The organism is Stappia indica, from assembly GCF_009789575.1.
Lineage (GTDB): Bacteria > Pseudomonadota > Alphaproteobacteria > Rhizobiales > Stappiaceae > Stappia > Stappia indica_A.
Window position 1 is genome coordinate 1747765 of record NZ_CP046908.1, and the last position, 56098, is coordinate 1803862.

Annotated in this window: 55 protein-coding genes (2 of these 55 running past the window's edge); 38 read left to right on the top strand and 17 right to left on the bottom strand. The window is 68.1% G+C overall.

The features are described 5' to 3' along the window. The 5 genes from GH266_RS08220 to GH266_RS08240 form a co-directional block, all read right to left on the bottom strand. Positions 1 to 449 carry the 5' portion of a TRAP transporter small permease gene (locus GH266_RS08220; protein ID WP_158193458.1) on the bottom strand. Its footprint begins 100 nt before the window's first position, so only the first 449 of its 549 coding nucleotides appear in the window; its start codon is at positions 447 to 449; the stop codon falls past the left edge of the window. 117 nt (positions 450 to 566) lie between these two features. Next, positions 567 to 1568: a TRAP transporter substrate-binding protein gene (locus GH266_RS08225; protein WP_209001567.1), complete on the bottom strand. Its 1002-nt coding sequence runs from the start codon at positions 1566 to 1568 to the stop codon at positions 567 to 569. Between the two features lie 88 nt (positions 1569 to 1656). Further along, positions 1657 to 2199 (bottom strand): 3-hydroxyanthranilate 3,4-dioxygenase, encoded by a 543-nt coding sequence (locus GH266_RS08230; RefSeq protein ID WP_158193459.1) that lies wholly within the window; start codon positions 2197 to 2199, stop codon positions 1657 to 1659. 257 nt (positions 2200 to 2456) lie between these two features. Beyond that, positions 2457 to 3338 carry a MurR/RpiR family transcriptional regulator gene (locus GH266_RS08235; RefSeq protein WP_199270478.1) on the bottom strand — a complete coding sequence of 294 codons (882 nt, stop codon included), beginning with the start codon at positions 3336 to 3338 and terminating at the stop codon, positions 2457 to 2459. A 46-nt stretch (positions 3339 to 3384) separates the two neighbouring features. Further along, on the bottom strand, positions 3385 to 3774 hold the full coding sequence (locus tag GH266_RS08240) for a Rid family hydrolase (protein ID WP_067335743.1): 390 nt from the start codon (positions 3772 to 3774) through the stop codon (positions 3385 to 3387). A 228-nt stretch (positions 3775 to 4002) separates the two neighbouring features. On the opposite strand from GH266_RS08240, the gene GH266_RS08245 reads away from it, so the two are divergent. The 7 genes from GH266_RS08245 (at position 4003) to GH266_RS08275 (ending at position 12069) form a co-directional block, all read left to right on the top strand. Next, a complete protein-coding gene (locus GH266_RS08245; RefSeq protein ID WP_158193461.1) occupies positions 4003 to 5544 on the top strand; it encodes an ABC transporter substrate-binding protein in 1542 nt (513 codons plus the stop codon). A gap of 115 nt (positions 5545 to 5659) precedes the next feature. After that, on the top strand, positions 5660 to 6607 hold the full coding sequence (locus GH266_RS08250) for an ABC transporter permease (RefSeq protein WP_067219777.1): 948 nt from the start codon (positions 5660 to 5662) through the stop codon (positions 6605 to 6607). A gap of 43 nt (positions 6608 to 6650) precedes the next feature. Next, positions 6651 to 7502, top strand: coding sequence for an ABC transporter permease (locus GH266_RS08255; protein WP_158193462.1), 852 nt, complete (start codon positions 6651 to 6653; stop codon positions 7500 to 7502). Between the two features lies 1 nt (position 7503). After that, the gene (locus GH266_RS08260) at positions 7504 to 8505 is read left to right on the top strand and encodes an ABC transporter ATP-binding protein (protein ID WP_158193463.1); all 1002 of its coding nucleotides are present in this window, start codon (positions 7504 to 7506) and stop codon (positions 8503 to 8505) included. After that, positions 8502 to 9503, top strand: coding sequence for an ABC transporter ATP-binding protein (locus GH266_RS08265; protein ID WP_158193464.1), 1002 nt, complete (start codon positions 8502 to 8504; stop codon positions 9501 to 9503). The genes GH266_RS08260 and GH266_RS08265 overlap by 4 nt, the downstream gene beginning before the upstream one ends. Further along, positions 9503 to 10972, top strand: a complete 1470-nt coding sequence (locus GH266_RS08270; RefSeq protein WP_244953796.1) for a M81 family metallopeptidase — start codon at positions 9503 to 9505, stop codon at positions 10970 to 10972. The genes GH266_RS08265 and GH266_RS08270 overlap by 1 nt, the downstream gene beginning before the upstream one ends. Positions 10973 to 10989: 17 nt before the next feature. Next, the gene (locus GH266_RS08275; RefSeq protein ID WP_158193465.1) at positions 10990 to 12069 is read left to right on the top strand and encodes an alanine racemase; all 1080 of its coding nucleotides are present in this window, start codon (positions 10990 to 10992) and stop codon (positions 12067 to 12069) included. Positions 12070 to 12094: 25 nt separating this feature from the next. Here GH266_RS08275 and GH266_RS08280 read toward each other — a convergent pair whose 3' ends face one another. Continuing rightward, positions 12095 to 12796, bottom strand: a complete 702-nt coding sequence (locus tag GH266_RS08280; protein ID WP_158193466.1) for a GntR family transcriptional regulator — start codon at positions 12794 to 12796, stop codon at positions 12095 to 12097. A gap of 270 nt (positions 12797 to 13066) precedes the next feature. On the opposite strand from GH266_RS08280, the gene uxaC reads away from it, so the two are divergent. The 10 genes from uxaC (at position 13067) to GH266_RS08330 (ending at position 23484) form a co-directional block, all read left to right on the top strand. Then, positions 13067 to 14473, top strand: a complete 1407-nt coding sequence (uxaC, locus tag GH266_RS08285; protein WP_158193467.1) for a glucuronate isomerase — start codon at positions 13067 to 13069, stop codon at positions 14471 to 14473. Between the two features lie 33 nt (positions 14474 to 14506). Then, positions 14507 to 15487 carry a TRAP transporter substrate-binding protein gene (locus GH266_RS08290; RefSeq protein WP_158193468.1) on the top strand — a complete coding sequence of 327 codons (981 nt, stop codon included), beginning with the start codon at positions 14507 to 14509 and terminating at the stop codon, positions 15485 to 15487. 80 nt (positions 15488 to 15567) lie between these two features. Next, on the top strand, positions 15568 to 16077 hold the full coding sequence (locus tag GH266_RS08295) for a TRAP transporter small permease (RefSeq protein ID WP_158193469.1): 510 nt from the start codon (positions 15568 to 15570) through the stop codon (positions 16075 to 16077). A 3-nt stretch (positions 16078 to 16080) separates the two neighbouring features. After that, positions 16081 to 17361, top strand: a complete 1281-nt coding sequence (locus GH266_RS08300; protein WP_158193470.1) for a TRAP transporter large permease — start codon at positions 16081 to 16083, stop codon at positions 17359 to 17361. A gap of 30 nt (positions 17362 to 17391) precedes the next feature. Beyond that, complete coding sequence (locus GH266_RS08305) at positions 17392 to 17709, top strand: cupin domain-containing protein (RefSeq protein WP_158196117.1); 318 nt, start codon at positions 17392 to 17394, stop codon at positions 17707 to 17709. Between the two features lie 31 nt (positions 17710 to 17740). Further along, entirely contained in the window at positions 17741 to 18565 is an 825-nt protein-coding gene (kduI, locus tag GH266_RS08310; RefSeq protein ID WP_158193471.1) for a 5-dehydro-4-deoxy-D-glucuronate isomerase, read from the top strand. Then, entirely contained in the window at positions 18562 to 19305 is a 744-nt protein-coding gene (kduD, locus tag GH266_RS08315; RefSeq protein ID WP_158193472.1) for a 2-dehydro-3-deoxy-D-gluconate 5-dehydrogenase KduD, read from the top strand. The genes kduI and kduD overlap by 4 nt, the downstream gene beginning before the upstream one ends. Beyond that, positions 19295 to 20743 (top strand): mannitol dehydrogenase family protein, encoded by a 1449-nt coding sequence (locus tag GH266_RS08320; RefSeq protein ID WP_342354294.1) that lies wholly within the window; start codon positions 19295 to 19297, stop codon positions 20741 to 20743. The genes kduD and GH266_RS08320 overlap by 11 nt, the downstream gene beginning before the upstream one ends. After that, positions 20736 to 21929 (top strand): mannonate dehydratase, encoded by a 1194-nt coding sequence (uxuA, locus tag GH266_RS08325; RefSeq protein ID WP_158193474.1) that lies wholly within the window; start codon positions 20736 to 20738, stop codon positions 21927 to 21929. Before GH266_RS08320 ends, uxuA begins: the two co-directional genes overlap by 8 nt. Continuing rightward, complete coding sequence (locus tag GH266_RS08330) at positions 21922 to 23484, top strand: UxaA family hydrolase (protein WP_158193475.1); 1563 nt, start codon at positions 21922 to 21924, stop codon at positions 23482 to 23484. The genes uxuA and GH266_RS08330 overlap by 8 nt, the downstream gene beginning before the upstream one ends. A 167-nt stretch (positions 23485 to 23651) precedes the next feature. On the opposite strand, the gene GH266_RS08335 is transcribed toward GH266_RS08330, so the two are convergent. Then, the gene (locus GH266_RS08335) at positions 23652 to 23861 is read right to left on the bottom strand and encodes a cold-shock protein (protein WP_120269336.1); all 210 of its coding nucleotides are present in this window, start codon (positions 23859 to 23861) and stop codon (positions 23652 to 23654) included. Between GH266_RS08335 and GH266_RS08340 the strand changes: the two genes are divergently transcribed. Then, positions 23860 to 24063, top strand: a complete 204-nt coding sequence (locus tag GH266_RS08340; protein WP_158193476.1) for a hypothetical protein — start codon at positions 23860 to 23862, stop codon at positions 24061 to 24063. The genes GH266_RS08335 and GH266_RS08340 overlap by 2 nt on opposite strands. A 233-nt stretch (positions 24064 to 24296) precedes the next feature. Here GH266_RS08340 and GH266_RS08345 read toward each other — a convergent pair whose 3' ends face one another. From GH266_RS08345 to GH266_RS08370, 6 genes are all read right to left on the bottom strand, one after another. Next, the gene (locus GH266_RS08345) at positions 24297 to 25244 is read right to left on the bottom strand and encodes a LysR family transcriptional regulator (RefSeq protein WP_158193477.1); all 948 of its coding nucleotides are present in this window, start codon (positions 25242 to 25244) and stop codon (positions 24297 to 24299) included. A gap of 194 nt (positions 25245 to 25438) precedes the next feature. Further along, positions 25439 to 26173 carry an arsenical resistance protein ArsH gene (gene arsH, locus GH266_RS23345; protein WP_158193478.1) on the bottom strand — a complete coding sequence of 245 codons (735 nt, stop codon included), beginning with the start codon at positions 26171 to 26173 and terminating at the stop codon, positions 25439 to 25441. Beyond that, the gene (gene arsC / locus GH266_RS23350; RefSeq protein ID WP_158193479.1) at positions 26170 to 26595 is read right to left on the bottom strand and encodes an arsenate reductase (glutaredoxin); all 426 of its coding nucleotides are present in this window, start codon (positions 26593 to 26595) and stop codon (positions 26170 to 26172) included. The genes arsH and arsC overlap by 4 nt, the downstream gene beginning before the upstream one ends. Next, a complete protein-coding gene (locus tag GH266_RS08360; protein ID WP_158193480.1) occupies positions 26592 to 26957 on the bottom strand; it encodes an ArsR/SmtB family transcription factor in 366 nt (121 codons plus the stop codon). The genes arsC and GH266_RS08360 overlap by 4 nt, the downstream gene beginning before the upstream one ends. Positions 26958 to 27084: 127 nt before the next feature. Next, positions 27085 to 28818 (bottom strand): Na/Pi cotransporter family protein, encoded by a 1734-nt coding sequence (locus GH266_RS08365; protein WP_158193481.1) that lies wholly within the window; start codon positions 28816 to 28818, stop codon positions 27085 to 27087. Continuing rightward, positions 28815 to 29081 (bottom strand): hypothetical protein, encoded by a 267-nt coding sequence (locus GH266_RS08370; RefSeq protein ID WP_158193482.1) that lies wholly within the window; start codon positions 29079 to 29081, stop codon positions 28815 to 28817. The genes GH266_RS08365 and GH266_RS08370 overlap by 4 nt, the downstream gene beginning before the upstream one ends. Here GH266_RS08370 and GH266_RS08375 point away from each other — a divergent pair. The 7 genes from GH266_RS08375 to GH266_RS08405 all read left to right on the top strand — a co-directional run bounded on the left by GH266_RS08375 (position 29080) and on the right by GH266_RS08405 (position 37784). Then, on the top strand, positions 29080 to 29916 hold the full coding sequence (locus GH266_RS08375) for an inositol monophosphatase family protein (protein ID WP_158193483.1): 837 nt from the start codon (positions 29080 to 29082) through the stop codon (positions 29914 to 29916). The genes GH266_RS08370 and GH266_RS08375 overlap by 2 nt on opposite strands. 77 nt (positions 29917 to 29993) lie before the next feature. Beyond that, positions 29994 to 31037: an ABC transporter substrate-binding protein gene (locus tag GH266_RS08380; protein WP_158193484.1), complete on the top strand. Its 1044-nt coding sequence runs from the start codon at positions 29994 to 29996 to the stop codon at positions 31035 to 31037. A 34-nt stretch (positions 31038 to 31071) separates the two neighbouring features. Continuing rightward, a complete protein-coding gene (locus GH266_RS08385; protein WP_158193485.1) occupies positions 31072 to 33192 on the top strand; it encodes an ABC transporter permease in 2121 nt (706 codons plus the stop codon). Then, complete coding sequence (locus GH266_RS08390) at positions 33192 to 34253, top strand: ABC transporter ATP-binding protein (RefSeq protein WP_158193486.1); 1062 nt, start codon at positions 33192 to 33194, stop codon at positions 34251 to 34253. Before GH266_RS08385 ends, GH266_RS08390 begins: the two co-directional genes overlap by 1 nt. 215 nt (positions 34254 to 34468) lie before the next feature. Continuing rightward, positions 34469 to 35650, top strand: coding sequence for an acyl-CoA dehydrogenase family protein (locus GH266_RS08395; protein ID WP_158193487.1), 1182 nt, complete (start codon positions 34469 to 34471; stop codon positions 35648 to 35650). Continuing rightward, positions 35647 to 36966 (top strand): MmgE/PrpD family protein, encoded by a 1320-nt coding sequence (locus GH266_RS08400; protein WP_158193488.1) that lies wholly within the window; start codon positions 35647 to 35649, stop codon positions 36964 to 36966. The genes GH266_RS08395 and GH266_RS08400 overlap by 4 nt, the downstream gene beginning before the upstream one ends. Next, on the top strand, positions 36963 to 37784 hold the full coding sequence (locus GH266_RS08405) for an HTD2 family dehydratase (protein WP_158193489.1): 822 nt from the start codon (positions 36963 to 36965) through the stop codon (positions 37782 to 37784). The genes GH266_RS08400 and GH266_RS08405 overlap by 4 nt, the downstream gene beginning before the upstream one ends. Before the next feature lie 9 nt (positions 37785 to 37793). On the opposite strand, the gene GH266_RS08410 is transcribed toward GH266_RS08405, so the two are convergent. Then, on the bottom strand, positions 37794 to 38732 hold the full coding sequence (locus GH266_RS08410) for a LysR family transcriptional regulator (protein ID WP_158193490.1): 939 nt from the start codon (positions 38730 to 38732) through the stop codon (positions 37794 to 37796). A 19-nt stretch (positions 38733 to 38751) separates the two neighbouring features. After that, complete coding sequence (locus tag GH266_RS08415) at positions 38752 to 39876, bottom strand: zinc-dependent alcohol dehydrogenase family protein (protein ID WP_158193491.1); 1125 nt, start codon at positions 39874 to 39876, stop codon at positions 38752 to 38754. A 280-nt stretch (positions 39877 to 40156) separates the two neighbouring features. Here GH266_RS08415 and GH266_RS08420 point away from each other — a divergent pair, with 280 nt between their 5' ends. The 8 genes from GH266_RS08420 to GH266_RS08455 all read left to right on the top strand — a co-directional run bounded on the left by GH266_RS08420 (position 40157) and on the right by GH266_RS08455 (position 48146). Further along, the gene (locus GH266_RS08420; protein ID WP_158193492.1) at positions 40157 to 41122 is read left to right on the top strand and encodes a cyclase family protein; all 966 of its coding nucleotides are present in this window, start codon (positions 40157 to 40159) and stop codon (positions 41120 to 41122) included. Between the two features lie 62 nt (positions 41123 to 41184). Beyond that, positions 41185 to 42471, top strand: a complete 1287-nt coding sequence (locus GH266_RS08425; RefSeq protein WP_158193493.1) for an ABC transporter substrate-binding protein — start codon at positions 41185 to 41187, stop codon at positions 42469 to 42471. A 165-nt stretch (positions 42472 to 42636) separates the two neighbouring features. After that, positions 42637 to 43542, top strand: a complete 906-nt coding sequence (locus GH266_RS08430) for a branched-chain amino acid ABC transporter permease (protein WP_158193494.1) — start codon at positions 42637 to 42639, stop codon at positions 43540 to 43542. A 10-nt stretch (positions 43543 to 43552) separates the two neighbouring features. After that, complete coding sequence (locus GH266_RS08435; RefSeq protein WP_158193495.1) at positions 43553 to 44506, top strand: branched-chain amino acid ABC transporter permease; 954 nt, start codon at positions 43553 to 43555, stop codon at positions 44504 to 44506. Beyond that, on the top strand, positions 44503 to 45252 hold the full coding sequence (locus GH266_RS08440) for an ABC transporter ATP-binding protein (RefSeq protein WP_158193496.1): 750 nt from the start codon (positions 44503 to 44505) through the stop codon (positions 45250 to 45252). Before GH266_RS08435 ends, GH266_RS08440 begins: the two co-directional genes overlap by 4 nt. Then, entirely contained in the window at positions 45252 to 45929 is a 678-nt protein-coding gene (locus GH266_RS08445; protein ID WP_158193497.1) for an ABC transporter ATP-binding protein, read from the top strand. The genes GH266_RS08440 and GH266_RS08445 overlap by 1 nt, the downstream gene beginning before the upstream one ends. Further along, the gene (locus GH266_RS08450) at positions 45929 to 47383 is read left to right on the top strand and encodes an aldehyde dehydrogenase family protein (protein WP_158193498.1); all 1455 of its coding nucleotides are present in this window, start codon (positions 45929 to 45931) and stop codon (positions 47381 to 47383) included. The genes GH266_RS08445 and GH266_RS08450 overlap by 1 nt, the downstream gene beginning before the upstream one ends. A gap of 13 nt (positions 47384 to 47396) precedes the next feature. Then, the gene (locus tag GH266_RS08455) at positions 47397 to 48146 is read left to right on the top strand and encodes an SDR family oxidoreductase (protein ID WP_158193499.1); all 750 of its coding nucleotides are present in this window, start codon (positions 47397 to 47399) and stop codon (positions 48144 to 48146) included. Positions 48147 to 48255: 109 nt separating this feature from the next. On the opposite strand, the gene GH266_RS08460 is transcribed toward GH266_RS08455, so the two are convergent. After that, positions 48256 to 49098: an HpcH/HpaI aldolase/citrate lyase family protein gene (locus GH266_RS08460; protein ID WP_158193500.1), complete on the bottom strand. Its 843-nt coding sequence runs from the start codon at positions 49096 to 49098 to the stop codon at positions 48256 to 48258. 242 nt (positions 49099 to 49340) lie between these two features. On the opposite strand from GH266_RS08460, the gene GH266_RS08465 reads away from it, so the two are divergent. Then, positions 49341 to 50474: a CaiB/BaiF CoA transferase family protein gene (locus GH266_RS08465; RefSeq protein ID WP_158193501.1), complete on the top strand. Its 1134-nt coding sequence runs from the start codon at positions 49341 to 49343 to the stop codon at positions 50472 to 50474. Then, positions 50461 to 51156, top strand: coding sequence for a class I SAM-dependent methyltransferase (locus GH266_RS08470; RefSeq protein ID WP_158193502.1), 696 nt, complete (start codon positions 50461 to 50463; stop codon positions 51154 to 51156). Before GH266_RS08465 ends, GH266_RS08470 begins: the two co-directional genes overlap by 14 nt. 3 nt (positions 51157 to 51159) lie before the next feature. Here GH266_RS08470 and GH266_RS08475 read toward each other — a convergent pair whose 3' ends face one another. Further along, the gene (locus GH266_RS08475; protein WP_158193503.1) at positions 51160 to 52095 is read right to left on the bottom strand and encodes a LysR family transcriptional regulator; all 936 of its coding nucleotides are present in this window, start codon (positions 52093 to 52095) and stop codon (positions 51160 to 51162) included. Positions 52096 to 52258: 163 nt separating this feature from the next. Between GH266_RS08475 and GH266_RS08480 the strand changes: the two genes are divergently transcribed. The 3 genes in view from GH266_RS08480 to GH266_RS08490 are tightly spaced (at most 28 nt apart) and all read left to right on the top strand, a layout consistent with a single transcriptional unit that may run on beyond the window. Beyond that, the gene (locus GH266_RS08480) at positions 52259 to 53221 is read left to right on the top strand and encodes a TAXI family TRAP transporter solute-binding subunit (RefSeq protein WP_158193504.1); all 963 of its coding nucleotides are present in this window, start codon (positions 52259 to 52261) and stop codon (positions 53219 to 53221) included. A gap of 28 nt (positions 53222 to 53249) precedes the next feature. Next, positions 53250 to 55115 carry a TRAP transporter permease gene (locus GH266_RS08485; RefSeq protein ID WP_158193505.1) on the top strand — a complete coding sequence of 622 codons (1866 nt, stop codon included), beginning with the start codon at positions 53250 to 53252 and terminating at the stop codon, positions 55113 to 55115. Continuing rightward, positions 55112 to 56098 carry the 5' portion of an acyclic terpene utilization AtuA family protein gene (locus GH266_RS08490; RefSeq protein WP_158193506.1) on the top strand. 351 nt of this gene lie beyond the right edge of the window, so only the first 987 of its 1338 coding nucleotides appear in the window; its start codon is at positions 55112 to 55114; its stop codon lies off the right edge, out of view. The genes GH266_RS08485 and GH266_RS08490 overlap by 4 nt, the downstream gene beginning before the upstream one ends.

Genomic DNA, 56098 nt, shown 5'->3' on the forward strand with positions numbered 1-56098 from the left:
ATCCAGATCCAGGCCTTGCGGATCCCCAGCGTGGTGGTCGGTTCCGCATAGATGAAGTTGAACGTGTTGCCCTGGAACGTCTCGATGTCGAAGCCGGCAGCTGCAAGGCCGGCGGGATCGAACCACAGCCAGCAGAACCAGCCGAGCGCCAGGCCGAAACCGAGCGCGACGATATCGAGCGCTGCCGTGAGGCGCGCTCTCGCCCGGTCCGACAGCATGTCGCCGACCAGCGTGACCGCGACGGCGCTGCGATCATGCACGGCAGCGGATGCGGCAAGGAAGGTCATCCAGATCATCGTGTAGATCGCCGCCTCGTCGATCCAGTAGATCGCCATGCGGGCGGTGCGCGTGGCGACGTTGATCAGGATCAGGACGGTAATAGCCCCCGCAAGCACGGCGGCCACGGCGATTTCGCAGCGCGCCCACAAGGCCGACAGGCGGTAGAGCATCGCGGGACCTCCCTCCCTCTGGCCCGAAACGGCGCGGGCGGCGACGCAACGCCATCCCGCGCCGGCAATCTCGGCGGATCGTCCGGGCGACACGACTGCCGCCCGGCGCATCCCTCCTCAGCGAGTTTCTTCGGCCACCTTGCGCAGATCGGCAAGCGCCGGGGCCTTCTCGGTCCAGATCGCCTCCCACTTGGCGATGGCATCGGCGAAGAATGCGGCATCCGCCTCGACGACCGTCTTGCCCGTGCCCTCGATGGACAGCAGCCACTCGCCTTCCTTCTGGACATAGGTGTCGATGGCCCCGTCGAGATGGCGCTTCATCAGGTCCGCGACCATCTTGCGGTCGCCCTCGGACAGGCCCTGCCACACCTTGGCCGAGACCAGCCCGACCATCGGGAACATCATGTGGTTGGACAACAGGATCGTGTCGGCGTGCTCGTAGTACTTGAGCCCCCAGATCAGCTCCGCATCCATGTCGATGGCATCGACCTGTCCGTTGGCGAGCGCATCATAGACCGCCGGCAGCGGCATCGGCGTCGAGGCCGCGCCGAGCGCATTGTAGAAGTCCTTGATCGGCTCGAACGGGGTGATGCGCAGCTTCTTGCCCGAAAGATCCGCCGCCGTCGTCACCGGAGACCGGCTGACGATCTGGCGAAGCCCGCCCATCGAGTAGCCGATGCCGACCACGCCCGCCTTCTGCGGCAGACCCTGGAGCAGGCCGGTGGCAACGTCCGAGCGCAGGATGCGAGACGCATGGCCGACATCGTCGGCGAGATACGGCGCGTAGAAGGCGCCGAAGTCGGGCACGCGGTTCGACACTTCGGCGATGGTCAGGAAGGCCATGTCGAGCGCGCCGGTCTGCAGCTGCTGCATCATCTGCGCCTCGTTGCCGAGCTGCTGCGAGGGAAACACGGTGACGCTGTGCTCGCCGCCGGAGGCCGACTTCACCTCGTCGGCGAACGAGTTGGCCGCAACCGTCCAGATATGCGGCGGCGGTGTGATCAGGCCGAGGCGGAATTCCTTGGCCTCCGCATGTCCGGCGCCCAGCGCCACCATGGCGATTGCGACAGGGGCGATGGTCGCGGGCAAGAAACGCGCGAGATGCTTGGTTTTGGTCATGTGATGCTCCTCCCGGCACGGCGCTGCCCCGGCGGGCGGGCCGGCCGTCTTCAGTCGATGGGAATGGACGCGATTGTCCCCGGCTCGCTCAGAGAACGACCCAGCCTTCCGGCGGCTCCTTGCCGGGATGCACCGTGCCGCAATTCGGGCAGGTGCGGTCTTCCTCCGAGGCATAGAACGCCTTGTAGACCGGCGGCAGGTCGTCGACGATCGACTCCAGGTCGAGCTCGGCGCGATGGACCAGGTGCTGGCACTCGAAGCAGTACCACTCGATGGCGTCGAGCGCGCCTTCGGGGCGGGACGGCTCGATGACGAGGCCGATCGACCCCTCCTGCGGACGCTGCGGCGAATGGCGCACATGCGGCGGCAACAGGAAGATCTCGCCCTCGCGGATCGGCACGTCGTAGAACTCCTTGCCGTCGTAGAGCTTCAGGACCATGTCGCCCTTGAGCTGGTAGAAGAACTCCTCGACCGGATCGTCGTGATAGTCGGTGCGCTTGTTCGGCCCGCCGACCACCGTGACCATGAGATCCGCGTCCTTGAAGACCTGCTGGTTGCCGACCGGCGGCTTCAGCAGGTGCTTGTGCTCGTCGATCCATTTCTGGAAATTGAAGGCCGCAAGTCTCGACATCTATGGCTCCCCGCACTGGCTGGCTCGCGCACGGCGCCGCTTCTTTCGGGGCCCCCGCCCCGCGGTCGTCCGCACGTTTTTCTCAGCCAAGGAGACGGCAGAGTGGTATGTCAATCAAATACCAATATTCGAAGCAGATATAATGAAACCGGATAGCCAGCCCCTTCCGCAGCGTCGCTTTGCGCGCAGATGCGCAAGAACCGGCAACACCTTGCGCGGGAGCCTCGGTCGCGCTGGACCCCGGCCGGAAAGGCCGGTCAGTCGCCGATGGGCTTGGGGCCCACATCCTTGGACAGCGGCACCAGCGAGGTGCGGATACGGCGCAGATATTCGCGCACGCGCTCGGGCCGCTTGCGCGCGGCGCCGGCCGCCAGCACGTCGATGATCGCCACATAGGCAAGCCGCGAGGCGCTCGGCTTGTAGATGTCCTGATCTTCCGGCAGGTCGAGGCCGAGCGCGATGTCCGTGGCGCCGGCCAGGTCCGAGCCGGCCTTGGTCAGGCTCAGCGTCTGGGCCCCGTACTGGCGGGCGATGGCGACGCTGTCGAGCAGCTCGGCCGGCGTCCCGCTCGCCGAGATCGCGAAGACCACATCGCCGCGTTCCAGCGTCGAGGCGATCATCCGCTGCAGATAGCCGTCCGAATGCGCCTCCGCCGGCACGCCGAGACGAAAGAAGCGGTTCGCCCCCTCCCGCGCCACGTTGGCCGACCCGCCGCCGACGCCGAAGAAGACGATCCGCCGCGCCCCGGCCAAGAGGTCGATCGCCGCCTCCACGGCCAGCGGATCGAGCTGCGCCCGCGCCCGGTTGAGCGTGTCCATCAGCGCGCCGAACACCTGCGCCACCAGCGCGTCCGACAGCGACCCGCTGTCGGGCGCATGCACGTCCATGTATTGCAGCGACACGGCCACGCTCTGGGCGAGGCGGATCTTGAAGTCCTTGAACCCGTCGCAGCCGAGCGTCTGGCAGAACCGGTTGACCGTGGCATCGGACACCCCGGCGCCCTGGGCGATCTCGCTCTGGCGCTGGTAGGCGATGGTCTCCAGGTTCGCCAGCACGTAGTCGGCAACCCGCTGCTCGCGCTTGGGGAAGGCACCGTCGAGCCGCCTGAGCTGCGCGATGATATCGATCACCTTGGACACGCCCCCGGCCCCTTCCCTGCCATCCGCCCCGGTTTCCGGGGCAAGATTAATCGGCTTTGTAGGCGATGACATCCATCTCGACCTTCGCATCCACCATCAACGGCGACTGCACCGTGGAGCGCGCCGGAGGGTGGGCCCCGAAATGCCGCTCGAACACGGCGTTGAAGCTGGAGAAGTCGCGGGCATCGTCCAGCCAGACATTGACCTTCACCACATGCTCCAGCCCGCAGCCGGCCAGCGCCAGCACCGACTTGATGTTCTCGATCACCTTTTCGGTCTGCGCGACGATGCCGCCGGTGATGATCTCACCCCCTTCCACGGGCACCTGGCCGGAGACGTAGACGAACCCGCCGGCGGTGACCGCCTTGGCGAAGGGACGCTTCTGCCCGCCGGCGGCGAGATCGGCGGTGTCGTGACGGGTGATGCCCTTGGTCATGGAAATCCTCGGCTCAATATGAAAGTTTCTTTCATTATCTACCGCAGTTTAGCGGGAAACTCAAATTCCCGTTTGACAGTTTAGGCAGATTATGAAAATTTTTTACACAACGAACAGCCGGCGCAGACACGGCAGATCGTGGGATGGCTGCACGGCCGGCGACTGCACGTCGCCCGCCCGTGTAGCCCATTCGGGCTACCCAGAGGACCCTGTATTTGGAGGAATGGAATGTTTCGGAACCCCCGCTGGAAAACCGTGTTCGCCGCGGCGATCGCGACATCCATGGCCAGCACCGCCTTTGCGGCCGGCACGCTGCGCTACGCCACTGTCGGCGAGCCGCCCAGCCTCGACCAGCACGTCGTCACCTCGGACCTGTCGACGACCATCGCCCACCACATGTTCGAGGGTCTCTACACCTTCGACGCCAGCAATTCGCCCGTGCCGCTTCTGGCCGAGAGCGACCGGCTGGAGGATGACGGGCGCACCATCGTCATCACCCTGCGCAAGGACGTGACCTTCCACAACGGCACCGACATGACCTCGGCGGACGTGGTCGCCTCGCTGAAGCGCTGGGGCGAGTTCGGCTCGCGCGGCAGCCTGCTGTTCTCGAATGTCGAGAGCATCGAGGCGACCGGCGACCATGAGGTCACCCTGCGCCTCAGCCAACCCTTCGGCCCCTGGAAGAACCTTCTGGCCTTCATCAACGGCGGCCCGGCGATCTACCCGGCCTCCGTGATGGAAGGCGCCGGCAAGGAGCCGATCGCACCGGAAAACTACATCGGCACCGGTCCCTACCGCTTCGGCGAATGGCAGCCCAACCGCCATGTCGAGCTCGTCCGCTTCGACGACTACGATTCGCCGGAAGGCGAGGCGAACGGCTATGGCGGCACCCGCAAGGCCGAGTTCGATGCGCTCCGCTTCATCCCGGTTCCCGATGTCGGCACCCGCGTCAGCGGCCTGCAGGCCGGCGACTACGACTACGCCGAGAACATCCCAGGCGACCTCTTCGATGCCCTCGATGCCAGCCCGGACGTCACGACGATCCTCAACGGCGGCCCGATCTTCGGTCTCGTCTTCCTCAATTCCAAGGAAGGCCCACTGAAGGAGAACTTCGCCCTGCGCCGCGCCATCCAGACGGCGATCAACAAGACGCCGGCGCTTCAGGTCGCCATCGGTCCGGAGAAGCTGTGGCGTGCCAACGGCTCGTTCATGCCGCAGGGCAATGTCTGGTACACCGAATCCGGCGCCGAGAACTTCAGCAAGGGCGATGCGGCGGCCGCCAAGGAGCTGGCCAAGGAAGCCGGCTACAACGGCGAGCCGATCAAGTTCATGGTGTCGACCAACTACCCGTTCCACTACGACACGGCGATCGTCTACACCAAGCAGCTTGCCCAGGCCGGCTTCAACATCGACCTGCAGGTCTACGACTGGGCGACGCTCATCAAGAAGCGCGGCGAGCCGGACCAGTGGGACCTGTTCTTCACCCATCACGGCTTCGTGCCGGATCCGATCCTGATCTCGGTGATGAACCCGAACTATCCCGGCTGGTGGGCCACGCCGGAAAAGACCGCGCTTTCGGAGAAGTTCACCGCCTCGGCCGATCCGGCGGAGCGGCAGAAGCTGTGGGGCGAGCTGCAGGCGCTCGTCTACGAGCAGGTCCCGACCATGAAGACGGGCGACGTCTACACCTACAACATTGCCTCCCCGGCGCTTAAGGGCCTCGGCGAAGCAACCCTGATCTGGCCGCACTTCTGGAACGTCTCGAAGTAACGCACGATCCCCTCGGTCCCCTCCGGCCTTTGCGAAACTCCGTCCCTAGGGCGACACTCGCAACAGGCCGGGGGCGGGCTGGCCGCCTCCCGACATTTCGCGGAAAGTCACGCTCATGCTCGGATATGCCCTGCGGAGACTGCTGACGCTCGTGCCGACGCTGCTCGCCGCCTCGCTGCTGGTCTTCCTTTTCGTGCACCTGATCCCCGGCGATCCGGCTGCCGTCCTGCTCGGCGATAGCGCCACGCCCGAGGAGATCGCCAGCCTGACGCGCGAACTCGGTCTCGATCAGCCGCTCTACACCCAATACCTGCTGTGGCTCGGCAACGTGCTGCAGGGCGACTTCGGCACGTCGATCTTCTTCCGCGTCCCCGTCACCTCGGTGATCGCCGACGGCGCGGAGACCTCGATCCTTCTCGCCCTGATGACGATGGTCTGGATCGTCATTCTCGGCGTGCCCATCGGCGTCGTCGCCGCCAGCTATCGCGGCACCTGGGTCGACCAGGTCACGTCCGGCGGCGCCATGCTCTTCGCCTCCGTGCCGACCTTCTGGCTCGGTCTCTACCTGATCCTGATCTTCTCGGTGACCCTCGGCTGGCTGCCCTCGTCCGGCTTTCCGTCCGTGACCGACGACGGCGGGCTCGCCAACCTGCGCTACCTCCTGCTGCCGAGCTTCACCCTTGCCGCGCCGAACGCCGCGCTGATCATCCGCCTGGTGCGCGCCTCCATGCTCGACGTGCAGCGCGAGGACCATGTGCGCACCGCCCGCGCCAAGGGCCTCGCCCCGTGGAAGGTCTCGGTGAAGCACGTCTTCCGCAACGCGCTGATCGCCGTTGCCGCCGCCTTCGGCTTCACCTTCGCCGCCCTCGTCTCCGAGGCGGTGGTGACCGAAACCGTCTTCTCGCTGCCCGGCATCGGCCGCCTCGTGGTGCAGTCGATCCTGCGCCGCGACTATCCCGTCATCCAGGGCGTCATCCTGGTGATCGTCGTCCTCTACATGGTCATCAATCTTCTGGTCGACCTCGCCTATGCGCGCCTCGACCCCAGGGTGTCGCTGAAATGACCCGGACCCGTTCTCTCAAGCCGCAAAGCCAGGGAGCTGAGGCATGACCGCGATCCTCACCATGGGCCGCATCTTCCGCGGGCGCTGGCTCGCCACCGCCGGACTGTGCTGGCTGATCCTGGTCGCGCTGGCCGCGATCTTCGCCCCGCTCGTCGCCCCTTACGATCCGCTGGAAATCGACCCGCTCGTGCGCCTGTCGCCGCCGAGCCTGGAGCACCTGTTCGGCACCGACCACTACGGCCGCGACAGCTTCTCGCGCAGCCTCTACGGCGCGCGCATGGCCATCATCATCGGCATCGGCAGCGTCGTCGTGGCGCTGATCGCCGGCGGCCTCGCCGGCATGGTCTCGGCCTATTTCAGCCGCCTCGGCCATGTGATCATGCGCGTCGTCGACGTGCTGATGGCCTTCCCGGCGCTGCTGCTCGCCCTCGTGCTGATGACCCTGCTGGAGCGCAGCGTCGTCAACACGGTGATCGTCATCGGCATCGTCTATGCCACCACCACCGCCCGCATCCTTTTCGGCATGACGCTGAAACTCAAGGGCGAGGTCTTCGTCGATGCCGCGACGTGTTCGGGCGCCGGCCATGCCAGCATCCTCTTCCGCCACATCCTGCCGAACCTCGTCTCGCCGCTCCTGGTGCAGGCAAGCTTCATCTTCGCCTTCGCCCAGCTGCAGGCCGCGGCCCTCGACTTTCTCGGCCTCGGCCTGCCGCCGGAAGTCCCGAGCTGGGGCAACATGCTGTCGGAATCGCGCATCTACGTCACCCGCGCCTCCTGGCTGCTGCTGTTCCCCGGCGCGCTGATCATCCTGTCCGTCTTCTCCATGAACCTGGTCGGCGACGCCCTGCGCGACAGCATCGACCCGCGGTTCCGTAACGACATCAAGGGGGTGTGAGATGACGCGCCCGAATACAGACGCCAGCGACCTGTTGCTCGACATGCGCGGCCTGACGCTCGGCGTCGCCACGCCCGACGGCATCCTGCCGGTGGTGCAGGACCTCTCGCTCAGCCTGTCGACCGGCGAGACGCTCGGCATCGTCGGCGAGAGCGGCTGCGGCAAGAGCCTTACCTCGCTCGCGATCATGGGTCTGCTGGAGGGAACGCCCGTGCGCGTTCTTGCCGGCGAGATCTTCTTCCGCGGCCGCGACCTGTTGCGCCTGTCGCCGCGCGAGCGCCGCGCGGTCATGGGCAACGAGATGTCGATGATCTTCCAGGAGCCGATGACCTCGCTCAATCCGGTCTATCGGATCGGCGACCAGATCATCGAGGCGATCCGCGAGCATCAGCCGATGTCGCGCCGTGCCGCCCGCGACCGGGCGCTGGAGCTGCTGACCATGGTCCGCATCCCCGATCCGGCCGGACGCATCGACAGCTTCCCGCACCAACTGTCCGGCGGCCAGCGCCAGCGCGTGATGATCGCCATGGCACTCGCCGGCTCGCCGCGCCTCTTGATCGCCGACGAGCCGACCACCGCCCTCGACGTCACCGTGCAGGCGCAGATCCTCAATCTCATCGTCGAGTTGCAGAAGGAGACCGGCATGGGCGTCATGCTGATCTCCCACGATCTTGGCGTCATCGCCGAGACCTGCGACCGCATCGCCGTGATGTATCGGGGCCGCGTGGTCGAGACGGCGGGTGCGCGCGAGCTCTTCCAGGACATGCGCCATCCCTACACCCGCGGCCTGCTGGACTCGATTCCCGAGGCCGACGAGGACGTCGACCGGCTCTCCGCCATTCCCGGACGCGTCCCGACGCTCGACGAGGCCATCGCCGGCTGCGCCTTCCATCCGCGCTGCGCGCGGGCAGGAGCCGGCTGCGACAGCGACCAGCCGGCGCTCACCGCCTTCGCGCCCACCCATTTCGCCCGCTGCCACTACCCGCTGGAGCCGGACGCATGACCGACGCCGCCCCCCTTCTCCAGGTCCGCGACCTGAAGACCCACTTCACCTTCCGCGCGCCCTCGACCGGCGTGTTGCCGGGCCCCAAACGCATCCTCAAGGCGGTCGACGGCGTCTCCTTCGACCTTGCCGAGGGCGAGGTGCTGGGCATCGTCGGCGAAAGCGGCTGCGGCAAGTCCACGGTCGGGCGCACGCTGACGAAGCTCGAGCCGGCAACCAGCGGCGAGGCGCGGTTCCGCGGCCGCGACATTCTGGGACTTTCGGCGGGCGCCTTCCGGCCGCTGCGCCGCGAGATCCAGATGATCTTCCAGGACCCGTTCGCCTCGCTCAATCCGCGCCTCACCATCGAGCAGACGCTGGCCGAACCGGTCCGTATCCACGACCTTGCCCGCACCCGCGAGGAGGTGCGCGCCCGCATCGCCGACACGCTGGTGAAGGTCGGCCTCGATCCGAAGGTGATGACCCGCTATCCGCACGAGTTCTCCGGCGGCCAGCGCCAGCGCATCGGCATCGCCAGGGTGATGATCGTCGAGCCGCGCCTCGTCATCGCCGACGAGGCGGTCTCCGCCCTCGACGTGTCGATCCAGGCGCAGGTGCTCAATCTCATCAAGGACCTGCAGCGCGACAGCGGCATCTCGATGCTGTTCATCTCCCACGACCTCGGCGTCGTGCGGCACATCTCCGACCGTGTCGCCGTCATGTATCTCGGCCGCATCGTCGAAACGGCGCCGAAGGCCGCCATCTTCGAAAAGCCCGCGCATCCCTATACGCGCCTGCTGCTCGCCTCCATCCCGCGCATCCGGCCGGGACGGCAGCCGGTCGCCGATCTCGGCGAACCGGCCAGCGCCGCCTCGCCGCCCTCCGGCTGCGCCTTCCATCCGCGTTGCCCGCTCGCCACCGACATCTGCCGCTCGACGCGGCCCGATCCGGTGGATCTCGGCAACGGACGTTCCAGTGCCTGCCACCATGCCGGCCAGCTTCTCGGGGAGGCCGCCTGATGGCCGAAATGAAACGCGTATTCGTCGGGTCCCTGGCAACGGAGACCAACACCTTCTCGCCCCTGCGCACCGACCTGCAGGACTTCCGCGACAGCTTCTATGCCGGCCCCGGCGAGCACCCCGCAACGCCGACGCTGTGCAGCGCGGTCTTCCCGGTCGCCCGTGACCGCGCGCGGCAATACGGCTGGGACGTGATCGAGGGCACCGCGACCTGGGCGGAGCCGGGCGGGCTCGTCAACGCCCGCACCTGGGAGCTGCTGCGCGACCAGATGCTGGCCGAGATCCGCGCCGCGCTGCCGCTCGACATCGTGCTGCTCGGCCTGCACGGCGCGATGGTCGCCGACGGCTGCCTCGACTGCGAGGGCGAGATTCTGGAGGCGGTGCGCGCCATCGTCGGGCCGGGCACGATCGTCGGCGCCACCTTCGATCCGCACAGCCACCTGTCGGCAAAGCGCACGGCCAATGCCGACCTGCTGGTCGCCTTCAAGGAATTCCCGCACACCGATTTCGTCATCGCCGCCGAAAGCCTCATAGATCTCGCCCACCGCATGTCGGTCGGCGAGGTGAAGCCGGAAATCTCGGTCTTCGACTGCCGGATGATCGAGGTGCTGCCGACCAGCCGCCAGCCCATGCGCGGCTTCGTCGACAAGCTCAAGGCGCTGGAAGGGCATGACGGCGTCCTGTCGGTCTCGGTGATCCACGGCTTCATGGCCGCCGATGTGCCGGACCTCGGCTCCCGCCTCGTCGTCATCACCGACGGCGACCGGCCGAAGGGCGACCAGCTGGCGCGCGAACTCGGCATGGAGCTCTTCTCCTTCCGCGGTCGCACCCGGCCGGACTTCCTCACCCCGGCTGAGGCGCTCGACAGGGCGGCCGAGATCGACGGCCGGCCGGTCGTTATCGCCGACGTCTGGGACAATCCGGGCGGCGGCGTGCCGGGCGATTCCACCATCGTGCTGCGCGAGATGATCGCCCGCGATCTCACGGACGCCGCCCTCGCCTCGATCTGGGACCCGGTCGCGGTGCGCACCTGCATTTCCGCTGGCGAAGGCGCGACGCTCCCCTTGCGCTTCGGCGGCAAGATGTCGGCCGCGGCGGGCGAGCCCATCGATGCCGAAGTGACGGTGGAAAAGGTGGTGCGCAACGCGGTGCAGAGCTTCGGCACCAGCGTCGTGCCGCTGGGCGATTCGGTGACGATCCGCGTTGGCGGCCTGCGCGTCGTGCTCAACACGGTGCGCTCGCAGATCTTCAGCCCGGACGCTTTCGCCAACATGGGGATCGACCCGGCGGCGATGAAGATCCTGGTTGTGAAGTCGACCAATCACTTCCACGATGCCTTCTCGCGGATCGCCGCCGACATCCTCTATGCGGCGGTCGACGGGCCCTACCCGAACGATCCGGCGACCAACACCTACCACACCCTCACACGCGCCATCTGGCCGCGTGTCGAGGATCCCCACGCCGCCTGAGACGAACGGACCACACCATGACCGCCGACGCGCCCTTCCAGCCCGAAACGCCCGCCCTCGTGCTGGACGAGGCGGTTGCGCTCGCCAACATCGCCCGCTTCCAGGCCCATTGCGACCGGCTCGGCCTCAAGAGCCGGCCGCATATCAAGACGCACAAGCTGCCGCGCTTCGCCAAGGCGCAGATCGAGGCCGGCGCACGCGGCATCACCTGCCAGAAGATCGGCGAGGCGGAGGTCATGGCCGATGCCGGCATCGACGACATCCTCATCACCTTCAACATCCTCGGCGAGTCCAAGCTTGCGCGGCTGAAGGCGCTGGCCGGACGCATCGCCCGCCTTGCCGTCGTCGCCGACAGCGAGACGACGGTGGACGGCCTGGCAGCGGCCTTCGCGGACGGTGCGGCAACGCTGCATGTGATGGTGGAATGCGATACCGGCGCCGGGCGCTGCGGCGTCCAGACGCCAGCAGAGGCAGCAGATCTCGCCGCCCGCATCGCGGCGGCGCCCGGCCTCGTCTTCGCCGGTCTGATGACCTATCCCGCCCCCGGCAAGGCCGGCAATGTCGAACGCTTCATGGGCGAGGCGCTCGGCCTGCTCGGCGCACGCGGCATCGACTGCCCGGAAATCTCCAGCGGCGGCTCGCCCGACATGTGGCATGCGGGCGAAGCGGAAGGCGGGTCCCGCAACCTCGTCACCGAGTACCGGGCCGGCACCTATATCTACAACGACCGCTCGCTGGTCGAGCGCGGCGCCTGCGCCCTCGACGACTGCGCCCTGACGGTGCATGCCACCGTCGTCAGCCGGCCGACACCAACGCGCGCGGTGCTGGATGCCGGCTCCAAGGCGCTGTCCTCGGATCTGCTCGGCCTCACCGGACACGGCACCGTCATCGGCCATCCGGATGCGCAGATCGCCGCGCTCAGCGAGGAACATGCGGTGGTCGAGATCCCCGCCGGCAGCCTTGCCGTCGGCGACCGCGTCCGCATCGTGCCGAACCATTGCTGCGTGGTGACGAACCTATTCGACCGGGCCTGGCTGCTCGGTGCCGACGGCGGCGTTCAGGAGATCGACATCGCCGCCCGCGGCCGCATGACCTGACGGACTGACCGGCGCGACCCTCTCCTCAGGCCTCGTCGGGATCGAAATAGTCTGCGTGGGCGGCCCGAATATCGTCGATGATGCCGGCGATACGGGCCAGATGCGAGCGCATCCGCGTGATCGCCCCGTCCTGATCGCCGCCGCGCACCGCCGCCAGGATCGAGATGTGGTCCTCCAGCGCCAGCCGCGCGCCGTTTTCCAGCGACAGATAGCGGACCCGGTCCATATGGGCCTTGTGATCGCGGATGAGTGCCCACACGTGCCCCTGCCCGGCGATCTCGCAAATACGGTTGTGGAAACTGTCGTCGAGCGCGTGGAAGCCGGCACGGTCGTCGCGATCCACCGCCTTTTCCTGCTCGCCGATCATGTCTTCCAGCTCGCCCATCTCCGCCTCGGTCATGTTGGCCATGGCCGCGCGCATCGTCTCCAGTTCGAGCGCGGTGCGGATGAAGCGGGCCCGGTGCACCGCCTCGACCGAGATCGGCGTCACCACCGTGGCGCGCTGCGGACGGATCAGCAGGAAGCCCTGCTGCGATAGCCGGTAGAAGGCATCGCGCACCGGCTGCCGGCTGACGCCCATCTGCTTGGCGACTTCCGCCTCCGACAGCTTGGTGCCCGGCAACAGGTCGAGGCCGACCACCCGGTTGTAGAGTTCGGCAAACACCAGATCGGTCACGGACGGCACGCGCGACATGTCGAGCGTCCTGAGCTTGATCTGTTCCGTCATCCACCTGCCCTCCCTGCGACCACCGCAGCCCGCCCGCAAGATCGGACGAGGCCTTGGCGCCGCGCTGCCGGACGTTTCGTCCGCGCCGGTTTTCCGGCATTTGCCGGGAGGCTCGTCCTAGCGACTGCCGCCCGGTTTGACAATTCGTCGCCCCGTTTCCCCGAGGCGTTGACTCGACTTGCAGACTAACATATTAGATTACTAGTTAGTTCGCCAGCCCCAACAATGAGACGCGAAAATAACGTGTCAGGGCCGGCAGGGAGGATCGGAATGGCGCTACTGGACGAGGACCGGCTGTTTCCGGTGGAGCCGCGCACGCGCGGCCTTGCCCGCGACATCTACCGGACCATCCGCGACCTGCCCATCGTCAGCCCGCACGGCCATACGGATCCGGCGTGGTTCGCGCTGAACGAGCCCTTCCCCGATCCGGCCGAGCTTTTCGTGGTGCCGGACCACTACGTCTTCCGCATGCTGTGTTCGCAGGGAATCCCGCTGACCGATCTCGGCGTGCCCCGTGTCGACGGCGGCACGAGCGAGCGCGACCCGCGCCGCATCTGGCAGCTCTTTGCCGACAATTTCCACCTCTTCCGCGGCACGCCCTCCGCGCTCTGGCTGAACCACGCCTTCCAGGAAGTTTTCGGCATCGACGAGCCGCTGGGCCCAAAGACCGCGACCCGCATCTACGACCACATTGCCGACTGCCTTGCCCGGCCGCAGTTCCGGCCGCGCGCCTTGTTCGATCGCTTCAACATCGAGGTCATCGCCACGACGGAATCGGCGCTCGACTCGCTGGAGCATCATCGCACGATCCGCGAGAGCGGCTGGGACGGCCGGGTGATCACCGCCTATCGGCCCGATGCGGTGATCGATCCCGAGTTCGAGGGCTTTGCCGCCAACGTCGCCCGTCTCGGCGAGATCACCGGCGAGGACACGACGACCTGGCCGGGTTATCTCGCCGCCCACCGTGCGCGGCGCGCCTTCTTCAAGCAGCACGGCGCCACCTCGACCGACCACGGCGCGCCCAGCGCCCGCACCGAGGATCTGTCCCCGGCCGAGGCCGCCGGCCTCTTCGACAAGGCGCTGGCCGGACGCTGCACGGCGGAGGAAGCCGACCGGTTCCGCGGCCACATGCTGACCGAGATGGCGCGCATGAGCCTCGACGACGGACTGGTGATGCAGATCCATCCCGGTGCGTTCCGCAACCATTCGCCGGCGATCATGGCCCGGCACGGCCGCGACAAGGGCTTCGACGTGCCGACGCGCACCGACTACGTGCGGGCGCTCAAGCCGCTGCTCGACGCGGTCGGCCACGAGCCCGGCCTCACCATCATCCTCTTCACGCTGGACGAGACGTCCTATGCGCGCGAGCTGGCGCCGCTCGCCGGCGCCTATCCGGTGCTGCGCCTCGGCCCGCCCTGGTGGTTCCACGACAGCGCGGAAGGCATGCGCCGTTTCCGCGAAATGGCGACGGAAACCGCCGGTTTCTACAACACGGTCGGGTTCAACGACGACACCCGCGCCTTCTGTTCCATCCCCGCCCGCCATGACGTGGCCCGGCGGTCGGATGCGGCATTCCTTGCCACACTCGTCGCCACAGGGAGGCTCGGCGAGGGCGAGGCATACGAGGTCGCACGCGACCTCACCTACACCCTGGTCAAGGCAGCCTACAGGCTGTGACCGGGCTGAAACTGCTCTAGGGAGGAACTGAACATGAAACACTGGAAGACCATGACGGCAGCCTTCGGACTGCTTGCCGCCTCCGCCATGACGGTGCAGGCGGCCGACATCGTCCTGCGGTCCTCGGACACCCATCCGGACGGGTATCCGACTGTCGAGGCGGTCAAGTATCTGGGCGACCTCGTCAAGGAGCGCTCCAACGGCCGCATCGAGATCGAGGTGTTCCACTCGGCCCAGCTTGGCCAGGAGAAGGACACGATCGAACAGACCCAGTTCGGCGTGATCGACATGAACCGCGTCTCGCTCGGGCCGTTCAACAACATCATCGAGGAGACCCAGGTTCCCTCGCTGCCCTACATCTTCCGCTCCGTCGACCACATGCACAAGGTGATGGACGGCGAGATCGGCCAGGAGATCCTCGACGCCTTCTCCGCCCATGACCTCGTCGGCCTCGTCTTCTACGATGCCGGTTCGCGCTCCTTCTACAACCGCCAGAAGCCGGTCGAGAGCATGGCCGACCTGTCGGGCATGAAGTTCCGCGTCATGCAGTCGGACCTGTTCGTCGACATGGTCAACGCGCTCGGCGCCAACGCGACGCCGATGCCTTATGGCGAGGTCTATTCCTCGATCCAGACCGGCGTCATCGACGGTGCCGAGAACAACTGGCCGTCCTTCGAGAGCTCCGGCCATTTCGAGGTCGCCGGCTACTACACGCTCGACGAGCACCTGATCGTGCCGGAAGTCCTGGTCATGTCGAAGAAGAGCTGGGACAAGCTCTCGGCCGAGGACCAGGCCTTGATCCGCCAGGCCGCCAAGGACTCCGTCCCGCACATGCGCAAGCTGTGGGCCGAGCGCGAGGCCGCCTCCGAGGCCAAGGTGCGCGAGGCCGGTGTGAAGATCGTCAACGACATCGACAAGACGCCGTTCATCGAGGCGATGAAGCCGGTCTACGAGAAATACGTGACCTCCGACAAGCTGAAGGACCTCGTCGCCCGTATCCAGGCGACCGAGTGATCCCTGCCTGACTTCGAACCCGCGGCGGCCGGTTCGCCGCGGGTTTCTTCTTGCCGGGAGGACGCATCTTGCAAGGGACAATGCGCGACATCGCGCGGATCACGGGCACCATGGGCCGCATCGCCCTGTGGCTGTCGGGCACGGGCCTCGTGCTGATGACCGCATTCATTTCGGTCCAGGTCTTCTGGCGCTATGCGCTCAACGACAGCCAGTCCTGGACGGAGCCCGCATCGGTGATGCTGATGGGCTGGTTCATCTTCCTCGGCGCTGCCGTCGGCATCCGCGAGGGCTACCACCTGTCCTTCGACGTGCTGCTCTACGTGCTGCCGCTGAAGGTCAAGCTGGCGCTGCACTCGGTCTCCGACGCGGTGGTCATCGCCTTCGGTGCGGGCATGGTCTGGTACGGCGCCGAACTCGCCGCCAAGACCGCCGGCAACAAGCTGCCCTCGCTCGGCATTTCCGGTGCGTTCGACTTCCTGCCCCTCGTCGGCGGCGGGGTCCTCATCGTCCTGTTCTCGCTCGAGCGCCTCGCCCGCCGCGCCGCCGGCCTGCCGACCGCCCGCTTCGGCGAAACCGAACTGGAGGATTGACCGATGGAACTGTTGATCCTCTTCGGCACCTTTACCGTCCTGCTGCTGATCGGCACGCCCGTCGCCTTCTGCCTCGGCGTCTCGTCCTTCGCCACCATCGCCTATATGGGCCTGCCGCCGGTCGTCGTTTTCCAGCGGCTGAACTCCGGCGTCTCGGTCTTCGCGCTGATGGCGATCCCGTTCTTCATCTATGCGGGCGAGCTGATGGTGCGCGGGGATATCGCCCGCCGGCTGGTGGCGCTGGCCGGCGCCCTGGTCGGCCACCTGCGCGGCGGCCTCGGCCAGGTCAACATCACCGCCTCGGTGCTGTTCGGCGGCATCTCCGGCTCGGCCGCGGCCGACGCCTCGGCCATCGGCGGCCTGATGATCCCGCAGATGAAGGCGCGCGGCTACGACGTCGACTACGGCGTCAACGTCACGGTCGTCTCCTCGATCATCGCATTGATGCTGCCGCCCTCGCACAACATGATCATCTATTCGATCTCGGCAGGCGGGCGCATCTCCATCGCCGACCTGTTCACCGCCGGCATCCTGCCCGGCCTGCTGCTGGCGCTGTCGCTCATGTTCGCGGCCTGGTACGTCGCCAAGAAGCGCAACTACCCCATCGACCCGTTCCAGGGCTGGGGCATGGTCGGCCACCTGCTGATCAACGCGACCCCCGGCATCCTGCTGATCGCCATCATCTTCGGCGGCGTGCGCTCCGGCATCTTCACCGCCTCGGAAAGCTCCTGCATCGCGGTCGTCTACGCGCTCTTCATCACCGCCGTCGCCTACCGCACCATGCACTGGCAGAACTTCGTGCTGGCGACGACCGCCGCGGTGCGCACCACCGCCATGGTGCTGCTGGTGATCGGCTGCGCCGCCTCTTTCGGCTGGCTGCTCGCCGTGCTTCGCGTCCCCGCGACGCTCGTCGCGGTCATGCAGGACGTCTCGCAGAACCCGCTGCTGGTCCTGCTGTTGATCAACGTGATCCTGCTGATCCTCGGCACGTTCATGGACATGTCGCCGCTGATCGTCATCACCACGCCGATCTTCCTGCCCGTCGCCCAGGCCTTCGGCGTCGACCCGGTCCATTTCGGCGTCATCCTGATCCTCAATCTCGGCATCGGTCTGTGCACCCCGCCGGTCGGCGCGGTGCTCTTCGTCGGCTGCGCCGTCGGCCGGATCACCGTGTGGGATGCCGTCCGCACGATCTGGCCCTTCTACTTCGCCGCCGTCGGGACCCTGCTGCTCGTCACCTACGTGCCGGCGCTGTCGCTCTGGCTGCCGTCGCTGTTCCACTGATCCAATCGGAGCCCGCCCATGTCGCCCCCCATGTCTCCCCTTGCCACCTTTCCGGAAGTCGCGACCGGACCGGGGATAACCCGCCGGGTCGTCACGGACAGTCCGCAGATGATGGTCGTCGCCTTCACCTTCGAAGCCGGCGCGGAAGGTCCGCTGCACAACCACCCGCACATCCAGTCGACCTATGTGGAAAGCGGCCGCTTCGTCTTCTCGCTGGATGGCGAGGAATTCGAGGTCGGCCCAGGGGACAGTTTCGTCATCCCCTCCAACGCGGTGCACGGCTGCCGCTGCCTTCAGGCAGGGCGCCTGATCGACGGCTTCACGCCGCGCCGCGACGACTTCCTCTGATCCCGAAACCCCACCCCTTCAAGGAGCCGCCATGCTGAGCGTAGAGACCCGCCACGCCGTCCACCAGGACCATGCCAAGGGCATGGACACGGACGAGCTGCGCCGCCACTTCCATGCCGGAGGCCTGTTCCGCGACGGCGAGATCCGCCTCGTCTACACCCATTACGACCGCTTCGTGCTGGGCGGCGCGGTGCCGGGCGCCGGCAAGCTGACCCTCGACAAGGTCGAGGAGACCCGCACCGCCACCTTCCTGGAACGGCGCGAGATGGCCGTCGTCAACATCGGCGCCACCGGCGAGGTCTCCACGGACGGCGACAGCTGGACGCTGGAGCGCGGCGACGTGCTCTATCTCGGCATGGGTGCCGGCCCGGTCACCTTCTCCGGCGGCGGGCGGTTCTACATCACCTCCGCCCCGGCCCACCGCTCCCTGCCCGCGCGGCTGATCCGCCTGTCGGAGGCCAACAGCCTGAAGCTCGGCGCCACCGAGACCTCGAACAAGCGCACCATCAACCAGTTCGTCCATCCGCTGGTGATGGAAAGCTGCCAGCTCGTGCTCGGCTACACCACGCTGGAGGACGGCTCGGTCTGGAACACCATGCCGGCCCATGTCCACGACCGGCGGATGGAGGCCTATCTCTACTTCGACATGACGGAGGATCAGCGCGTCCTGCACCTGATGGGCGAGCCGCAGCAGACCCGCCACCTCATCGTCGCCAACGAGGAAGCCGCGATCTCGCCGCCCTGGTCGATCCACTCGGGCGCGGGCACCGGCAGCTACACGTTCATCTGGGCGATGGCCGGCGATAATGTCGACTATACGGACATGGACTTCGTCAGCATGGCGGAGATGAAATGAGCCCCTCCTTCTCGCTCTCCGGCCGCAAGGCGCTGGTGACCGGCGCCAATACCGGCATCGGCCAGGCCATCGCGCTGGCGCTGGCCGCCGCAGGCGCGGAAGTGACCTGCGCCGGCCGCCGCTCCTGCCTTGAGACCGTCGCCGCGATCGAGGCGGCCGGCGGCCGCGCGTCCTCGCTCGCCCTCGATCTCGCCGACCCGATGGCGGCGCGCGACGTCTTTGCCGGCACGGGACATTCGATCCTCGTCAACAATGCCGGCATCATCCGCCGCGGGGACAGCGCCGACTTCACGGAAGGTGACTGGGACGCGGTGATGGACGTCAATCTCAAGGCGCTGTTCTTCACCACCCAGGCCTTCGCCCGCGACCTGCTGGCGCGCGGCGAGGGCGGCGCGGTCGTCAACATCGCCTCCATGCTGTCCTTCCAGGGCGGCATCCGCGTGCCGTCCTACACCGCCGCCAAGCACGGGGTTGCGGGGGTTACCAAGATCCTCGCCAACGAGTGGGCGGCAAAAGGCATCAACGTCAACGCCATCGCGCCCGGCTATATCGCCACCAACAACACCAAGGCGCTGCGCGAGGATCCGGACCGCTCCGCCGCGATCCTCGAGCGTATCCCGGCCGGTCATTGGGGCGCGCCCGAGGACATCGCCGGCACCGCCGTCTTCCTCTGCTCCCCGGCCGCCCGCTACGTGCACGGCGCGGTGATCCCTGTCGATGGAGGCTGGCTTGCCCGCTGACCTGCCCCACCTGACGCCCCGCCGCGAAGGCCCCCGCCCCGGCACCGGCATCGTCCATCTCGGCCTCGGCGCCTTCTTCCGCGCCCATGGCGCCCTCTACATCGCCGAGGCGATGGCCGCGTCCGGCGGCGACTGGGGCATTGTCGGCGTCTCGCTGAAACGGCCGGACCAGCGCGACCGGCTGGCGCCGCAGGACTTCGCGTATACCGCGCTGGAGCTCGGCCCCGGCGGCGAGGTGCCGCGCATCGTCGATGTGCTGGCCGGCGTCCTCGTCGCGCCGGAAGATCCGGAAGCGGTGGTCGCGCTGATGGCCGCCCCCGCCACCCGCATCGTCACCCTGACGGTCACCGAAAAGGGCTATTGCCACGAGCCGGCGACCGGACGGCTGTCGCTCACCCATCCCGACATCGCAGCCGATCTTGCCGATCCGGCGCGGCCCGCCTCTGCCCTCGGCTTCCTGGTGCGCGCGCTTGCCCGCCGCCGCGCGGCGGGGATCAAGCCCTTCACCGTGCTGACCTGCGACAACCTCCCCCACAACGGCGCGATGCTGCGCGGCCTGGTGCTGGAGCTGGCCGAGCGGATCGACCCGGGCCTTTCGCAGTGGATCGCGGCGGAAGGCCGCTTCCCCTCCACCATGGTCGACCGGATCGTGCCGGCGACCAGCCCGGCCGATCTCGACCATGTCGCCCGCCTGATCGGCTGCCGGGACGAAAGCCCGGTGCTGCACGAGCCGTTTCGCCAGTGGGTGATCGAGGACGATTTCGTCGGCGGCGACCGGCCGGACCTTGCGGCCTGCGGCGCGGAACTCGTCACGGACGTCGCCCCGTACGAGCTGATGAAGCTGCGCTGCCTCAACGGCACGCACAGCTCGCTCGCCTATCTCGGCTACCTTGCCGGCTTTGAGACCATCGCCGAGACCGTCGCCGATCCGGCCTTCTCGGCTTTTCTGGATAACCTATGGGCCGAGGAGATCCTGCCCGGCCTCACCCCGCCGCCCGGCGTCGACCTTGCCGCCTATGCCGCCCGGCTGAAAGAGCGCTACGCCAATCCGGCGATCCGCCACCGCACCTGGCAGATCGCCATGGACGGCTCGCAGAAACTGCCGCAGCGCATTCTCGGGCAGCTGGAGGAAGGGCTTGCCGCCGGCCGGCCGATGTCCGGCCTTATCCTCGCGGTCGCCGCGTGGATAACCTATGTCGGCGGCACCGATCTTTCAGGGAAATCCATCGACGTGCGCGACCCGATGGCCGACCGCCTGCGCGCCCTGTGCGATGCGGCGGACGGTTCGGCCGCGAAGGTCGCCGCCCTTTTGGGCCTGCGCGAGATCTTTCCGGCAAGCCTTGCCGGCAACACAGCGTTCCGCGCCCGTCTCGCCGAGGCCCATGCGGGCCTTGCAGAGCGGGGCGCCCGCGCAATGGTCGAGGCCTGTCATGCTTGAGAGTTGGCGCTGGTACGGACCGCTCGACCGCATCGGGCTTCACGAGATTTCGCAGACCGGCGCGCGGGGAGTAGTCACCGCGCTGCACGAGATTTCCTATGGCGAGGTCTGGACCCGGCAGGCCATCGCCGCCCGCAAGGAGCTGATCGCCGCATCCGGGCTCGACCTCTCATGGCAGGTGGTGGAGAGCCTGCCGGTGCACGAACGCATCAAGCGCGGCGAGGGCGACCTTGCCCCGCTGTTTGCCAACTATCGCCAGTCGCTGGCGAACCTTGCGGCCGAAGGCATCTTCACCGTCTGCTACAACTTCATGCCGCTGCTGGACTGGACGCGGACCGATCTCGCCAGCCCGGTCCGCGGCGGCGGCACCTGCCTGCGCTTCGACGCAGCACGCATGTGCGCGCTGGAAATGTTCATGCTGGAGCGCGAGGGCGCTGCGGACGACTACCCGGACGAGGTGCGCACCCGCGCCCGCCAGTGGTTCGAGGCAAGCGATCCGGCCGCCCGCGAGGAGCTCGTCGCATCGATCATGGCGGGCCTGCCCGGCGCTTACGACCGCTACGACATCCCGGCCCTGCGCCGGGCGCTGACGCTGTATGACGGCATCGACGCGGATGCCCTGCGGGCAAATTTCTCCCGCTTTCTCAAGGAGGTGGTGCCGACGGCGGCCGAACTCGGCATGCGCCTGTGCGTCCACCCGGACGACCCGCCGCGCGACATTCTCGGCCTGCCGCGCATCGTCTCGGATGCCGACGACATCGCCTGGATTCTCGGCCAGGACGAGGCGACGGCGAACGGCCTGACCCTGTGCTCCGGCTCGCTCGGCGCCAATCCGGAAAACGACGTGCCGGCGATTGCCCGGCGCTTTGCCCCGCGCATCCATTTCGCCCATCTGCGCAATGTCGCGAAGGAGGCGGACGGCAGCTTCGAGGAAGCAGCCCACCTTGCCGGCGACACCGACATGGTGGCGCTTGCCGCCGCGCTGCTGGCCGAGGAACGCCGGCGCCGGAACGAGGGCCGGGCGGATACAGATATCCCCTTCCGCCCCGACCACGGACACGAGCTGCTGTCTGACTTCGACCGCGACACCCATCCGGGTTATCCTCTGATCGGACGCATGCGCGGCCTTGCCGAGCTGCGCGGCGTCGTCACGGCCCTCTCCCATCCCGGAACCCGTCATGCCTGATACTGCAACCGGCCTTGTCGACCGTCCGCCGCTCGTGCTTTCGGAGCGCGACAATGTCGCGGTGCTTGCCGCCCGCGCGGAGGCCGGCAGCGATCCGCTGGGCGTGGGCGCGCCGCTGTCCGCCGCGATCGCGCCGGGGCACAAGATCGCCCGCCGCGCCATCGGCGCCGGCGAGCCGGTGGTCAAGTACGGGCAGGTGATCGGCTATGCCACGGTCGCGATTGCCGCCGGCACGCATGTCCATTCGCACAATTGCGAGATCGGCGAGCACGAACGCGCCTACCGCATCTCCGACAAGCTGGATGAGGCGCGCGCCGCCATTCCGCGCCTCGACCAGGTGACCATCGCGGAGAGCTTCCTCGGCTACCCGCGCACTGATGGGCGCGCCGGCACGCGCAACATGATCGCGCTGGTCGCCACGGTGAACTGCTCGGCGACGGTGGTGCGGCGGGCCGCCGACATCCTCAACGCCTCCGGCATGCTGGACGAATGGCCGAACATCGACGGCGTCGTCGCCTTCGCCCACGGCACCGGCTGCGGCATGTCGTCGAGCGGTCCGGGCTGGGAGATTCTTCAGCGCGTGCTGTGGGGCCATGCGACCCATCCCAATGTCGGTGCAGCGGTTTTCGTCGGCCTCGGCTGCGAGGTGATGCAGGTGGCGCGCATGAAGGCGCTCTACTCGGACGGCGCGGAGACCCGCTTCCACGGCCTTGCGATCCAGGAAAACGGCGGCACCCACGCCACCATCGAGCGGATCGTCGAGACCGTGCGCGAGCTGCTGCCGGAGGTGAACCGGACCGCCCGCCGTCCGGTGCCGGTCGCGGCGCTGAAGCTCGGCCTGCAATGCGGCGGCTCGGACGGCTGGTCGGGGATCACCGCCAATCCGGCGCTCGGCATCGCCTGCGACCTGTTGGTGGCGCAAGGAGCGACCGTCGTTCTGTCGGAAACCCCGGAAATCTTTGGCGCCGAACAGCTTTTGCTATCGCGCGCGGCCTCGCAGGAGGTCGCCGACCGCCTGATCGAGCGCATCCGCTGGTGGGAGGACTATGCGGCGCAGAACGGCGCCTCGCTCGACCAGAATCCCAGCCCCGGCAACAAGGCCGGCGGCCTCACCACCATCCTGGAAAAGTCGCTCGGCGCCGTTGCCAAGGCCGGCGCCACGCCGCTGAACGAGGTCGTCGGCTACGGCGAACAGGTGAAGGGGCCGGGCCTCGTCTTCATGGACACGCCGGGCTACGACCCGGTCTCGGCGACGGGGCAGATCGCCGGCGGCTGCCAGCTGGTCGCCTTCACCACCGGACGCGGCTCGGCCTTCGGCTCCAAGCCCGCGCCGACCCTGAAGATCGCCACCAGCGACCGGCTCTACCGGGCGATGCGCGAGGACATGGACGTCAATGCCGGGGAAGTGCTGGAAACCGGCGTGTCGCTGGCCGAGAAGGGCCGCGAGATCCATGACCGGCTGATCGCAGCCGCCTCGGGCGAACAGACGAAATCGGAGGCCCTGGGCCTCGGCGACCACGAATTCGTGCCCTGGCAGATCGGCGCGGTGCTGTAGGGATCGGGCCCGGTTCCAACCTCCAGACGCAAAAAAGGCCGGGCGAGCCCGGCCTTTCCCAAGTGCCTCGATGAGTGCTGCCAGTACATCCGTGGTCAGCGCTCAGAAGCACAATTTGCGTTGTCAGGTGCGCGCTTCAGGAGCGCGCGCCCTGACCCTGCGGATCGTTACGCGACCTGCAGGTTGTCGGCAGCAGCCTTGCCGCTGCGGCGATCGGTGACGATCTCGAAGCTGACCTTCTGGCCCTCGACGAGGCTGGTCATGCCAGCGCGCTCGACTGCGGAGATGTGAACGAAGACGTCGGGCTGACCGCCGCCCTGCTCGATGAAGCCAAAGCCCTTGGTGGAATTGAAGAACTTAACGGTACCGGTGTTCATGGCGATTTCCTTTTCAGATCGCGAACGGGTATGTGCCTGCCGCGCGAAGAACGCATGGCAAACGGTTCAGATCGATTTTGAGGAGGAAGATCGCCAGTCGCGCGCCAAGCGCGCTCAGGAACAAAGTTCAACAGCCAAGATCGATGAACACTATATGGACGGCAACGGTGTCCAAAACAAGGCCGCATTCTCGCCAAGGTAAAAATAAATCCGGAAGCGGGGCGCCAGGGGGGACAACGGCCAGGGCATGGACGGGGATAAGCCGCGTTCCGGGAAAAACCGGAAATGAGAACGGCATCGGCGAAAAATCCGAGAAAATCGTCGATTTTCTTTTTATTTCAACAGCTTGATCTCGATTCGAAATTGAGACGGATTTTGCGAAATTCCGTCTCGAAATTCGAAAATTTCGAGTTTCGCCGCTCCAATCGCAGCAAATCACACGGCGAGCTGGCGCGCCACGTCCGACAGCGTCGCCAGCAGCGGCGTCAGCGGCTCGCGCTGGACCATGACGAGGCCGACCGGCTCGCCCTTGTCCTCGCCCTCCCCCTGTCCTTCCCCGTCGGGATATCCCCGCCCCTCCCCGTCGGGTTGTCCCCGCCCCGCGCCGGAGATCGGCACGGCGGCGATGGCCCCGGCGGAGACGAACATGCCGGCAAGCTTTTCCGGCACGACCGAGGCCCACTTGCCGGACATGACATGGGCGACGAGGGCGATGATGGAATTCGATTCCACCTGCGCCTTCGGCGTCACGCCGGCAGCCGCAAGGTGCCGGTCGACGATGGCGCGGTTCTGCATGTCGGGGGTCAGCAGGCAGAGCTGCTCGCCGCCGAGCTCGTGCCAGCCGACCCGGTCGCGCGCTGCCAGCGGATCGGACACGGCGACAAGCAGACGATAGCGCTCGCGGTAGAGCGGCAGCACGGTGCGGCGGCGCCGGGCATCGGCGTCGAGATAGGTGATGCCGGCATCGAGGTCGAGCCGGTCCATCTGGTCGAGGATCTCGACCGAGGTGCGCGACAGGATCTGGAACCGCACGCGCGGATGGCGCAGCGCGTAGGGAGAGACGAGATCGGCGACCATCGGCAGCGCCGTCGGGATGACGCCGATGCGCAAGGTGCCTTCCAGATCGGAGCGGACCGCGCGCATCTCGTCGCGCAGGGCGCGCATGTCGCCGACGATCCTAAGGGCCAGAAGGTGCACCCGCTCGCCCTCCGGCGTCAGCCCCTGGAAGCGCGAGCCGCGATGCACGAGCTGGACGTTGAGCTGGTCCTCGAGCTGGCGGATGGCCGAGGAGAGCGTCGGCTGGGTGACGCCGATGCTCTCCGCCGCGCGGCCGAAATGGCGCTCGCGCACCAGCGCAATGAACATTTCCAGCTTGTCGATCATGCCTGCCGAACCCGGTTTCCGCCCTTTATCGACGATCCGCCCTCAGGCGTCCGTCTCATTTGCGCCGGACGATAGCGCCGGCGCGACCGCGCCAGACATAGGATGGGCGCGACCGCGCCAGACATAGCATGGGCGCGACCGCGCCAGACATAGCACGGGGGCGGCAGCGGCAGGCAAGAGCGGTGGAAAGCGGATCAGATCGAACGCTGGTTGACGCGCGCGGAGACCTCGGCCGCCGTCTCCACCCGCTCCGAATAGCGGTCGACCAGTGCCGGTGAGCGCCCGCGCACCATCAGCGTGAACTTCACCAGCTCCTCGGTGACGTCGACGATCCGGTTGTAATAGGAGGACGGCTTCATCCGGTCGTCCTCGCCGAATTCGGCGAAGGCGCGGGCGACGGAGGACTGGTTGGGGATGGTGACCATCCGCATCCAGCGGCCGAGAATGCGCATCTGGTTGACCGCGTTGAAGCTCTGCGAGCCGCCGCAGACCTGCATCACCGCCAGCGTCTTGCCCTGGGTCGGGCGGACGCCGCCGAGCGACAGCGGCAGCCAGTCGATCTGCGCCTTCATGATGCCGGTCATCGCCCCGTGCCGCTCCGGCGAGACCCAGACCATGCCTTCCGACCACATGGCGAGCTCGCGCAGCTCGCGCACCTTGGGATGGTCCGGCTCCGCCGCATCGGGCAGCGGCAGGTCGCGCGGGTCGAACATGCGCGTCTCGCAGCCGTGCCAGTCGAGCAGGCGGCGGGCTTCTTCCGCAACGAGCCGCGAGAAGGAGCGCTGGCGCAGCGACCCGTAGAGCAGCAGGATGCGCGGGGCATGGTAGGCCTCGCCCGGCAGGGCGTAGTCCGCCGGGTCGACCCGGTGCATCTGCGTGAAGTCGATGTTCGGCAGGTCGGCGGCGGCAAGATCGGCGACGGAACTCACGAGGCGTCTCCGGAAGAGTTGCCGGCGACGACGATCTCGCCGTCTTCCTTGCGGAAGGTGCCGATGCCGGCATTGGGCAGGATCTCCAGCACGACTTCCGACGGGCGGCACAGGCGGATGCCCTTTTCCGTGACGACGATGGGCCGGTTGACCAGAACGGGGTGCTCCAGCATGGCGGCGAGGATCGTCTCGTCGTCGACGGACGGATCGGTGAGGCCGAGCTCCTCGGCCGGCGACTTCGACACGCGCAGGGCGGTGCGCGGGGTCAGCCCGGCGCCGGCGAACAGGGCCAGAAGCTGCGGACGGGTCCAGCCGGTCTTGAGATATTCGATGATGACGGGCTCCTCGCCGGACGCGCGGATCATCTCCAGCACGTTGCGCGAGGTGCCGCAGTCGGGATTGTGGTGGATGACGATGGTCATGAGCTTCCTTCGCAGGTAACGGGGTCCGGCGCACAGCAGGCCGGCAGCGCCGCCAGGACGGGACGACAGACATCGGGCGCGCCGCCGCAGCAGTCTTCCATCAGGAAGGCAAGCAGCGCCGTCAGACCGCCCATGTCGGCGAAATAGCGGATCGTGCGCCCCTGCCGGTGACTGCGCAGCACGCCGGCGCGGGTGAGGATCGCAAGGTTCGTGGAGAGCGTGTTCTGCCGCACGTCGAGCGCGGCCGCGATGTCGCCCGCAGCCATGCCCTCGCCGCCTGCGCGGATGAGCAGGCGCAGGACGTCGAGGCGGGTCTCCTGCGACAGGGCGGCAAAGGCCGAAAGGGCGGCTGTCTTTTCCATAATTCGAGAATATTCGATATATCGCGCCCGTCAACCCCGCGGGACGGGAAAGGCGAGAGACGAAACGCAAGACGGCCGCGCGAGGCTCGCGCGGCCGTCCTGGCTTGAAGCGGGAAAGGCGGAGCCGTCAGGCGGGCTGCGCGCCGCTGGTGCTCGTGTCGCGGAACTCTTCGTTCTTCTTCTCGCGGGCGGCCGGTGCCGGCGCGGGCGCCGAGGCGCGCAGGCGCGTGTCGGCGAGCTCGCCGCAGGCCTCCAGGATCGGCTGGGCGACGACGACGAAATGGCCATGGATGCGCTTCAGGTCGCGCAGCACGTCCATATGGATCGAGGTCGTCTCCATCGACAGCTTCACCCCGTCGCGCAGCCGCGCGTAGTGGCGCTCGGCATAGTGCCGCTCCAGGTCGCGGATGGCGGTCTTTTCGGCGAAGAGCCGGCGCGCCAGGTCCGCGTCGCCGGTGGCGAAGACGTTGAGCGCGGTGGCGAAGTTCGACGCGACCCGGGCGTGGAACGCCTTGAGGTCGGCCAGGCCTTCCGAGGAGAAGGCAAGGTTGCCGCGGCCCTTCTTCTCCGCCAGTTCCAGAAGCTGCTTGTCGATGACGTCGCCGATATGCTCCAGGTTGGTGGTGAAGGAAAGGATCTCCATGAAACGGCGCGAATCCTCCTCCGACATGCCCTTGCGGGACATGCGCACCAGATGCAGCTTGATCGCCTCGTTGACCGCGTCGACCGCGTCGTCCGAGGTACGGATCTCGCGGATCAGCTTCGGATCGCCGGTCTCCAGCGCCTCCATCGACTTGATCAGCATCGCCTCGACCCGGTCGCCGAGCGCCAGCGCCTCGCGATGGGCGGCGGCCAGCGCCTCGGACGACATGTCGGTGGTGGCGCTGCCGAGATAGCGCGGGCGCTTGGGGTCCGCCGGCTGGGCCGAGGCGGGCACCAGCCGCTCCAGCAGCCGCGACACCGGACCGACCAGCGGAATGAAGATCAGTGCCACGACGATGTTGAACGCCAGATGCGCGTCGACGGTCAGCCGCGCGCCGACCAGCCCATGGCTGGTGGCGATGTCGGCGAGCACGCCGGAAAACGGCACCAGCACCGCCGCAACCACGCCGCGCATCAGCATGTTGCCGAGCGGCACGCGCTTGGTCTCCGGCGCCCCGCCCCAGTTGGCCGAAAGCGGCGCTGCGGCAGCGCCGACATTGGCGCCGAGCACGGCGGCGATGGCCAGCGTCGGCGTCACCGCACCGGTGAGCGCCAGGGTGGCGATGACGAGAACCACGGCGAGCGAGGAATGCGCCGCCCAGGTGATGCCCGCGGCGAGGATCGCGGCGAGGATCGGCTCGCTGCCGAGGGCGGCGAGCACGAGGCCGAAGGTCTCGGACTCGGCGAGCGGCACCACGGTCAGCCGCAGGGTCTGCAGCGACAGCGTGAGCAGGCCGAGGCCGATCAGCGCCCGGCCGATGCACTGGGCCCGGTCGGCCTCCATCGACAGGAACATGAAGACGCCGGCGGTGACGAAGACCGGCCAGAGATAGGACACGTCGAGCGACAGGATCTGCGCGGCGATGGCCGAGCCGACATCGGCGCCCAGCACCACGGCCAGCGCCATGGCCAGCGGGACGAGGCCGCTGCGCGAGAAGGAGGTGAGCAGCATCGCCGTCGCCGTCGCGCTCTGCATCAACACCGTGACGCCGGCGCCGGCAAAGGCCGCCATCGCCCGGTTGCGCGTCGCCGACGCAAGAACCGCCCTGAGGGAGGAGCCGAAAGCCCGCACCACCCCGGTGCGCACCATCCGCACGGCCCAGATCAGCAGCGCCACGCCGCCGATCAGCTGCACGAAGACCGCACTCGCACTCATCATCTTTCTGTCGTCCTCTTGTCGCGCCGGGTGTCGTCGCTGCGGCTCTTGTCGCTTTTCGGGCCCTTGTCCCGGGAGCGGCAATCGCCGATTGCTATTGGCGCCGGCGCCATGATCCGGTGTCGTGCCTCCCATTTTCCGGCCAGATCGTTGATTCTGGCAGGCAATAGTGGCGGCAAAATGCCGAGGAAATCGCTTTTCCATCGGCTGAATACGTGGAAAAACAATGATGACAGATATTTGTCGGCTAAGTAAGAGGAAAGCATGAGCGGATCCGCCAACCCGGAAGTGACGTTGCGTTTTCTTGCCCTTCAGGGACTTGCCGCGGAAGCCGCGGCCCTGGCGATGCGGTATTTCGAGAACCGCGACGCCATGGCAATCTCCCTGAAAGGCGCCCAGGACTGGCTCACCGAGGCCGACGGCGCGGTCGAGGCCCTGATCCGCTCGCGCATCGCCGAGGTCTTCCCGCAGGACAGCGTGCTGGGCGAGGAAGGCGGCGGCGAGGTGAGCGAGCGCGTGTGGATCGTCGACCCGATCGACGGCACCGCCAACTTCGCCCATGGCGACACGACCTGGTGCATTTCCATCGGCTTCCTCCTCGATGGCACGCCGGAGCTCGGCTGCATCGCCGCCCCGGCGCTCGGTGAGACCTATCTTGCCCGCCGCGGCCACGGCGCAACGATGAACGGCAAGCCGATCAAGGTCGCCGCCACCGACACGATCACCCGCGCCACCGTGGAGCACGGCTGGTCGCCGCGCCTGCCGGTCGCCGGCTACATCAACAACGTCCGCGCCCTGTTCGAGGCCGGCGCCAACGTCAAGCGCTCCGCCTCCGGCGCGATGGGCCTTGCCTCCGTCGCCTGCGGCCGCAGCGACGGCTATCTGGAAGGCCACATCAACTCCTGGGACGTGGCCGCCGGCGTCGTCATCGCCAGCGAGGCGGGCGCCCGCGTCAGCGACTTCTTCAGCGGCGACTGGACCCGCGGCAACCCGATCGTCGTCGCAGCCCCCGGCATCGCCGAGGATGCAGCGCGCGTCACCGGCCTGCCGCTCGCCCCGGCGTCGCACCCGAAAGACGCTGCGTCGCAGACGGGAGATTGACGACCGGCGCTGCGCCGTTCAATTTGAACCAACGAATGCACAGCTTTGCAATGATGCATCGTAAAGGGAGGAGAACCATGAAGATCACCGTCAGCCTGCAGGCGCTCGCGTCGGGCGCCGCCTTCGGTCTTGCCGGCCTGATGTGGGCCGTGCCCGCCTCGGCGTCCGGCGAGCTCACCGTCTACTGCTCCGTGCAGGAAGAATGGTGCCGCCCGATGGTCCAGGCCTTCGAGCGCGAGACCGGCATCAAGGTCAACATGACCCGCAAGTCGTCCGGCGAAACCTTCGCCCAGATCAAGGCGGAAGCCGCCAACCCGCGCGGCGACGTGTGGTGGGGCGGCACCGGCGACCCGCACCTGCAGGCGGCCGAGGAGGACCTGACGGTCGAATACAAGTCGCCGATGCTGGCCGAGCTGCAGCCCTGGGCCGTGTCCCAGGCCGAGCAGTCGGGCTACAAGACCGTCGGCATCTATGCCGGCGCGCTCGGCTACTCGTTCAACACCGAGATGCTGGCCTCCACCGGCGCGCCGGAGCCGACCTGCTGGTCGGACCTTCTGCGCGAGGAGTTCCGCGACGAGGTGCAGGTGGCCAACCCGAACTCGTCCGGCACGTCCTACACGATGGTCGCGACGCTGGTGCAGCTGATGGGCGAGGACAAGGCCTTCGAGTACATGAAGGCCCTGCACAAGAACATCAACCAGTACACCAAGTCGGGCGCCGCCCCGGCCCGTGCCGCCGCCACCGGCGAGACGCTGATCGGCATCACCTTCCAGCACGACGGCGTCACCCAGGTCGTGCAGGGCGCACCGGTCAAGGTGGTCTCCCCGTGCGAGGGCACCGGCTACGAGATCGGCTCCATGTCGATCATCAAGGGCGCCCCGAACATGGACAACGCCAAGAAGTGGTACGACTGGGCGCTGACCCCGGCCGCGCAGGAACTCGGCGCGGCGGCGAACTCGTTCCAGGTGCCGTCCAACAAGGGTGCCAAGGCTCCCGAGCAGGCGCCGGACCTGTCGTCGGTCAAGCTGATCGACTACGACTTCGGCAAATACGGCTCGTCGGCCGAACGCACCCGCCTGCTGACCAAGTGGGATGCGGAGGTCGGTGCCGCGCCGAAGTGAGGCGCGCCACCGTCCCTCAAGCGACAGCATCGCGATGATCGACCGTTTTCCGGTGATCCTGGCCGCTGCCGGGCTGATTGGCCCGGCGGTGCTGGCCTACCATGCCGACGACGGAACCCGCCTGGCCGGAGCGCTCGCCTCCGGCCATGTGGCGCCCGCGCTCGGCTGTCTGGCGCTGGTCCTTGCGGCCGGCGCGAGCCTTGCCGGGGCCCAGCGCGCCAGCGCCCTTTTCGGGGCGATCGGCGGCATGCTGGCGCTCGTCGCGATGATCCTTGCCGGCTTCTTCCCGGCCCTTGCCGCCGGGATCGGCTTTGCCGGGAGCGAGGTAGGGCGGGCCATCGGCCCGGGCGCCGGCATTCTCGCCCTTGCCCTCGTCGCACTCTTTGCCGGCGCCATCGCCCGGTTCGGCGCCTTCCGCAACGACCGCTTCGTCTCCGTCAGCGTCATCACCATCGGCGCGCTGGTGGTGATGTTCGTGTTCTGGCCGGTGCTGCGGATGCTGTCCGAAGCCTTCCACGGGGAGAGCGAGGCGCGCGCCGCCGTCTTCCTCGACCGGCTGCTGCAGGGCGACATCTGGTCGCTCGCCTGCCTGTGGTCGACCGCCCGCTGCGGCGTTGCCCCCAACACCGTCATTCTCGGCATTCTCGCCGCCTTCTTCTCGACAACGCTGGCGCTCGGCCTTGCCCTGATCGCGGTGCGCACCAATGTGCGCTTTCCGCGCGCCTTCGACGCGCTCGCCATCCTGCCGATCATCACGCCGCCTTTCGTCATCGGCCTTGCGCTGATCGTGCTGTTCGGGCGCACCGGCCTCATCACCACCGCCCTGTGGGACTGGTTCGGCATTCCCCGCTCGCGCTGGCTCTACGGCCTGCCCGGCGTGCTGCTGGCGCAGGTCCTGTCGCAGGTGCCGCTGTCCTTCCTGATCCTGGTCGGCTCGCTGAAGGCCCTGTCGCCGACGCTGGAAGAGGCCGCGCAAACCCTGCGCGCCACCCGCACCCGCATCCTCCTGACCGTGACGCTGCCGCTGCTGCTGCCGGCCATCGCCAACACCTACCTGCTCGCCTTCGTCGAGAGCCTTGCCGACTTCGGCAACCCGCTCGTGCTCGGCGGCAATTTCGAGGTGCTGTCGACCAAGATCTTCTTCGCCGTCGTCGGCGCCCAGCACGAACCGGGCCGCGCCGCCGTTCTGGCCATGGTGCTGCTCGCCTTCACCCTCGCCGCCTTCCTCGTGCAGATGCGCCTGCTCGCCAACGCCTCCTTCGTCACCGTGTCCGGCAAGGGCGACAGCGGCGTACCGGCCGCCCTGCCCAAGGGCCTGCCCGCCGGCCTGTGGAGCGTCATCATTCCCTGGATCGGGCTGACCATCGCCGTCTACTCGATCGTGCTGATCGGCGGCTTCGTCAAGGATATCGGCCGCTTCGACATGACGCCGACGCTCGATCACCTGCGCACCGGCTTCCTGGTGGAGTGGACCGACAACGGCCTGTTCTGGGCGGGCTCGGCCTGGGACAGCTTCTGGACCACGGTGCTGGTCTCGGCGGCCGCCGCCCCGCTGACGGCGATCATCGGCCTTTTGACCGCCTATGTGCTGGCGCGCCAGAAGTTCCGCGGGCGCAGGTCGCTGGAATTCCTGACCATGCTGTCCTTCGCCATTCCCGGCACGGTGATCGGCGTCGCCTATATCCTCGCCTTCAACGTGCCGCCGGTGGAGATCACCGGCACCGGCTTCATCCTCATCGCCTGCTTCGTCTTCCGCAACATGCCGGTCGGCGTGCGCGCCGGCATCGCCGCCCTGTCGCAGATCGATCCCTCGCTCGACGAGGCCTCGGCCACCTTGCGGGCCAGCACAGGGCGCACGCTGATGACCGTGGTGCTGCCCCTGATGAAGCCGGCCATCGTCGCGACCCTGATCTTCTCCTTCGTCCATGCGATGACGGCGGTCTCGGCGATCATCTTCCTCGTCACGGCGCGCTACAACATGGCGACCGCCTATATCGTCGGCCGGGTGGAGGCAGGCGAATACTCGCTCGCCATCGCCTATTGCGCCTTCATGATCATCTTCATGATCGCCGCCATCGCCACCATCCGCTTCCTCGTCGGCGAGGCGCGGCTGGGCCGGCGCGGCAGCGAAACCATCGCCGCAGGGGGACACTGATGGGACCGGCAAGCCTCGACTTCATCGGCGTCACCAAGCGCTACGGCGCGGTGACCGCCGTCGACGACGTCGCCTTCCGCTGCGAGGCCGGATCGCTGACCACGCTGCTCGGCCCCTCCGGCTGCGGCAAGACCACCACCTTGCGGATGATCGCCGGGCTGGAACTGGCGAGCGAGGGGAGGATCCTGATCGACGGCAAGGACGTGACGCACCTGTCGGCGGCCGAGCGCGACGTCACCATGGTGTTCCAGTCCTATGCGCTGTTCCCGCATATGAGCGTGCTGGAGAACGTCATGTACGGGCCGCGTTCCTCCGGCATCGGCAAGGCGCAGGCGGCCGAGATGGCGCGCGAGAAGCTCGGCCTGCTGGGCCTGTCCGGCTACGACACGCGGCTGCCGTCGGAACTCTCCGGCGGCCAGCAGCAGCGCGTCGCCGTCGCCCGCGCGCTGGTGCTGGAGCCCTCGATCCTGCTGTTCGACGAACCGCTGTCGAACCTCGATGCGCGGCTGCGCCGCAAGGTGCGCGAGGACATCCGCGCCCTGCAGAAGGATCTCGGCCTGACGGTGGTCTACGTCACCCACGACCAGGAGGAGGCGCTCGCCGTCTCCGACGAGGTCATCGTCATGTCGAATGCCCGCATCGCCCAGAAGGCCACCCCGCGCGACCTGTGGAACGCCCCGGCGAACCTCTTCGTCGCCGACTTCATCGGCGATGCCAACGTGGTCGACGGCACCATCGCCAGCGTTGCCGGCGAGACGGCGGTGCTGGATCTCGCCGGCGCCAGCGTCGAGGCGCCCGCACGCGGGCTCAATCCCGGTCCGGTGAAGGTCGCCCTGCGGCCCGACGCGCTGCGCCTCGAACCGCTTGGCGAGGGCGATGCCGGCGGGCTGACCGGAACCGTGAGGACCGCGAGCTATCTCGGCAAGCACATGGAATACGAGATCGAGACGCCGCTCGGCGAGCTCTTCGTCATCGCGCCCGCCGATGGCGGCGAGGTCGGCGCCGGCGCCGAAGTGCGCCTGCTGCCCAAGGGGCACGGCATCGCCGTCATTCCGCAATAGCCCGGCCGGCCCTGCCGGGGGCCGCAAACACGGCGAAAAACCCCGCTGCGCCCGCCACATGGACGCGGGGCGGCGCGCATATGAGTGCGCATCCCGGCCGCGGCGGAACGGCGCAGGCTATAGGGCTGCGCAATAGCTCCGTGCATGCAAAGATATTTCCGGCCGGCCGCCGGACCTGCGATTTTGCGGCAAGCCCGAATGTCTCAGGAAACACCATGAACGCCTTCGATCCGACAGCCGAATACAGTGCCATCCGCGACGGTGTCGCCAAGGTCTGCGCCGGGTTCCCCGGCGAGTACTGGCGCGACCTGGATGCGCGCCGCGCCTATCCCAAGGATTTCGTCGACGCGCTGATCCGCGAAGGCTATCTCGCCGCGATGATCCCGGAGGAGTATGGCGGCTCGGGCCTCAACCTGTCGGCCTCTGCCGTGATCCTGGAAGAGATCCACCGCAACGGCTGCAACGCCGCCGCCTGCCACGCGCAGATGTACACGATGGGCACGGTGCTGCGGCACGGCAGCCCCGAGCAGAAGCAGCAATACCTGCCCGGCATCGCCGACGGCACGCTGCGCCTGCAGGCCTTCGGCGTGACCGAGCCGACCAGCGGCACCGACACGCTGGCGCTGAAGACGACGGCAAAGCGCGACGGCGACGACTACATCGTCAACGGCCAGAAGATCTGGATCTCCCGCGCCGAGCACTCCGACCTGATGGTGCTGCTGGCCCGCACGACGCCGCGCGACCAGGTGAAGTCGAAGACCGACGGCCTGTCGGTGTTCCTCATCGACCTGCGCGAGCTGAAGGGCAACGGCGTCGAGATCCGCCCGATCCGCACGATGATCAACCACGCGACGACGGAGATCTTCTTCGACAACGCGCGCATCCCAGCGTCCAGCCTGATCGGCGAGGAAGGCAAGGGCTTCCGCTACATCCTGTCGGGCATGAATTCCGAGCGCATCCTGATCGCCGCCGAGTGCATCGGCGATGCCAAGTGGTTCATCGAGAAGGGCTCCAACTACGCCAAGGAGCGGGTGATCTTCGGCGCCCCGATCGGCCAGAACCAGGGCGTGCAGTTCCCGCTTGCCCGCGCCTATGCGCACATGATGGCGGCCGAGGCCATCGTCTACCGCGCCGCCGCGATGTACGATGCCGGCCACAATCCGGGCGTGGAGGCGAACAGCGCCAAGATGCTGGCCGCCGATGCCAGCTGGGAAGCGGCCGAGGCCTGCCTGCAGACCCATGGCGGCTTCGGCTTCGCCGAGGAATACGACGTGGAGCGCAAGTTCCGCGAGGCGCGGCTCTACCAGGTGGCGCCGATCTCCACCAACCTGATCCTGTGCTTCATCGCCGAGCAGGTGCTCGGCCTGCCGAAATCCTACGGGGCCCCGAAGGCATGACGCTGATCGACCGCATCCTCGACCTTGCCATGTTGCCCGCCGGCGAGTTGCCGGCCGGCGCGCTCGCCATGGCCCGCTTCTCGCTGTTCGACTGGCTGGTCTGCGGGCGGGCCGGCATCGATGAGCCGCTGGCCGGCAAGCTGCGCCAGCTCGCGGACGAGGAAGGCGGCCGCGGCACGGCCTCGGTCTTCGGCGGCGCGCCCGCCCCGGCGCGCATGGCCGCGCTGGTCAACGGCGCAACGAGCCACGCGCTCGACTACGACGACACCCATTTCGGCCATATCGGCCATACCTCCGTCGGCATCTATCCGGCCGCCCTTGCCGCCGGCGAGACGGTCGGCGCCAGCGCGCGCGCCGTGGTCGAGGCGTTTCTGGTCGGCGCGGAAGCCTCGGTGCGCATCGGCATGGCGCTGGGGTCCATCCATTACAATCGCGGCTTCCACCAGACGGCGACAGCCGGCGCCTTCGGCGCGGCGATTGCCGCAGGGCGCCTCTTCGGCCTGACCCGCGACCAGATGCGGGTTGCCATCGGGCTTTGCGCCACCCGCGCCTCCGGCCTCAAGTCGCAGTTCGGCACCATGGGCAAGCCGTACAATGCGGGCATCGCCGCCGCCAATGGCGTCGAATGCGCAAGGCTCGCCGCCCTCGGCTTCACCTCCGCCGACGACGGCCTGATGAACGCGCAAGGCTTCATCCCCACCCATTCCGACAAGCCCGATCCGGAGGCCGCCTGGCAGTCGCCGCCGCCGGAGACGTTCCTGTTCGAGGACATCAAGTACAAGCTGCATGCCTGCTGCCACGGCACCCATGCGATGATCGAGGCGCTGCGCACGGTGCGGGCGGAGGACGGCATCGGCATCGGCGATGTCGAGGCGATGGTGCTGCACACCAACCCGCGCTGGCTGTCGGTCTGCGACGTCAAGGCGCCGCGCACCGGGCTGGAGGTCAAGTTCAGCTACAACTGGCTGGCCGGCATGGTGCTGGAGGATCGCGATACCGCGCGCGACGACACCTATACCGACACGCTGGCGACCGACGCCGGTCTTGCCGCCTTTGCCCCGCGCATCACCGTCGACGGCGACCCGGCCCTGACCGACATGCAGGCCAAGGGCCTGCTCCGGCTGAAGGACGGGCGCAGCATCGCCTTCTCGCACGATCTTGCCCGCCCACTCGGCGAGGCGGAGCTGTCCGCCGGGCTCACCGCCAAGGCGACGGCGCTGCTCGGCGAAGAGGGCGAACGGCTGCGGCAGGCGGTCGAGAAACTCGACACGCTTACCGCCGCCGACCTCGGCGCCCTGGTGGGAGCACGGGCATGAGCGACTATGCGGAATGGATCGGCAAGCAGCGCCGGGTGAGCGAGACGCTCGACCGCGAGCTGCTTGAGCGTTACCGCGCGACTCTGTCAGGCATGCTGTGGCAGACCGACGTGCCGGCCGGCGTGCACTGGTGCCTGGCGCCCGACGTGGTCGAGCCGGCGGATCTCGGCCGCGACGGCCATCCGCGCACCGGCATCTTCCTGCCGGCACTCCCCCTGCCCCGGCGCATGTGGGCGGGCGGCCACCTGGAATACCGCAAGGCGTTTTCGCCCGGCGACGAGGTGACCCGCGTGACGACGATCCGCGACGTGACCTTCAAGCAGGGTCGCAGCGGGCCGCTCGGCTTCGTCACGCTGGACCATGTCTACGAGGTGGCGGGCGAGGCCCATGTCGTCGAGCGCCACGACATCGTCTATCGCGAGGACCCCAAGCCCGGCGCCGGCACCGCGCCGCAGCCGGCAGAAGACTGGCAGGCGCTGGCGCGCTGGCAGGTCACCCCGACGCCGACGCTGCTGTTCCGCTATTCGGCGCTGACCTTCAACGGCCACCGCATCCACTACGACCAGCCCTACGCCACCGGCGTCGAAGGCTATGACGGGCTGGTGGTGCACGGGCCGCTGCAGTCGATCTGGATGCAGAACCTTGCCGCCTCGCTGCTCGGCAAGTTGCCGGGAGCCTTCACCTATCGCGGGTTGTCGCCGCTGACCTGCGGCCGGCCGGTGAGCGTCGAAGCGCGCGAAGGCGAGGACGGCGCCCTGGAGCTGCGCGTGCGGCGCGACGAGGATGGGGTTGTCACCATGCAGGCGACCGCCCGGTAGGAAAGAGCTTCAGCCCTCGATCAGGTTGCCTTCCCAGATGCCGCGCCGCACGAGATCGCGGGCGACCTCCAGCGTGATCTGCTCGACCGCGCGGCAGGCCCGGCTCATCGAGCGGGCCGGCTTGCTGACCAGATAGACCGGGCGCGAGATCGTCGGCTCGACGATGGGCGCCTTGAGCAGCTCGCCGCGGGCGACGAAGTCGTGCACGGCGGCGGGGGCGAAGATCGTGTGGCCGGAGCCGCGCGCCACCAGCTCCTTGATCTGGGTCATCGCGTCCATCTCGATGACGACGTTGAGATTGACGTCGCAGGCGGCGGCGTGCCGCTCGATGGTCTTGCGCAGCCCGTGCGAAACGCCGGGCAGGATCATCTCCAGCTTCTCCAGCGCATGCATCGGCACCGGCGTGCCCGGCGGCGTGTCGAGCGGCCATGTGTCCGGCGCGGAGAAGAAGAACAGCTGCTCGTCCAGCACATGGATGATGCGGAAATGCTCGACCTTCTCCAGGTCGTAGATGAAGCCGATATCGACGGTCTCGTCCTCGATCCAGCTCTTGATGTAGCCGCTCATCGCCTCGATGGCGCGCAGCCGCACGTCCGGCAGCTCGACCCGCACGGTCTCCGCCAGCGGCACCGACATCACCATCGACACCGACGGCGGCATGCCGAAGCCGACCTTGCCGCGAATGCCGCCGCCAAGGTCGCGCATCTCCGAGATGCAATGCTCCATGCTGGCGCAGATCTCGCGGGCATGGCGCACCAGCAGGTGGCCCTCCTCGGTCAGCATCGTGCCGCGCGGCGAGCGCTCGACCAGCTGTACGCCGAGCTCCTGCTCCATGCGCTGGACGTATTGCGACAGGGACGGCTGGGCGACGCCCAGGACCTGCGCCGCCGCGGAGAGCGACGGCGCCTCGGAAATGGCGATGAAATAGCGAAGGTGGCGAATGTCCATGGGGAAGGTTAGCCGGTTTTCAGCCGATCTCCACCACCTGGCGGATCGCCGAGCCGTCCTCCAGCCGGTCCATCGCCAGGTTGATGTCGGCAAGCGGCAGGCGGTGGCTCAGCATCTTTTCCACCGGCAGCAGGCCGCGGCGATGCAGCGCGAACATGCGCGGCAGGTCGCGCTGCGGCACGCAGGAGCCGATATAGCTGCCCTTCAGCGAGCGCTCCTCGGCGACCAGCTTCAGCGCGTTGAGCGCCATGCGCGAATCCGGGTGCGGCAGGCCGGCGGTGACGGTGGTGCCGCCGCGCCGGGTGATGTCGTAGGCGGTCTCCAGCGCCCGCACCGAGCCGGCCAGCTCGAACGCATAGTCGACGCCGCCGCCTGTGAGATCGCGCACCGCCTCGACGACGCCCTCGCCCGCCTTCACCGCGTCGGTCGCGCCCATCTGGCGGGCGACGTCGAGCTTGTTCTCGAACGGGTCGATGGCGACGATCTGCCCGGCCCCGGCCGCCACCGCGCCGAGGATCGCGGCCATGCCGACGCCGCCGATGCCGACCACCGCGACCTTGGAGCCCGGCTTGATATGGGCGGTGTTGAACACCGCACCGGCGCCCGTCAGCATGGCGCAGGAAAACAGCGTCGAGATGTGCGGGGCGATGTCCTGGTCGACCTTGACCAGCGACTGGCGCGCGACGACCGCGTGGCTGGCGAAGGCGGAGATGCCGACGTGATGGTGCACGGGCCGCCCGTCCATCGACAACCGGCGGTGGCCGGTCATCAGCTCGCCGACGCCGTGATGCTTGGCCGCCTTTTCGCACAAGGCCGGCCGGCCTTCCGCACACGGGGTGCAGCGGCCGCAGCCGGGCGCGAAGATGCACACGACATGATCGCCGGGCGCAAGGTCGTCGACGCCCGCGCCAACCTCCTCGACATAGCCGGATGCCTCATGGCCGAGCACCATCGGCAGCGGGCGCGGCCGGGTGCCGTTGATCACCGACAGGTCGGAATGGCAGACGCCGGCGGCGGCGATGCGGATCAGCACCTCGCCGGGACCGGGCGGCGCCAGCTCGACCTCGCGCACGATCAGCGGCTTTTCCGCCGCGTAGTTGCCCTTGACCTCGCCCCGCTCCAGCACCGCCGCCGTGATCTTCATGTCTCCACCCTTTTGCTCTTGTTCGCTCTTGAGGCCGCCGCCGCCGCAGCACGGCGTTGCCCGTTTGCTTGCAATGGTGCACCCTGAGGGCCCTGCCGGCCGGCGGATCGCACCCCGCTGTCGGGCGGATGCTAGCGGCAAACAGGCCCGAAGACAGGCCTAATCGGCTTTTTGGCCTCGGTCATAGGTTTTTGCAATAGCCGAGCACCAAGCAAATTATTGGTGCACCCTGTCGGCAATACCTAGGCTTCTTCATCTCACATGCTTTGGGAGGAAAGCCATGAGGGTCTTCAACTGCACTGCGGCGCTCGCCGGGCTTGCGCTCGTCGTCGCCACCAGCCTTGCCCAGGCCGACAATCACAATCACAAATGGACGGAATCGCGCTGGGGCAAGGACGACCAGATCGGGTCGGCGAACCTGATGACGCCGGAGCGCGTCAAGCTCGCCGCCGAACTCGTCACCGCCGGCAAGGTCTACAGCCTCGGCATGATCGTCGGCAGCGACACGCCGGCATTCCCGCCGCGCAGCCTGTCCGTGACCGTGCTCCAGCCCAACCAGATCACCAATAGCGGGCTGGGCGAAAACGCCTTCACCTACAACGACGACATCTTCATGGGCTGGCTCGGCATCGGCCCGCAGATCGACGGTCTCGGTCATGCCGGCATCGACCATGTCTATTACAACGGCCACAAGGCCGGCGACTTCGCCAAGGCCGCGGGCCTGACCGAACTCGGCCTGCACAACCTGCCCGGCCTCGTCGGCCGCGGCGTGCTGCTCGACATGGCCAAGTTCTACGGCGTCGACATGATCGAGGAAGGCAAGGCCTACACCGCCGACGACGTCAAGGCCGCCGCCGCCCAGCAGGGCGTCGAGCTGCGCGAGGGCGATGTCGTGCTGTTCAACTCCAACTGGATGAACCTGCTCGACGGGCCGAACGCGGATCCCAAGCGCTTCGGCGCGGCGGAGCCGGGCCTCGGCGTCAGCGGCGCCGAATATCTCGCCGAGCTGGGCGTGATGGCGGTGGGTGCCGACACCTGGGGCATGGAGGTCGTTCCGGCCGAGGTCGAGGGCGAGGCATTCCGCGCCCACCAGATCCTGCAGCCGCAGAACGGCATCTACATCCTGGAGAACATGGATACCCGCGAACTGGCGAAGGACGAGGCTTACGAGTTCCTCTTCGTGCTCGGCCAGGCCCGCCTCAAGGGCGCGGTGCAGATGATCATCAACCCGATCGCGATCCGCTGACCGGGCAAACGGACACGCGGGCGGCACGCAATCGCCCGCGGCTACTCGAAGGGAGTGAAACCATGCGGAAATTCCTGCTCACAACGGCAGCGATCCTCGCTGCCCCGATCGCCGCGCTGGCGGCGGACAAGCCGGCCGAGCTCAAGGTCGGCGTCACCACGTTCCTCACCGGCCCGGCCTCCGTGTTCGGCGTGCCGGCGCGCGATGCGGCCGAGATCATCGTCGGCAAGCTCAATGCCGAAGGCGGCATCGGCGGCGTGCCGGTCGCCCTGTCCTTCATCGACGAGGGCGCCGGCGCCGAGGCGCTGACCACCGAGTTCCGCCGCCAGGTCGAGGGCGGTGCCCACGCCATGATGGGCGCGATCTCCTCCGGCAACTGCCAGACGCTCGCCCCGCTGGCCGAGGACCTCAAGGTCCTGAACCTGATGTGGGACTGCGGCACCCAGCAGATCTTCGAGAAGAACGACTACAAGTACGTCTTCCGCACCCAGGCCAACGCCACGCCGGAAATGCTCGCCACCGTGCTCTACCTGCTGAAGGTGAAGCCGGACTTCAAGACCATCGCCGTCGTCAACCAGGACTACGCCTGGGGCCGCGACAGCTGGCAGATCTTCTCCGCCGCGCTGAAGGCCCTGAAGCCGGACGTCGAGGTGGTCGGCGAGTTCTTCCCCAAGTTCGGCGCCGCCGACTTCTCCACCGAGATCTCCCGCCTGCAGGCGATGCAGCCCGACGTCATCCTGTCGACCTCCTGGGGCGGCGACCTCGACACGTTCATCCAGCAGGCGGCCCAGCGCGGCCTGATGAACTCCTCGACCTTCGTCATCCCGCTGGCCGAAAGCTCCCTGGAGCGTCTCGGCTCGACCCTGCCGGCCGGCCATATCGTCGGCGCGCGCGGCGACCATTACTTCCTGCATCCGGACCGTCGCGACGACGCGGACTTCAAGGAGTTCATGGCAGCCTTCGAGGAAAAGACCGGCGCCCACGCGATCTACCCGGTCTTCCACATGTCGCAGGCGCTCGCCGCGCTGAAGGCGGCCTACGAGAAGGCGATCGCGGCCAAGGGCGGCGAATGGCCGGAAGAGGACGAGATCATCGCGGCCTTCGAGGGCCTGACCTTCCAGGGTCTCGGCCGTGAGGTCACCATCCGCGAGGACAACCAGGGCATCGAGGCCCAGCTCCTCGGCATGAGCGTCCAGACCGGCGACTATCCCTTCGCCACGCTGGAAAACATCATGATCTTCGACGGCGAAGCGCTGACCACCCCGGTCGGGCAGGAGTCGGTCGAGTGGGTCAGCAAGCTCACGCCGGAATATGCCGCGGGCGTGAAGGTCGACACCTACGAAAAATAAGAAGCGCCGGGACAGCACGAGCGGAGCAAGGCAGGCGTGCCGCGTTCCGCTCCCCCGGCCTTCCTCCCGGCCCGCCCCGGACGGTGACCCGTCCGGGGCGGTTTCCGAACACGCCGCCGCGGCACGCCTGCGGATCGTTCCGCCCATTGACCTGAATGGACGACCATGAACCTCACCATCTTCCTTCTGGCCCTGTTCGACGGCATCGCCTATGCGGCCCTCGTCTTCAGTGTCGCCGTGGGGCTCACGCTGATCTTCGGCGTGATGCGCATCCTCAACGTCGCGCACGGCTCGCTCTATGCGGTCGGCGCGTATCTGACGGCCACGCTCACCGGCTATGCGCTGGCGCTCGGTTTCGCGCCGCTGCTGGCCTTCCCGCTGATGATCGTCTCGGCGGTGCTGGTCGGCGTGCTCGTCGGCGGCCCCATCGAATGGCTGCTGCTGCGCCGGATCTACAACAAGCCGGAAGTGCTCCAGCTCCTGGTGACCTTCGCGGTCTTCATGATCCTGGAGGACGTGCAGCGGCTGGTCTGGGGCACCCAGCCCTATTTCCAGGCCTCGGCGCTGCAGGCGCTCGGCATGGTGAAGGTGTTCGGCGTCAACTACACCGTCTACCAGCTGATCCTGCTGCCGCTGCTGGCCTTGACGCTGCTGGTGGGCCTGCGCTTCTTCCTGCGCCACACCATCCTCGGCAAGCTGATCCTGGCGACCACCGAGGACCGCGAGGCGGCCCAGTCCATCGGCATCGACGCCGACAAGGTGTTCCTGGTGACCTTCATCGTCGGCGCGGCCCTGGCCGGGCTCGGCGGTGCGCTGGCCTCGCCCACCACCTCGATCCTGCCGGGCATGGGCGCGGACATGATCGTGCTGTCCTTCGCCGTGGTGGCGACGGCCGGTCTCGGCCAGATCGAGGGCGCGGCCTTCACCGCGCTGCTGATCGGGCTCGGCCGCTCCTTCGCGGTCTATGTCTGGCCGGAGACGGCGGTGCTCGTCCCCTATCTCATCATGCTGATCGTCCTGCTGGTGCGCCCGGAAGGGCTGTTCGGCAGCCCGACCGCGCGCAAGATCTGAGGAGGAACGGATGACCTTTCGTCTGGCCATTCCGGCCCTTCTCGTCGCGCTCGTCGCCGCGATCCCCTTCGCCGCGCCGCAGCTCCAGCTCCTGATGAACCTGGCGCTCGCCAAGGGCATCGCCGTCGTCGGCGTGACTGTGCTGCTGCGCGCCGGCCAGGTGTCCTTCGGCCACGCGCTCTACTTCGCCATCGCCGCCTATGCCGCCGCCTTCCTGTCGGCCTCCATGCCCGGCGCGGACCTCATTCTGGTGCTCGTCGTCGCGGTCGCCGGCGCGGTGCTGTCCGGCGTCATCGTCGGCCTGTTCGTGGTGCGCTACCGCGGCATCTTCTTCGGCATGCTGAACCTTGCCTTCTCGATGATCTTCTGGTCGATCCTGGAGAAGTTCTACCACTACACGGGCGGCGCCGACGGCATCCGCCTGCCGCGCCCCACCGTGTTCGGCATGGCACTGGAGCGCGGTCCGTTCGAGCTGATCATGTTCTACCTGTCGGTGGCCCTGGTGCTCCTGCTCGGCTGGTTCACGATGCGCTGGTTCGCCTCGCCCGCCGGCCAGATCTTCCAGACCATCAAGACCAACGAGACCCGCCTGCAATATCTCGGCGTCTCGCCGCAGCGCGCGCTGCTGTCCGGCTACATCCTGTCGGCGGCCCTGTGCGGCACCGGCGGCGTCATCATGGGCATCGTCCAGGGCGTCGTGACGCCGGAATTCGCCTGGTGGATCCGTTCGGGCGAGATGGTCTTCATCGCCGTGCTCGGCGGTGCCGGCTCGGTTGCCGGCGCCTTCGTCGGCGCGATCATCTACGAGACCATCCGCACCTACGCCTCGGCCTTTGCCGGCGACGTGTGGCAGATGGTGCTCGGCGGCTTCCTGCTCGTCATCATCCTGTTCGCCCCCAAGGGCGTGATCGGCATCTACGACGCAGCGCTTGCCCGCCTGACCGGCAAAGGGAGGTCGGAATGAGCGAGATCCTTCTCGAAGCCCGCAACCTGCAGATCAGCTTCGGCGGCGTGGTCGCCGCCGACGACGTGTCGCTCGCCATCGAGCGGGGCAAGAACCTTGCGATCATCGGCCCGAACGGCGCCGGCAAGACGACGTTCCTGAACATCTGCACCGGCTGGATCAAGCCGACCAAGGGCAAGGTCTATTTCGAGGGACGGGACGTGACGCCGCTGCCGCCACGCCGCATCGTCCGCCTCGGCGTTGCCCGCGCCTTCCAGATCCCGCAGCTGTTCACCGAGCACACCGCTCTGGAGAACCTGCTGATCTCGGCCGCCGCCCGCGAGCAGCTGCGCCATCCGCTGCAGGACCTGCACCGCATCCGCGAACGGGCCGAAATGCTGCACCTGCTCGACATGGTCGGCTGCGCCGATGTCGCCGACCGGCTGGTGGTGGAGCTCTCGGAAGGCCAGCGCAAGCTGGTCGACATCGCCGTGGCGCTGGCCCTGCGGCCGAAACTGCTGCTGATGGACGAGCCGACCTCGGGCGTCGCCTCCTCGGAGAAGTTCAAGATCATGGAAATCCTGGTCAAGGCGCTCGCCGAGGCGAAGGTGACGAGCGTCTTCGTCGAGCACGACATGGGCATCGTCTCGCGCTACGCCGACGAGGTGGCCGTGTGGGCCGCCGGCCGGCTGCAGATGCAGGGATCGCCGGAGGAAATCCTGCGCCATCCCGACGTGATCCGCGACGTCATCGGGGAGGCCGTGTGATGCTGGAACTGAGCAATGTCGGCGCCTCGATCGGCATCATCCCGATCCTGCGCAATCTCGACGTCACCATCTCCGCCGCCGAGACGGTGGCCTTGATCGGCCGCAACGGCGCCGGCAAGACCACCTTGCTGCGCTCGATCATGGGCTTCACCACGGTCACCGGCAGCATCCGCTTCGAGGGCGAGGACATTACCGGCCTGTTGCCGGCAAAACGTCCGGCCTTAGGCATCGGCTACGCGCCGGAAGATCGCCGCCTGTTCTCCGCCTTCACCGTGGAGGAGAACATCCTGCTGCCGGCGCAGGTCGCCAAGCTGGATGCGGCCGAGACCAAGCGGCGGCTCGACCGGGTCTACCACATCCTGCCCGAGTTGAAGACCATGGCCGGGCGGCCGGCCGGCAACGTCTCCGGCGGCCAGGGCAAGATGGTCGCGCTCGGCCGCGCGCTGATGCTGGGCACCCGCCTCATCATGCTCGACGAGCCGTTCCAGGGCCTCGCCCCGGCGCTGGCCCTGCGCTATGCCGAGGCGCTGAAGGCGCTGCGCGACGCCGACCGGACGGTGACGCTGATCATCACCGAATCCAACCCCTCCCTGCTGCGCGGCTTCGCCAGCCGCACGCTCCTGATCGAGCGCGGGGAAGTCTCCGAAAGCTCGCTCGAGCACGAAAGGACCCACTGATGACTGCCACAAACGTCCCCCTGCCCCGCGCCCTCAACCTGATCGACGGGAAATGGGTGCCGGCGGCCTCCGGCAAGGAGATGGACGTGCGCTCGCCCATCGACGGCGAGGTGTTCACCCGCATCGCCGACAGCGGCCCCGAGGATGTCGATGCCGCGGTCGCGGCCGCCCGCGCCGCCTTCGACGGCGGTCCCTGGTCGAAGCTGACGGCGGCCGAGCGCGGCCGGCTGATGGTCCGCCTCGGCAACCGCATCCTGGAGGAGGCCGAGGCGCTCGCCCGGCTCGAGACCATGGACAACGGCAAGCCGATCAAGCAGTCGCGCGCCGACATGATCGCAACAGCCCGCTACTTCGAATATTACGGCGGCGCCGCCGACAAGGTGCATGGCGAGGTCATTCCCTTCCTCAATGGCTACAACGTGCAGGTGCTGCGCGAGCCGCATGGCGTCACCGGCCACATCATCCCGTGGAACTACCCGGCGCAGATGTTCGGCCGCTCGATCGCCCCGGCGCTGGCCATGGGCAATGCCACCGTTCTGAAGCCGGCGGAAGACGCCTGCCTGACGGCGCTGCGCATCGGCGAGCTGGCGATGGAGGTCGGCTTCCCGGCCGGCGCCATCAACATCGTCACCGGCCGCGGCGAGGTCGCCGGCAAGGCCCTGTCCGAGCACCGCCAGGTCGACTTCCTGTCCTTCACCGGCTCGCCGGAAGTCGGCGTGCTGATCCAGACGGCGGCGGCGCGCAACTTCATCGGCTGCACGCTGGAGCTCGGCGGCAAGTCGCCGCAGATCATCTTCGACGATGCCGATCTCGACGCGGTCTATCCGGTGCTGGTCAACGCCATCATCCAGAACGGCGGCCAGACCTGCTCGGCCGGCTCGCGCGTGCTGCTGCAGCGCGGCATCTACGACAAGGTGATGGCCGAGTTGAAGACCCGCTTCGAGGCGGTCGCGGCCTCCGATTCCGGCGAGGACGCGGTGCTCGGGCCGCTGATCTCGGCCCGCCAGAAGAAGCGGGTGGAGACCTATATCGCCGAGGCCGATGCGCCGCTGGTCGCCCGCGGCACGGTGGCCAAGGGCTCGCCGGAAGGCGGCTACTACGTCGCCGCCGCCCTGTTCGGCCCCTGCGACCCGAACTCGAAAATCGCCCAGGAGGAAGTGTTCGGCCCCGTGCTGTGCGCCATCCCCTTCGACGACGAGGCGGAGGCGATCCGCATCGCCAACGGCACCGAATACGGCCTGGTCGCCGGCATCTGGACCCGCGACGGCGGCCGCCAGCAGCGCGTCGCCAAGGCGATGCATTGCGGCCAGGTCTTCATCAACGGCTACGGCGCGGGCGGCGGCATCGAGCTGCCCTTCGGCGGCATCCGCAAGTCCGGCCACGGCCGCGAGAAGGGCTTCGCGGCGCTGCACGAATTCTCCCACATCAAGACCGTCGTCCACAATCACGGCTGAGGACAGCAAAGACATGCGACTTCAAGGAAAGACCACTCTCGTCACGGGCGCTGCCTCCGGCTTCGGCAAGGGCATCGCCGAGACCTATGTGCGCGAAGGCGCCAAGGTGGCGATCGTCGACCTGAACGAGGAGGGCGCGAAGGCCGTTGCCGCCGAGCTCGGCGATGCGGCCATCGCCATCAAGTGCGACGTCTCCAAGGCCGAGGACGTGGCGGCAGCCGTGGCGAAGACCTGCGAGGCCTTCGGCTCGCTCGACATCGTCGTCAACAATGCCGGCTGGACCAACCCGAACCGGCCGCTGATGGAGACGGACGAGGCGACCTTCCGCAAGATCTACGACATCAACGTGCTGTCGATCTTCCACATGACCAAGACCTGCGTGCCGGTGTGGCGCGAGCAGGGCGCCGGCGTGATGATCAATGTCGGCTCGACCGCCGGCATCCGTCCGCGTCCGGGCCTGACCTGGTACAACTCGTCGAAGGGCGCGGTGAACCTGATGACCCGCAGCCTTGCCGTGGAGCTCGCCCCCGACAAGATCCGCGTCAACGGCATCGCCCCGGTGATGGGCGTCACCGGCCTGCTGGAGCAGTTCATGGGCATGCCGGACACGCCGGAGAACCGGGCGAAGTTCCTCGCCACCATCCCGCTCGGCCGCCTGTCGCAGCCGCGCGACATCGCCAATGCCGCGCTCTACCTTGCCTCGGACGAAGCCGACTTCATCACCGGCGTCATCCTCGAGGTCGATGGCGGCCGCACCATCTGAACAAAAGGCAGCCCGGGGTCCCCTGCCCCACACCTGAAAACGCCCGTGCCATTGGCACGGGCGTCTTTTTTTGGGCCGATGGCACGGGCGTCTTTTTTGCGAAACCTGTTCAGCCGGCGGCGGAGGCGGCGCGCGCCAGGATCTGCCGGGCCTTGGCGATCACCGGCGCATCGACCATCGCCCCGTCGACGGCGACCGCCGCAGCACCCCCTTCCACCGCCGCAAGCACCCGCTGCGCCCACTCGCACTCGGCCTCAGACGGCGCAAAGCCGCGCCGCGCCGGGGCGATCTGCGCCGGATGGATGATCAGCTTGCCGGCAAAGCCCATTTCCACCGCATGGCGGCAGTCGCCGGCAATCGCCTCCTCGTCCTTGAGCGCGGTCGTCACGCCGTCGATGGGGCCGCACTGGCCGGCAAGGCGCGCGGCCATCGCCAGGGCGAAACGGGCCGGGCGCAGCACCTCGCGCGCGTGCGCCATGCCGAGATCGGCGGCAAAATCGATGGAGCCGAAGGCGAGCCGGGCGCTCATCCCCGCAACCTCACCGGCATTGGCAAGGCCGCGGGCGCTTTCCACCAGCGCGATCACCGGCAGGCCGGTCGCCTCCGCAACGCCGGCGCAATCGGCCCCCGTCTCCGCCTTGGGCAGGACGATACCGGCAAGGCCCGCAATGCCGGCGCAGGCGGCAAGATCCGCCGCGTGCCAGGGCGTGCCGCTGGCATTGACGCGCACCAGGATGCTCGCCGTGCCGACCAGCGGCGCCAGCGCCTCGGCAAGCCCTGCACGCGCCGCCTCCTTGACGGCGGGCGCGACCGCGTCCTCCAGGTCGACGATGACCGCGTCGGCGCCGGCGGCGACCGCCTTGGCGAAGCGCTCCGGCCGGTCGCCGGGCACGAAAAGCGGCAGGGTGATGCGGTCGACCTTCGCGGTCGTCTCGTTCGAATGCGTGGTCATGATGGGTCCGCCGGATGGGTTGGTCAGAAGTCGCAGGCGCCCAGAAAAGCGCGTGCGGCGCGCGCCTGCCAATAGCGAATTGCGCCCGCCCTCATTGATTGCGGCTATGGCAGGGGGTAAGGGCGGGGCGGGAATGGCCGCCGGGGCATAGATTGCGGCAATAGCTGCGGGCGCTCCCCTCTATTACTCCCGATGCCGCGCTTCGGGCATACTGGCGCCACTTACAGGGAGAAGCTTTGAAAATGCAGGGTGATCTTTCCGGTCTCTTCGTGGTGTCCGTCGAGCAGGCGGTGGCCGCGCCCTATCTGTCCGGGCGGCTGGCGGAAGCCGGCGCGCGCGTCGTCAAGGTGGAGCGGCCCGAGGGCGATTTCGCCCGCGCCTACGATCATCTGGTGCATGGCGAGAGCGCCTATTTCGTCTGGCTGAACCGCGGCAAGGAGTCCGTCTGCCTCGACTTGCGAGACGATGCCGACCGCGCCCTGCTGGCGGCGATGATCGCCAAGGCCGACGTCTTCATCCAGAACCTTGCGCCCGGCGCCATCGACCGGCTCGGCTTCGCGCCCGACCGGCTGCGCCAGGAGAACCCGCGGCTGATCACCGTGTCGATCTCCGGCTATGGCGACGAGGGACCGTTCCGCGACCTGAAGGCCTACGACCTGCTGGTGCAGGCGGAAAGCGGGTTGTCGGCGATCACCGGCAATGCGGAAGGCCCGGCGCGCGTCGGCGTCTCGGTCTGCGACATCGCGGCCGGCATGACCGCGCACCAGGCCGTGCTGCAGGCGCTGTTCGCCCGCGAGCGCAGCGGCGAGGGCCGCCACATCGCCGTGTCGCTGTTCCACGCGCTCGCCGACTGGATGAACGTGCCCTACCTGCAATTCGCCTATGGCGGCAAGGAGCCGGAGCGCAACGGCCTCAACCACCCGACCATCGCCCCTTACGGCGCCTATTCGGGAAGCGACGGCAAGGACGTGCTGTTCTCGATCCAGAACGAGCGCGAGTGGGTCAACTTCTGCCGCGACGTGCTGGAGCGTCCTGAAGTGGCGACCGACAGCCGCTTCACCAGCAATTCGCGCCGCGTCGCCCACCGCGCCGAGCTGGACGCGATCATCAACGAGGTGTTCTCGGCCCACACGCGCGATGCGCTGGCCGACCGGCTGCGCGATGCCCGCATCGCCTTCGGCCGGGTGAGCACCATGGACGACCTCGTCCGCCACCCGCAGAACCGCCATGTCGAAGCGGACACGCCGACCGGCCCGGTGCGCCTGCTCGCCCCCGGCGCGCTGGTCGACGGCAAGTCGCCGGAATTCGGCCCGGTGCCGGCGCTCGGCGCCGATACCGACAGGGTCCGCGCGGAGTTCTCCCGTGTCGAAGCCTGAGACGGTTCCGCAGACCGGCGAGCGGCTGCTGGCCATCCTGACCGAACGCAAGGCGCGCAAGGTGCTCGACATCGGCTGCGGCCACGGCGCGCTGTCGCGCTCGCTGGCGGCCAAGGGCTTCGAGACGACCGGCATCGACCCGGACGCGGCGGCCGTTGCCGCTGCCCGCAAGGCGGTGCCAGATGCACGCTTCGAGCGGGCAACCGCCGAGGCCCTGCCCTTTGCGGACGGCAGCTTCGACGCGGCCATCTTCCTCAACGCCCTGCACCATGTGCCTGAAGCGGTGATGCGTCAGGCGCTTGCCGAGACCCGGCGGGTGATCGGGCCGGGCGGCGCGCTGATCGTCGTGGAACCGCTCGCCCGCGGCACCTTCTTCGAGGTGATGCGCCCGGTCGAGGACGAGACGGAGATCCGGGCCGCGGCCCTGCGCGCGCTCGATGCCGATATCGCCTCCGGCAAGTGGCACGTCGCCCGGCACGACACCTACGACCGGCTGTCGGACTTCGCCGCGCTGGAGGAGTTCATCGACTATCTCGTGGCCGTCGATCCGACCCGTAAGTCGGTGGCCAATGAGCGCCGCGAGGAACTGGACGCCCTGTTCAAGGCCAATGCGACAGCGAGCGAAAAGGGCTTCCGGCTGATCCAGCCGCTGACGCTCTACGAGCTGCACCCGGCAGGCTGAGGCTCAGCCGCCGGGCCCGAACGGGTCCGGCACCTCGCTGGAGAGATCGACGCCGCGCACCAGGTCGAGAAAGGCGGTGGCGGCCGGCGACAGCACATGGCCGGCCCGCCAGATGATGCCGACATGGCGCAGCACCTCCGGCTCCACCAGCCGGCGATAGATCAGATTTCCCGAACTCAGCACCGGCAGCGTCAGGACCGGCAGGGCGGTGACGCCCAGCCCCTGGGACACGAAGGCGCCGGCAGTGGCCAGATGCGCCACCTCGAAGCGCGGGCGGAACGGCAGGTTCTGCTGCGAGCAGGCCGCGTCGATCAAAAGCCGCACGCTGGTGCCCTTCGCCATGGCGACCAGCGGCATTTCGCTGAGCTCCCGCCAGGTGCAGCTGTCGCGATCCTCCAGAATGCCGCCGGCCGCTCCCACCGCCACGAACGGGTCCGACAAGAGGGTGCGGAACGAGATCCGGTCGGAATTTTCCACCGCGCCGGCGGTGAAGCCGAGATCGGACTCGCCCTGCTCGACCGAGCGGATGACGCTGTCGGACAGCGCATCGTTGATCTGCACGTCGATATCGGGATGGCGGGCGAGAAACCGCGCGACCAGCGAGGGCAGCAGGCCGGCGGTCACCGAGGGCAGGCCGGCAATGGTCAGCCGGCCGCGCCGGGCCGCGAGATAGGCGTCGAACTCCGCCCCCGCATTGGCCGCGGTGTTGAGCACCTGCTGCGCCAGCCGCAACAGGGTATGGCCCTGCGGGGTCAGCGAGACATTGCGCGTGTCGCGGTTGAACAGGCGCGTGCCGAGCCGCTCCTCCAGCCGGGCGATCTGGCGGCTGAGGGCGGAGGCGGACATGCCGATCTCGTCGGCGACGGCGCGAAACCGCCCGCCGGTGGCGAGGCTGGAAAAGACCCGCAGATCCTCCAGATCGAATTTGTTGCGCTCCATGCATCAATTATCGCAAAATAAGCACTTCTGACAACAAAGATCCTGGGACACTCTTGCAAAGGGTACAGGTCCGCCGTCGGTGCGGGCGCCGGAGGAGCGGCGTCCAGGCGGAAGGACCGGCCCGAGATCGCTGCCCGCCAAGGGCACATGGGAGGAAATCACGATGCGACTTTCACATCTCGCCATGGCGGGCGCGCTTGCGTTCGCCCAGCCCGCCAGCGCCCAGGAGAAGCTGCTGATCGGCTCCACCTCGGCCTCGTCCAGCCATTACGGCTATTTCGTTTCCGTCGCCAAGCTGGTGAACGAGAAGGCGGAAGGCCTCGAGGCCTCCGTCGTGGAAACCGGCGCGACGCTCGACAACCTGCGCCGCATCGAGCGCGGCCAGGTCGACCTAGGCCTCGTCACCACCAATGTCGCCCAGCACGCCCATGCCGGCACCAACGAGTTCGACGGCCGGCCGATGAAGCTCGGCCTGCTGTGGGTCTATACCGGCGCGCCGCAGAACGTCATCGTGCGCCAGGACGCCGAAGTCGGCAGCCTTGCCGAACTGAAGGGCGTGCGCTTCAACCCGGGCATCAAGGGCTCGGCGACCGAGAGCACCACCGAGGCGGTGTTCGAAGCGCTCGGCCTGTCGGCCGACTATGTGCGCGGCTCGACCACCGACGTCGTCGACATGATCAAGGACAACCGCGTCGCCGGCTACGTGAAGTCGGGCGCCGGCACCAAGCTCGACGGTTCGACCCTCGACATCGCCACCTTCACCCCGATCAAGGTGCTCGGCCTCACCGACGAGCAGAAGGCGGTGCTCGCCGAGAAGATGCCGGACGTTTCCATCGTCGACGTGCCGGCGGGCGCTGCCGACGGCATCCCAGCCTATTCGACCTGGAGCTTCGGCGTCGGCGCGGCCGCCGGTCCCGCCCTCTCCGAAGAGGCGGCCTACAAGATCGTCAAGGCGGTGATGGAGGACAAGGAAGCCCAGGGCGCGGCGCTTGCCTCGGTCAAGGGCGCGGATCTGGCCCAGCTGACGCTGCAATACGCCACGATCCCGCTGCATCCGGGCGCCGCCCGCTGGTACCGCGAGCAGGGCATCGAGATCCCGGCCCGCCTGCAGCCCGCCGCCAACTGACAGTGACGCCTGACTTCGGAGGATCGCCGTGCTGAACCGGACCCGCGACGCCCTGGCGCTGCTGACGGGCATCTTCGTCTTCTACACGGCAGCGACAGGCCCGTTCGAGAGCCTGATCCAGCGCGCGATCTTCCTGGCGCTCGTCGTCTGCCTCGGCCTTGCGGTCTATCCGCTGGGCCATGGCCGGCGGTGGCGCCCGCTCGGCCTTGCCGTCGACCTTGCGGCCGCCGGCATCTCAATCGCCGCCTGCGGCTACATCGTCGTCAACTACGACCGGATCATGACGACCCTGCCCTGGGCGACGACGCTGGACATGGCGCTGACCGTCGGCCTCGTCGCCTCGGTGCTGGAAATCGGCCGCCGCGCGGTCGGCATCATCTTCCCCGCCCTCGTTCTCGTCGGCCTCGCCTATGCGCTGTTCGGCGACATGCTGCCGGGAACGCTGGCCCATCGCGGCTTCGACAGCGCCTTCGTCACCGAGACCATCTTCCTCGGCGATCTCGGCATCTGGGGCATGCTGACGGGAGTTGCCGCCACCGTCATCGCCGCCTTCGTGCTGTTCGGCTCGCTGCTGCTGCATACCGGCGGCGGCCAGAGCTTCATGGACCTTGCCATGCGCATCGGCGGCCGCCAGGCGGGCGGCGCGGCCAAGATCGCCACCATCGCCAGCGGCCTGTTCGGCATGATCTCCGGCTCGGCCGTGGCCAATGTGGCGACGACCGGCAACTTCACCATCCCGATGATGAAGCGCCTCGGCTATCCGCCGGCCTTCGCCGCCGCCGTCGAGGCCGTCGCCTCCACCGGCGGACAGCTCGCCCCGCCGATCATGGGCGCGGCCGCCTTCGTCATGGCAGAGATCCTCGGCGTCTCCTACATCCAGATCATCACCGCCGCGATCATCCCGGCGCTGCTGTTCTATCTCTCCGTCTTCGTCACGGTGCACATCGTTTCGGTGCGCAAGAACCTGACGCTGGTGCCCGAGGACGAGCTGCCGGCCTGGTCGACGATCCTCGCCCCGCGCCGGGTGCTGCCGATCCTGGCCGCCATCGGCGGGCTGGCCGTCGGCGTCTATCTCGGCCGCTCGGTCGCCACCACCGCCTTCTACGGCATCACCGGGCTGATGATCGCCTTCGTCGCCACCTCGCTCGGCCAGATGCCGGCCGCGAAGATGGCGAGCCTCGTCGTCGCCGGCATCAAGGACGCCGGCAAGGGCATGGTGATCATCGGCGTGCTGCTGGCGGGAGCGCAGATCCTCGTCTCGATGATCAACCTCACCGGCATCGGCGTCACCTTGAGCTCGATGATCGTCTCGCTGGCCGGCGACTCCGCCCTGCTGGTGGCGCTGATCGTCGGCGGCGTCTGCCTGATCATGGGCATGGGCCTGCCGACGACGGCGGCCTATGTGCTGGTCGCCGCCGTGCTGGCGCCGGCCATGACCGCCGTCGGCATCGACCCGCTGGCGGCCCATCTCTTCGTCTTCTACTTCGCCACCATCTCGGTGATCACCCCGCCCGTCTGCGTCGCCGTCTTCGTCGGTGCCGGCATCGCCCAGACCAACTGGCTGCCGGCGGCGATGGAGGCCGTGCGCCTTGGCGCGGTCACCTATGTGGTGCCCTTCATGCTGCTGCTCTATCCCGGCATGACGGCACAGGGCGACTGGATGGCCATCGGCAACGCGCTCCTGTCGGGGCTGGTGCTGGTGGTCGCCATTCCGTCCCTGCTGAGCGGGCAGAAGCTCTTCGCCATTCCCGCCCTGGACATCGCCGTGTTCGTCACTTCCATCGCCCTCGCCATCTGGCCGCACCCGGCCGCACCGCTGCTCGCCGGCCTGCTGCTGGCCCTGTCCTGGCATTTCGGCAAGGCGCGCCGACCCTTGACGGGAGCGGCAGGATGAAGAGCCTGAGGATCGGAACCGGCGCCGGCTTTTCCGGCGACCGCATCGAGCCGGCGGTGGATCTCGCCGCGCGCGGCGAGCTCGACTATCTCGTCTTCGAGTGCCTGGCCGAGCGCACCATCGCGCTGGCCCAGCAGGCGCGGCGCGCCGACCCGGATGCCGGCTACGACCCGTTGCTGGAGCGGCGCATGCGCGCGGTGCTTCCCGCGCGCGGACTATCCGGCCCCCGCATCGTCTCCAACATGGGCGCCGCCAATCCGCTGGCCGCCGCCCGCAAGACGCTGGACATCGCCCGCGAGCTGGGACTTCGGGGGCTGAAGATCGCCGCCGTCACCGGCGACGACGTGCTGGCCGCCGTCGAGGGATCGGAGCTGGAGCTGCTGGAGACCGGCGGCACGGTGCGCGGCCTCAGTCGCCCGCTCCTCTCCGCCAACGCCTATATCGGCGCCGCCCCCATCGTCGCCGCGCTGGAAGCGGGCGCCGACATCGTGCTCACCGGGCGCGCTGCCGACCCGGCGCTCTATCTCGCGCCGCAGGTCCATGCCTTCGGCTGGGCGATGGACGACTGGCCGCTGCTCGGCCGCGGCACCCTGGTCGGCCACCTGATGGAATGCGGCGGCCAGATCACCGGCGGCTATTTCGCCGATCCCGGCTTCAAGGACGTTGCCGGCCTTGCCCGCCTCGGCTTTCCCATCGCCGAGGTGGAGGCGGACGGCACCGCGGTCATCACCAAGCTTCCCGGCACCGGCGGCGCGGTCACCGAGGCGACCTGCAAGGAGCAGCTGCTCTACGAGGTGCACGATCCGGCCGCATATCTGCAGCCCGACGTCATCGCCGACTTTTCCGGTGTCGAGATCGCCGCGGAAGGCCCCGACCGGGTGCGGGTCTCCGGCGGCTCGGGACGTGCCCGCACCGGCACGCTGAAGGTCTCGCTCGGCTATGTCGACAGCCATGTCGGCGAGGGACAGATCTCCTATGCCGGG

Bases quoted from the DNA above. Each gene is read 5' to 3' on its own strand.
- GH266_RS08225 (WP_209001567.1), bottom strand. From the start codon at position 1,568: ATGACCAAAACCAAGCATCTCGCGCGTTTCTTGCCCGCGACCATCGCC.
- GH266_RS08230 (WP_158193459.1), bottom strand. From the start codon at position 2,199: ATGTCGAGACTTGCGGCCTTCAATTTCCAGAAATGGATCGACGAGCAC.
- GH266_RS08240 (WP_067335743.1), bottom strand. From the start codon at position 3,774: ATGACCAAGGGCATCACCCGTCACGACACCGCCGATCTCGCCGCCGGC.
- GH266_RS08245 (WP_158193461.1), top strand. From the start codon at position 4,003: ATGTTTCGGAACCCCCGCTGGAAAACCGTGTTCGCCGCGGCGATCGCG.
- GH266_RS08250 (WP_067219777.1), top strand. From the start codon at position 5,660: ATGCTCGGATATGCCCTGCGGAGACTGCTGACGCTCGTGCCGACGCTG.
- GH266_RS08255 (WP_158193462.1), top strand. From the start codon at position 6,651: ATGACCGCGATCCTCACCATGGGCCGCATCTTCCGCGGGCGCTGGCTC.
- GH266_RS08260 (WP_158193463.1), top strand. From the start codon at position 7,504: ATGACGCGCCCGAATACAGACGCCAGCGACCTGTTGCTCGACATGCGC.
- GH266_RS08265 (WP_158193464.1), top strand. From the start codon at position 8,502: ATGACCGACGCCGCCCCCCTTCTCCAGGTCCGCGACCTGAAGACCCAC.
- GH266_RS08270 (WP_244953796.1), top strand. From the start codon at position 9,503: ATGGCCGAAATGAAACGCGTATTCGTCGGGTCCCTGGCAACGGAGACC.
- GH266_RS08275 (WP_158193465.1), top strand. From the start codon at position 10,990: ATGACCGCCGACGCGCCCTTCCAGCCCGAAACGCCCGCCCTCGTGCTG.
- GH266_RS08280 (WP_158193466.1), bottom strand. From the start codon at position 12,796: ATGACGGAACAGATCAAGCTCAGGACGCTCGACATGTCGCGCGTGCCG.
- uxaC (WP_158193467.1), top strand. From the start codon at position 13,067: ATGGCGCTACTGGACGAGGACCGGCTGTTTCCGGTGGAGCCGCGCACG.
- GH266_RS08290 (WP_158193468.1), top strand. From the start codon at position 14,507: ATGAAACACTGGAAGACCATGACGGCAGCCTTCGGACTGCTTGCCGCC.
- GH266_RS08295 (WP_158193469.1), top strand. From the start codon at position 15,568: ATGCGCGACATCGCGCGGATCACGGGCACCATGGGCCGCATCGCCCTG.
- GH266_RS08300 (WP_158193470.1), top strand. From the start codon at position 16,081: ATGGAACTGTTGATCCTCTTCGGCACCTTTACCGTCCTGCTGCTGATC.
- GH266_RS08305 (WP_158196117.1), top strand. From the start codon at position 17,392: ATGTCTCCCCTTGCCACCTTTCCGGAAGTCGCGACCGGACCGGGGATA.
- kduI (WP_158193471.1), top strand. From the start codon at position 17,741: ATGCTGAGCGTAGAGACCCGCCACGCCGTCCACCAGGACCATGCCAAG.
- kduD (WP_158193472.1), top strand. From the start codon at position 18,562: ATGAGCCCCTCCTTCTCGCTCTCCGGCCGCAAGGCGCTGGTGACCGGC.
- uxuA (WP_158193474.1), top strand. From the start codon at position 20,736: ATGCTTGAGAGTTGGCGCTGGTACGGACCGCTCGACCGCATCGGGCTT.
- GH266_RS08330 (WP_158193475.1), top strand. From the start codon at position 21,922: ATGCCTGATACTGCAACCGGCCTTGTCGACCGTCCGCCGCTCGTGCTT.
- GH266_RS08340 (WP_158193476.1), top strand. From the start codon at position 23,860: ATGGCGATTTCCTTTTCAGATCGCGAACGGGTATGTGCCTGCCGCGCG.
- GH266_RS08335 (WP_120269336.1), bottom strand. From the start codon at position 23,861: ATGAACACCGGTACCGTTAAGTTCTTCAATTCCACCAAGGGCTTTGGC.
- GH266_RS08345 (WP_158193477.1), bottom strand. From the start codon at position 25,244: ATGATCGACAAGCTGGAAATGTTCATTGCGCTGGTGCGCGAGCGCCAT.
- arsC (WP_158193479.1), bottom strand. From the start codon at position 26,595: ATGACCATCGTCATCCACCACAATCCCGACTGCGGCACCTCGCGCAAC.
- GH266_RS08360 (WP_158193480.1), bottom strand. From the start codon at position 26,957: ATGGAAAAGACAGCCGCCCTTTCGGCCTTTGCCGCCCTGTCGCAGGAG.
- GH266_RS08365 (WP_158193481.1), bottom strand. From the start codon at position 28,818: ATGATGAGTGCGAGTGCGGTCTTCGTGCAGCTGATCGGCGGCGTGGCG.
- GH266_RS08375 (WP_158193483.1), top strand. From the start codon at position 29,080: ATGAGCGGATCCGCCAACCCGGAAGTGACGTTGCGTTTTCTTGCCCTT.
- GH266_RS08370 (WP_158193482.1), bottom strand. From the start codon at position 29,081: ATGCTTTCCTCTTACTTAGCCGACAAATATCTGTCATCATTGTTTTTC.
- GH266_RS08380 (WP_158193484.1), top strand. From the start codon at position 29,994: ATGAAGATCACCGTCAGCCTGCAGGCGCTCGCGTCGGGCGCCGCCTTC.
- GH266_RS08385 (WP_158193485.1), top strand. From the start codon at position 31,072: ATGATCGACCGTTTTCCGGTGATCCTGGCCGCTGCCGGGCTGATTGGC.
- GH266_RS08390 (WP_158193486.1), top strand. From the start codon at position 33,192: ATGGGACCGGCAAGCCTCGACTTCATCGGCGTCACCAAGCGCTACGGC.
- GH266_RS08395 (WP_158193487.1), top strand. From the start codon at position 34,469: ATGAACGCCTTCGATCCGACAGCCGAATACAGTGCCATCCGCGACGGT.
- GH266_RS08400 (WP_158193488.1), top strand. From the start codon at position 35,647: ATGACGCTGATCGACCGCATCCTCGACCTTGCCATGTTGCCCGCCGGC.
- GH266_RS08405 (WP_158193489.1), top strand. From the start codon at position 36,963: ATGAGCGACTATGCGGAATGGATCGGCAAGCAGCGCCGGGTGAGCGAG.
- GH266_RS08410 (WP_158193490.1), bottom strand. From the start codon at position 38,732: ATGGACATTCGCCACCTTCGCTATTTCATCGCCATTTCCGAGGCGCCG.
- GH266_RS08415 (WP_158193491.1), bottom strand. From the start codon at position 39,876: ATGAAGATCACGGCGGCGGTGCTGGAGCGGGGCGAGGTCAAGGGCAAC.
- GH266_RS08420 (WP_158193492.1), top strand. From the start codon at position 40,157: ATGAGGGTCTTCAACTGCACTGCGGCGCTCGCCGGGCTTGCGCTCGTC.
- GH266_RS08425 (WP_158193493.1), top strand. From the start codon at position 41,185: ATGCGGAAATTCCTGCTCACAACGGCAGCGATCCTCGCTGCCCCGATC.
- GH266_RS08430 (WP_158193494.1), top strand. From the start codon at position 42,637: ATGAACCTCACCATCTTCCTTCTGGCCCTGTTCGACGGCATCGCCTAT.
- GH266_RS08435 (WP_158193495.1), top strand. From the start codon at position 43,553: ATGACCTTTCGTCTGGCCATTCCGGCCCTTCTCGTCGCGCTCGTCGCC.
- GH266_RS08440 (WP_158193496.1), top strand. From the start codon at position 44,503: ATGAGCGAGATCCTTCTCGAAGCCCGCAACCTGCAGATCAGCTTCGGC.
- GH266_RS08445 (WP_158193497.1), top strand. From the start codon at position 45,252: ATGCTGGAACTGAGCAATGTCGGCGCCTCGATCGGCATCATCCCGATC.
- GH266_RS08450 (WP_158193498.1), top strand. From the start codon at position 45,929: ATGACTGCCACAAACGTCCCCCTGCCCCGCGCCCTCAACCTGATCGAC.
- GH266_RS08455 (WP_158193499.1), top strand. From the start codon at position 47,397: ATGCGACTTCAAGGAAAGACCACTCTCGTCACGGGCGCTGCCTCCGGC.
- GH266_RS08460 (WP_158193500.1), bottom strand. From the start codon at position 49,098: ATGACCACGCATTCGAACGAGACGACCGCGAAGGTCGACCGCATCACC.
- GH266_RS08465 (WP_158193501.1), top strand. From the start codon at position 49,341: ATGCAGGGTGATCTTTCCGGTCTCTTCGTGGTGTCCGTCGAGCAGGCG.
- GH266_RS08475 (WP_158193503.1), bottom strand. From the start codon at position 52,095: ATGGAGCGCAACAAATTCGATCTGGAGGATCTGCGGGTCTTTTCCAGC.
- GH266_RS08480 (WP_158193504.1), top strand. From the start codon at position 52,259: ATGCGACTTTCACATCTCGCCATGGCGGGCGCGCTTGCGTTCGCCCAG.